Annotated in this window: 63 protein-coding genes (2 of these 63 running past the window's edge); 28 read left to right on the forward strand and 35 right to left on the reverse strand. The window is 37.2% G+C overall.

All coding sequences use genetic code 11. The features are described from left to right. The 5 genes in view from DD649_RS03480 to DD649_RS03500 are tightly spaced (at most 21 nt apart) and all read right to left on the reverse strand, a layout consistent with a single transcriptional unit that may run on beyond the window. Window positions 1-80, reverse strand: the 5' portion of a protein-coding gene (locus DD649_RS03480; RefSeq protein WP_294103642.1) for a phage tail tape measure protein. Its footprint begins 3,085 nt before the window's first position; only the first 80 of its 3,165 coding nucleotides appear in the window; the start codon lies at window positions 78-80; its stop codon lies off the left edge, out of view. Then, on the reverse strand, window positions 77-307 hold the full coding sequence (locus tag DD649_RS20045; RefSeq protein ID WP_326832401.1) for a GpE family phage tail protein: 231 nt from the start codon (window positions 305-307) through the stop codon (window positions 77-79). Before DD649_RS20045 ends, DD649_RS03480 begins: the two co-directional genes overlap by 4 nt. After that, the gene (locus DD649_RS03490) at window positions 223-528 is read right to left on the reverse strand and encodes a phage tail assembly protein (protein WP_006813026.1); all 306 of its coding nucleotides are present in this window, start codon (window positions 526-528) and stop codon (window positions 223-225) included. The genes DD649_RS20045 and DD649_RS03490 overlap by 85 nt, the downstream gene beginning before the upstream one ends. Before the next feature lie 21 nt (window positions 529-549). Beyond that, window positions 550-1,062, reverse strand: coding sequence for a phage major tail tube protein (locus DD649_RS03495; protein ID WP_294103661.1), 513 nt, complete (start codon window positions 1,060-1,062; stop codon window positions 550-552). A 12-nt stretch (window positions 1,063-1,074) separates the two neighbouring features. Then, window positions 1,075-2,241, reverse strand: coding sequence for a phage tail sheath subtilisin-like domain-containing protein (locus tag DD649_RS03500; protein WP_294103663.1), 1,167 nt, complete (start codon window positions 2,239-2,241; stop codon window positions 1,075-1,077). Window positions 2,242-2,399: 158 nt separating this feature from the next. On the opposite strand from DD649_RS03500, the gene DD649_RS03505 reads away from it, so the two are divergent. Both DD649_RS03505 and DD649_RS03510 read left to right on the forward strand, forming a co-directional pair. Continuing rightward, entirely contained in the window at window positions 2,400-3,506 is a 1,107-nt protein-coding gene (locus DD649_RS03505; RefSeq protein ID WP_294103666.1) for a phage late control D family protein, read from the forward strand. Window positions 3,507-3,551: 45 nt separating this feature from the next. Beyond that, on the forward strand, window positions 3,552-3,800 hold the full coding sequence (locus tag DD649_RS03510; RefSeq protein WP_272533977.1) for an ogr/Delta-like zinc finger family protein: 249 nt from the start codon (window positions 3,552-3,554) through the stop codon (window positions 3,798-3,800). 86 nt (window positions 3,801-3,886) lie between these two features. Here DD649_RS03510 and DD649_RS03515 read toward each other — a convergent pair whose 3' ends face one another. The 4 genes from DD649_RS03515 to DD649_RS03530 all read right to left on the reverse strand — a co-directional run bounded on the left by DD649_RS03515 (window position 3,887) and on the right by DD649_RS03530 (window position 8,893). Beyond that, window positions 3,887-4,789 (reverse strand): DUF4435 domain-containing protein, encoded by a 903-nt coding sequence (locus DD649_RS03515; RefSeq protein ID WP_294103670.1) that lies wholly within the window; start codon window positions 4,787-4,789, stop codon window positions 3,887-3,889. Next, window positions 4,790-6,115, reverse strand: a complete 1,326-nt coding sequence (locus tag DD649_RS03520) for an AAA family ATPase (RefSeq protein WP_294103672.1) — start codon at window positions 6,113-6,115, stop codon at window positions 4,790-4,792. Between the two features lie 594 nt (window positions 6,116-6,709). After that, window positions 6,710-7,291 carry a YebB family permuted papain-like enzyme gene (locus DD649_RS03525; protein ID WP_294103673.1) on the reverse strand — a complete coding sequence of 194 codons (582 nt, stop codon included), beginning with the start codon at window positions 7,289-7,291 and terminating at the stop codon, window positions 6,710-6,712. A gap of 99 nt (window positions 7,292-7,390) precedes the next feature. Next, a complete protein-coding gene (locus DD649_RS03530; protein ID WP_294103675.1) occupies window positions 7,391-8,893 on the reverse strand; it encodes a PLP-dependent aminotransferase family protein in 1,503 nt (500 codons plus the stop codon). A 104-nt stretch (window positions 8,894-8,997) separates the two neighbouring features. Here DD649_RS03530 and DD649_RS03535 point away from each other — a divergent pair, with 104 nt between their 5' ends. After that, on the forward strand, window positions 8,998-9,456 hold the full coding sequence (locus tag DD649_RS03535; protein ID WP_294103677.1) for a GNAT family N-acetyltransferase: 459 nt from the start codon (window positions 8,998-9,000) through the stop codon (window positions 9,454-9,456). A 119-nt stretch (window positions 9,457-9,575) separates the two neighbouring features. Here the strand turns inward: DD649_RS03535 and DD649_RS03540 are convergent, their stop codons facing one another. The 3 genes from DD649_RS03540 to DD649_RS03550 form a co-directional block, all read right to left on the reverse strand. After that, window positions 9,576-10,298, reverse strand: a complete 723-nt coding sequence (locus DD649_RS03540; RefSeq protein ID WP_294103679.1) for an amino acid ABC transporter ATP-binding protein — start codon at window positions 10,296-10,298, stop codon at window positions 9,576-9,578. Then, the gene (locus DD649_RS03545) at window positions 10,285-11,049 is read right to left on the reverse strand and encodes an amino acid ABC transporter permease (protein WP_294103681.1); all 765 of its coding nucleotides are present in this window, start codon (window positions 11,047-11,049) and stop codon (window positions 10,285-10,287) included. Before DD649_RS03545 ends, DD649_RS03540 begins: the two co-directional genes overlap by 14 nt. Window positions 11,050-11,113: 64 nt before the next feature. After that, window positions 11,114-11,851 (reverse strand): basic amino acid ABC transporter substrate-binding protein, encoded by a 738-nt coding sequence (locus DD649_RS03550; RefSeq protein WP_294103898.1) that lies wholly within the window; start codon window positions 11,849-11,851, stop codon window positions 11,114-11,116. A gap of 352 nt (window positions 11,852-12,203) precedes the next feature. Between DD649_RS03550 and DD649_RS03555 the strand changes: the two genes are divergently transcribed. The 6 genes from DD649_RS03555 (at window position 12,204) to DD649_RS03580 (ending at window position 17,700) form a co-directional block, all read left to right on the forward strand. Next, window positions 12,204-13,112 (forward strand): AEC family transporter, encoded by a 909-nt coding sequence (locus tag DD649_RS03555; protein WP_294103682.1) that lies wholly within the window; start codon window positions 12,204-12,206, stop codon window positions 13,110-13,112. A gap of 82 nt (window positions 13,113-13,194) precedes the next feature. Continuing rightward, complete coding sequence (locus DD649_RS03560) at window positions 13,195-14,688, forward strand: AMP nucleosidase (RefSeq protein ID WP_294103901.1); 1,494 nt, start codon at window positions 13,195-13,197, stop codon at window positions 14,686-14,688. Between the two features lie 16 nt (window positions 14,689-14,704). After that, window positions 14,705-15,232: a GNAT family N-acetyltransferase gene (locus DD649_RS03565; RefSeq protein WP_336429089.1), complete on the forward strand. Its 528-nt coding sequence runs from the start codon at window positions 14,705-14,707 to the stop codon at window positions 15,230-15,232. A gap of 32 nt (window positions 15,233-15,264) precedes the next feature. Continuing rightward, complete coding sequence (locus DD649_RS03570; protein WP_336429092.1) at window positions 15,265-15,681, forward strand: helix-turn-helix domain-containing protein; 417 nt, start codon at window positions 15,265-15,267, stop codon at window positions 15,679-15,681. A gap of 121 nt (window positions 15,682-15,802) precedes the next feature. Continuing rightward, entirely contained in the window at window positions 15,803-16,762 is a 960-nt protein-coding gene (accA, locus tag DD649_RS03575; RefSeq protein ID WP_294103685.1) for an acetyl-CoA carboxylase carboxyl transferase subunit alpha, read from the forward strand. A gap of 47 nt (window positions 16,763-16,809) precedes the next feature. Beyond that, window positions 16,810-17,700 (forward strand): LysR family transcriptional regulator, encoded by an 891-nt coding sequence (locus tag DD649_RS03580; RefSeq protein ID WP_294103687.1) that lies wholly within the window; start codon window positions 16,810-16,812, stop codon window positions 17,698-17,700. A gap of 21 nt (window positions 17,701-17,721) precedes the next feature. Here the strand turns inward: DD649_RS03580 and DD649_RS03585 are convergent, their stop codons facing one another. From DD649_RS03585 to DD649_RS03605, 5 genes are all read right to left on the reverse strand, one after another. Further along, window positions 17,722-18,180 carry an RES domain-containing protein gene (locus tag DD649_RS03585; protein ID WP_294103689.1) on the reverse strand — a complete coding sequence of 153 codons (459 nt, stop codon included), beginning with the start codon at window positions 18,178-18,180 and terminating at the stop codon, window positions 17,722-17,724. Continuing rightward, complete coding sequence (locus tag DD649_RS03590) at window positions 18,177-18,638, reverse strand: antitoxin Xre-like helix-turn-helix domain-containing protein (RefSeq protein WP_336429096.1); 462 nt, start codon at window positions 18,636-18,638, stop codon at window positions 18,177-18,179. The genes DD649_RS03585 and DD649_RS03590 overlap by 4 nt, the downstream gene beginning before the upstream one ends. A 129-nt stretch (window positions 18,639-18,767) precedes the next feature. Further along, window positions 18,768-19,247 (reverse strand): DUF1456 family protein, encoded by a 480-nt coding sequence (locus DD649_RS03595; RefSeq protein WP_294103690.1) that lies wholly within the window; start codon window positions 19,245-19,247, stop codon window positions 18,768-18,770. A 225-nt stretch (window positions 19,248-19,472) separates the two neighbouring features. Continuing rightward, complete coding sequence (locus DD649_RS03600) at window positions 19,473-19,787, reverse strand: AzlD domain-containing protein (RefSeq protein ID WP_294103692.1); 315 nt, start codon at window positions 19,785-19,787, stop codon at window positions 19,473-19,475. Further along, window positions 19,784-20,485 (reverse strand): AzlC family ABC transporter permease, encoded by a 702-nt coding sequence (locus DD649_RS03605; RefSeq protein ID WP_336429100.1) that lies wholly within the window; start codon window positions 20,483-20,485, stop codon window positions 19,784-19,786. The genes DD649_RS03600 and DD649_RS03605 overlap by 4 nt, the downstream gene beginning before the upstream one ends. 475 nt (window positions 20,486-20,960) lie before the next feature. Between DD649_RS03605 and leuE the strand changes: the two genes are divergently transcribed. After that, complete coding sequence (gene leuE / locus DD649_RS03610) at window positions 20,961-21,602, forward strand: leucine efflux protein LeuE (RefSeq protein WP_294103697.1); 642 nt, start codon at window positions 20,961-20,963, stop codon at window positions 21,600-21,602. 209 nt (window positions 21,603-21,811) lie between these two features. Here leuE and DD649_RS03615 read toward each other — a convergent pair whose 3' ends face one another. Continuing rightward, complete coding sequence (locus DD649_RS03615) at window positions 21,812-22,705, reverse strand: DMT family transporter (RefSeq protein WP_294103699.1); 894 nt, start codon at window positions 22,703-22,705, stop codon at window positions 21,812-21,814. 91 nt (window positions 22,706-22,796) lie between these two features. On the opposite strand from DD649_RS03615, the gene DD649_RS03620 reads away from it, so the two are divergent. From DD649_RS03620 to DD649_RS03630, 3 genes are all read left to right on the forward strand, one after another. Continuing rightward, on the forward strand, window positions 22,797-24,134 hold the full coding sequence (locus tag DD649_RS03620) for a PLP-dependent aminotransferase family protein (RefSeq protein WP_294103700.1): 1,338 nt from the start codon (window positions 22,797-22,799) through the stop codon (window positions 24,132-24,134). 80 nt (window positions 24,135-24,214) lie between these two features. Continuing rightward, on the forward strand, window positions 24,215-24,601 hold the full coding sequence (locus tag DD649_RS03625) for a cytidine deaminase (protein WP_294103702.1): 387 nt from the start codon (window positions 24,215-24,217) through the stop codon (window positions 24,599-24,601). 19 nt (window positions 24,602-24,620) lie between these two features. Continuing rightward, window positions 24,621-25,085, forward strand: a complete 465-nt coding sequence (locus tag DD649_RS03630) for an NUDIX domain-containing protein (protein ID WP_336429104.1) — start codon at window positions 24,621-24,623, stop codon at window positions 25,083-25,085. Between the two features lie 9 nt (window positions 25,086-25,094). On the opposite strand, the gene DD649_RS03635 is transcribed toward DD649_RS03630, so the two are convergent. Next, on the reverse strand, window positions 25,095-25,709 hold the full coding sequence (locus tag DD649_RS03635) for a LysE family translocator (RefSeq protein WP_294103707.1): 615 nt from the start codon (window positions 25,707-25,709) through the stop codon (window positions 25,095-25,097). Window positions 25,710-25,858: 149 nt separating this feature from the next. Here DD649_RS03635 and DD649_RS03640 point away from each other — a divergent pair, with 149 nt between their 5' ends. Beyond that, on the forward strand, window positions 25,859-26,758 hold the full coding sequence (locus tag DD649_RS03640; protein ID WP_294350242.1) for a LysR substrate-binding domain-containing protein: 900 nt from the start codon (window positions 25,859-25,861) through the stop codon (window positions 26,756-26,758). A 118-nt stretch (window positions 26,759-26,876) separates the two neighbouring features. Then, the gene (ddlA, locus tag DD649_RS03645; protein WP_294103710.1) at window positions 26,877-27,980 is read left to right on the forward strand and encodes a D-alanine--D-alanine ligase; all 1,104 of its coding nucleotides are present in this window, start codon (window positions 26,877-26,879) and stop codon (window positions 27,978-27,980) included. A 65-nt stretch (window positions 27,981-28,045) separates the two neighbouring features. On the opposite strand, the gene DD649_RS03650 is transcribed toward ddlA, so the two are convergent. The 3 genes from DD649_RS03650 to DD649_RS03660 form a co-directional block, all read right to left on the reverse strand. After that, complete coding sequence (locus DD649_RS03650; protein ID WP_294103711.1) at window positions 28,046-29,104, reverse strand: alpha/beta hydrolase; 1,059 nt, start codon at window positions 29,102-29,104, stop codon at window positions 28,046-28,048. Window positions 29,105-29,203: 99 nt separating this feature from the next. Beyond that, on the reverse strand, window positions 29,204-29,977 hold the full coding sequence (locus DD649_RS03655) for a GNAT family N-acetyltransferase (protein ID WP_294103712.1): 774 nt from the start codon (window positions 29,975-29,977) through the stop codon (window positions 29,204-29,206). Between the two features lie 2 nt (window positions 29,978-29,979). Continuing rightward, complete coding sequence (locus DD649_RS03660; RefSeq protein WP_336429110.1) at window positions 29,980-31,080, reverse strand: FAD-dependent oxidoreductase; 1,101 nt, start codon at window positions 31,078-31,080, stop codon at window positions 29,980-29,982. 174 nt (window positions 31,081-31,254) lie between these two features. Here DD649_RS03660 and DD649_RS03665 point away from each other — a divergent pair, with 174 nt between their 5' ends. Beyond that, entirely contained in the window at window positions 31,255-32,085 is an 831-nt protein-coding gene (locus DD649_RS03665) for a PhzF family phenazine biosynthesis protein (RefSeq protein WP_294103714.1), read from the forward strand. 56 nt (window positions 32,086-32,141) lie between these two features. Here DD649_RS03665 and DD649_RS03670 read toward each other — a convergent pair whose 3' ends face one another. Together DD649_RS03670 and DD649_RS03675 are read right to left on the reverse strand one after the other, a co-directional pair. Further along, window positions 32,142-33,302: an MFS transporter gene (locus DD649_RS03670; RefSeq protein ID WP_294103716.1), complete on the reverse strand. Its 1,161-nt coding sequence runs from the start codon at window positions 33,300-33,302 to the stop codon at window positions 32,142-32,144. Between the two features lie 29 nt (window positions 33,303-33,331). After that, window positions 33,332-34,129 carry an inositol monophosphatase family protein gene (locus DD649_RS03675; protein WP_294103718.1) on the reverse strand — a complete coding sequence of 266 codons (798 nt, stop codon included), beginning with the start codon at window positions 34,127-34,129 and terminating at the stop codon, window positions 33,332-33,334. Between the two features lie 89 nt (window positions 34,130-34,218). Here DD649_RS03675 and DD649_RS03680 point away from each other — a divergent pair, with 89 nt between their 5' ends. Next, the gene (locus tag DD649_RS03680; protein WP_294103721.1) at window positions 34,219-34,992 is read left to right on the forward strand and encodes a DeoR/GlpR family DNA-binding transcription regulator; all 774 of its coding nucleotides are present in this window, start codon (window positions 34,219-34,221) and stop codon (window positions 34,990-34,992) included. A gap of 99 nt (window positions 34,993-35,091) precedes the next feature. Beyond that, the gene (locus DD649_RS03685; RefSeq protein WP_294103723.1) at window positions 35,092-36,012 is read left to right on the forward strand and encodes an alpha/beta hydrolase; all 921 of its coding nucleotides are present in this window, start codon (window positions 35,092-35,094) and stop codon (window positions 36,010-36,012) included. A 66-nt stretch (window positions 36,013-36,078) separates the two neighbouring features. Here DD649_RS03685 and DD649_RS03690 read toward each other — a convergent pair whose 3' ends face one another. Together DD649_RS03690 and DD649_RS03695 are read right to left on the reverse strand one after the other, a co-directional pair. Next, window positions 36,079-36,681 (reverse strand): DJ-1/PfpI family protein, encoded by a 603-nt coding sequence (locus DD649_RS03690; RefSeq protein WP_294103725.1) that lies wholly within the window; start codon window positions 36,679-36,681, stop codon window positions 36,079-36,081. Between the two features lie 28 nt (window positions 36,682-36,709). After that, on the reverse strand, window positions 36,710-37,495 hold the full coding sequence (locus DD649_RS03695; RefSeq protein WP_294103727.1) for a GNAT family N-acetyltransferase: 786 nt from the start codon (window positions 37,493-37,495) through the stop codon (window positions 36,710-36,712). A gap of 172 nt (window positions 37,496-37,667) precedes the next feature. On the opposite strand from DD649_RS03695, the gene yqfB reads away from it, so the two are divergent. Continuing rightward, complete coding sequence (gene yqfB, locus DD649_RS03700) at window positions 37,668-37,997, forward strand: N(4)-acetylcytidine aminohydrolase (RefSeq protein ID WP_294103729.1); 330 nt, start codon at window positions 37,668-37,670, stop codon at window positions 37,995-37,997. Window position 37,998: 1 nt separating this feature from the next. On the opposite strand, the gene DD649_RS03705 is transcribed toward yqfB, so the two are convergent. Further along, complete coding sequence (locus DD649_RS03705) at window positions 37,999-38,865, reverse strand: LysR family transcriptional regulator (RefSeq protein ID WP_294103733.1); 867 nt, start codon at window positions 38,863-38,865, stop codon at window positions 37,999-38,001. Window positions 38,866-38,968: 103 nt separating this feature from the next. Here DD649_RS03705 and DD649_RS03710 point away from each other — a divergent pair, with 103 nt between their 5' ends. Continuing rightward, on the forward strand, window positions 38,969-39,889 hold the full coding sequence (locus tag DD649_RS03710) for a DMT family transporter (RefSeq protein ID WP_294103735.1): 921 nt from the start codon (window positions 38,969-38,971) through the stop codon (window positions 39,887-39,889). 48 nt (window positions 39,890-39,937) lie between these two features. Here the strand turns inward: DD649_RS03710 and DD649_RS03715 are convergent, their stop codons facing one another. The 5 genes from DD649_RS03715 to DD649_RS03735 all read right to left on the reverse strand — a co-directional run bounded on the left by DD649_RS03715 (window position 39,938) and on the right by DD649_RS03735 (window position 44,826). Then, window positions 39,938-40,804 carry an NmrA family NAD(P)-binding protein gene (locus DD649_RS03715; RefSeq protein ID WP_294103737.1) on the reverse strand — a complete coding sequence of 289 codons (867 nt, stop codon included), beginning with the start codon at window positions 40,802-40,804 and terminating at the stop codon, window positions 39,938-39,940. Window positions 40,805-40,834: 30 nt separating this feature from the next. Further along, entirely contained in the window at window positions 40,835-41,353 is a 519-nt protein-coding gene (locus DD649_RS03720; protein WP_294103739.1) for an N-acetyltransferase, read from the reverse strand. 268 nt (window positions 41,354-41,621) lie between these two features. Then, the gene (locus tag DD649_RS03725) at window positions 41,622-42,608 is read right to left on the reverse strand and encodes a D-cysteine desulfhydrase (protein ID WP_294103741.1); all 987 of its coding nucleotides are present in this window, start codon (window positions 42,606-42,608) and stop codon (window positions 41,622-41,624) included. Window positions 42,609-42,624: 16 nt separating this feature from the next. Beyond that, a complete protein-coding gene (locus tag DD649_RS03730) occupies window positions 42,625-44,055 on the reverse strand; it encodes a Na+/H+ antiporter NhaC family protein (RefSeq protein ID WP_294103743.1) in 1,431 nt (476 codons plus the stop codon). Between the two features lie 228 nt (window positions 44,056-44,283). Continuing rightward, window positions 44,284-44,826 (reverse strand): GNAT family N-acetyltransferase, encoded by a 543-nt coding sequence (locus DD649_RS03735; RefSeq protein ID WP_294103745.1) that lies wholly within the window; start codon window positions 44,824-44,826, stop codon window positions 44,284-44,286. Window positions 44,827-44,996: 170 nt separating this feature from the next. On the opposite strand from DD649_RS03735, the gene DD649_RS03740 reads away from it, so the two are divergent. Next, window positions 44,997-45,833, forward strand: a complete 837-nt coding sequence (locus DD649_RS03740; protein WP_336429125.1) for a helix-turn-helix domain-containing protein — start codon at window positions 44,997-44,999, stop codon at window positions 45,831-45,833. 26 nt (window positions 45,834-45,859) lie between these two features. On the opposite strand, the gene DD649_RS03745 is transcribed toward DD649_RS03740, so the two are convergent. After that, window positions 45,860-46,759, reverse strand: coding sequence for a LysR family transcriptional regulator (locus DD649_RS03745; protein WP_294103749.1), 900 nt, complete (start codon window positions 46,757-46,759; stop codon window positions 45,860-45,862). Window positions 46,760-46,875: 116 nt separating this feature from the next. On the opposite strand from DD649_RS03745, the gene DD649_RS03750 reads away from it, so the two are divergent. From DD649_RS03750 to DD649_RS03770, 5 genes are all read left to right on the forward strand, one after another. Beyond that, window positions 46,876-48,060, forward strand: a complete 1,185-nt coding sequence (locus DD649_RS03750) for an MFS transporter (protein WP_294103751.1) — start codon at window positions 46,876-46,878, stop codon at window positions 48,058-48,060. Window positions 48,061-48,302: 242 nt separating this feature from the next. After that, window positions 48,303-49,367, forward strand: coding sequence for a bifunctional DNA-binding transcriptional regulator/O6-methylguanine-DNA methyltransferase Ada (gene ada / locus DD649_RS03755; protein ID WP_294103753.1), 1,065 nt, complete (start codon window positions 48,303-48,305; stop codon window positions 49,365-49,367). Between the two features lie 143 nt (window positions 49,368-49,510). Continuing rightward, the gene (locus DD649_RS03760; protein WP_294103754.1) at window positions 49,511-50,758 is read left to right on the forward strand and encodes an adenosylhomocysteinase; all 1,248 of its coding nucleotides are present in this window, start codon (window positions 49,511-49,513) and stop codon (window positions 50,756-50,758) included. A 17-nt stretch (window positions 50,759-50,775) separates the two neighbouring features. After that, complete coding sequence (locus tag DD649_RS03765; protein WP_294103756.1) at window positions 50,776-52,044, forward strand: nucleoside transporter C-terminal domain-containing protein; 1,269 nt, start codon at window positions 50,776-50,778, stop codon at window positions 52,042-52,044. Window positions 52,045-52,060: 16 nt separating this feature from the next. Next, complete coding sequence (locus DD649_RS03770; protein WP_294103759.1) at window positions 52,061-52,720, forward strand: Crp/Fnr family transcriptional regulator; 660 nt, start codon at window positions 52,061-52,063, stop codon at window positions 52,718-52,720. Here DD649_RS03770 and DD649_RS03775 read toward each other — a convergent pair. After that, window positions 52,709-53,320 carry a TetR/AcrR family transcriptional regulator gene (locus DD649_RS03775; RefSeq protein ID WP_336429132.1) on the reverse strand — a complete coding sequence of 204 codons (612 nt, stop codon included), beginning with the start codon at window positions 53,318-53,320 and terminating at the stop codon, window positions 52,709-52,711. The two genes, DD649_RS03770 and DD649_RS03775, sit on opposite strands and share 12 nt — an antisense overlap. Before the next feature lie 86 nt (window positions 53,321-53,406). On the opposite strand from DD649_RS03775, the gene DD649_RS03780 reads away from it, so the two are divergent. Beyond that, window positions 53,407-54,168: a DJ-1/PfpI family protein gene (locus DD649_RS03780; RefSeq protein WP_294103763.1), complete on the forward strand. Its 762-nt coding sequence runs from the start codon at window positions 53,407-53,409 to the stop codon at window positions 54,166-54,168. A 476-nt stretch (window positions 54,169-54,644) separates the two neighbouring features. Next, window positions 54,645-56,051 (forward strand): PLP-dependent aminotransferase family protein, encoded by a 1,407-nt coding sequence (locus DD649_RS03785; RefSeq protein ID WP_294103765.1) that lies wholly within the window; start codon window positions 54,645-54,647, stop codon window positions 56,049-56,051. Window positions 56,052-56,161: 110 nt separating this feature from the next. Here the strand turns inward: DD649_RS03785 and ydeE are convergent, their stop codons facing one another. Beyond that, a protein-coding gene (gene ydeE / locus DD649_RS03790; protein ID WP_294103767.1) for an efflux MFS transporter YdeE crosses the window boundary here: on the reverse strand, window positions 56,162-56,384 show its final stretch. The gene runs 971 nt beyond the window's last position; the window shows 223 of its 1,194 coding nt (coding positions 972-1,194); the start codon falls outside the window, past its right edge — the gene reads right to left on this strand; its stop codon occupies window positions 56,162-56,164.

Here is a 56,384-nt window from a genome sequence, read left to right on the forward strand (position 1 = left end):
CGCTGTGCAGCACTAACAGGGGAAGATAGCTTATTCGCAGCACTTAACGAAACTTTGATATTTAAATTGCGATTACTCATGGTTCATTTCCTGTTCTGGCGGCTGCGCGTTGGTGCCATAACAGGAGTTCAGAGGCCGTCATGGCGTCATATTCAGACGGCGCCCAGTGAAAAACGGTGGCGATATCGGCGATTAACTCATCCGTTTCAACGTTGGGGCACTCTATGACTCGTCCGCGATGTCTGTCATCTCTGGCGGGGAGCTCGGTACTAAAAAATTGGCAATACCCGTCGCTAACGCATTGAATGTCGGAATCGGAAGCTGTGAAACATCACGCTCAGTTAAACGGGGTGAGGTGACGCGCGGCAGCAACTTAATCAGCGAATCCACATCAGAAGTCATCACGTCATACAGTTTTAAACCACGTAGCGCGCCAACTTGTTTCATGGTGTCTGTGATCGTGATTTCAGTCACTTCTTGCCCTGATTCTAATTTGATAGGTGCGTCGAATTGAATAACTTCAGCCATAGTAAATCTTCCTATTAAAAGTTAGTGGCCAATATTGGCGCGATGTTTTTCTAGTATGTCTTTGCCGTTGACTTTCCACACCATATTCAGCAAATCCACTTCAAAGGCCTCTTTGTTATTGATGGTGATCTTGCAGTAGGTGTTTTTGATTGTGTACTTATGCTGCGTGTTATCGCCGGCTTTCGCACTGCCGAAATCAAGCTCAGTAAAACGTCCGCGAGTTTGAATTTCACACGGGAGTGATTCACCGGTTGAATCATCATAGTAGGAGCCAGCAAAACGAAATTGCTTGCCGTCGATTGCGCCGCCCCAACTTTCCAATAATTCAGCTAGCAAACCGCCCATAGTGGCATCCATATCTAATGCGCCTGAATCAAAGCCCATCATGACAGCCACAGAGCCCACCATACCGGCACCCTGATAATCCTCTGTTTTTAATGATAGCTTTGGCGGGGTGACTTCTTCTACTTGTCCAAGGTAGGTTTGGCCATTAATGAATAGGTCAAACAAAAAGAGTTTTTTAGGCATACCCATAATTTAAATTCCTTAGCCCAGTTGGTCGAAAACAGTGAAATATTCGTCAGTGAATTCCTGCGTTAAAGACAGGTTTTCCAGTGGCGGTACGGGGGTGTATTTATAGCGAATGTGCGCCTTGCCATCGCGTAAGTTTTCTTTCGGGTTATCCGATGGGTCATACCAGCATTGGAAGCCTAATAAACGCCCTTGAGTGACTAATTGCGCGCCTTTGCGGTTGATCCCATCAACAATATCTTTCACCAGTGAGGGGGTGAGTGTTTTGTCGATATAACTAAAATGCGCCTCGGCGATCATTTCAGCCAAGATTTGTGCGGTGCGGGTATACACTTCAAAAGTATAAGTTTCATTATCGCCGGTGCGATTGCCCCAAATACGGTAGCCATCGCGCTTAATTAACGTGGTGATTTGATGGCTGTTTAAATCATTGGCGTCGGTGTCTTTACCTTGTAGCGTCCAGTAAATATCTGCACTTATTCCGAGAACACCATTCACTGGCACGTTGGAAATTGACTTATGCCAGCCTTGTTCTGCATCAATCTTGGCACGTAAACCAATGGCGTAAGCGGTGGCTGGGATGGTCTCATTTTTACCGCTTTGTACGTTGTAGGCGATAAACTCAGGGTAGATGATCATCACTTCGCGTTGATTAAAATCCTCACGATATTTCTTCGCCTCGGCGATGGTTTTACAGCCGTTCGCGCTGATATAAGCAAAAGCTTTGATTTGTTCGGCAAAAATAGCAAGCTGCATGGCAACCGGCTTGGTGTCCAATTTTGGTACTGCCAAAATGCGTGGACGTTCCCCGATATTGGCCTCTGCGGTTAATAATGCATAAAGGCCGGTATAACGGCCATCGTCACCAGTGCCACCAATCACCAATTGATCTTGTGTCTTTTCGTCACCGTATTTTGCTTCAGCGACACGTACAATGACTATTTTTGGACTACATTGGTCATCAATGGCTTTCAATGTGGTGTAAAGCGTGCCGGTTTTACCCGCTTTACTGAGTACCGTTTTAATGCGTGTGACTAACACGGGGGTATCGAGTGGGAACGCATCGGGGTCGGCATCTTCTGCGGTGCAGACAATCCCAATCACGGAAGTGTCGATATCTCGAATAAGGGTGCTGAGGTCGGTGGTTTCATGGACTTCAACACCGTGATGATATACGGCCATCGTTATTATCTCCTGATGTCTATTTATCTTTATTCTCAGGGATGTTTGATAACAAATCATGCACTTAGGGTTCTCACAGGCACCAGAGAACCACGAATGATTGCTCACCTACGCGCGCGACGACAATCTAGGCATATTGAATTGGCTAGGTGGTAAATATGTCTTTTACGGATTGGACTGAGGGGAATTTGGTCAAAGTTCCTGCATTTGATTTAACGGTCGGGGGCGTGCAACTATTAAGCGTCAATGACCGGCTAATGTCATTAATATTAACCGATAATCGCGGATTTGAGGCCGATACGTTAGAACTTACGATTGATGATACCGACGATAAAATTGCATTACCGGTGCGTGGGGCTGAAATTTCCGTTTCCCTTGGCTGGCAGGGGGAAGCCTTGGTACATAAAGGGATGTATACCGTTGATGAAATTAGTCATTCAGGCCCGCCTGACCAAATCACTGTTACCGCTCGTAGTGCGGATTTTCGGCAAGACTTCAACGTCAAACGTGAATACAGTTGGCACGATATCAAGGTGCCTGATGTAATCAGCGCGATAGCAGGGCGCTATAACCTCAACCCCGCAGTTAGCAAGCAACTGATGCACATTGAAATTGACCATGCGGACCAAACCAATGAGAGCGATATTAGCTTTTTAACGAGAATGGCTGAAATGCTCGGCGCGATAGCTACCATTAAAAACGGCAGTTTGTTATTTATCGTACCAAATCAAGGCGTCACCCAAAGTGGTAAGCCGTTACCAGTGATCACCATCATGCGGGAAAGTGGGGATAGACATTATTTCCGATTAGCTGACCGGCAAGCGTACACCGGTGTACAAGCCTATTGGTTAGATTTGAACTACGGTAAACAAAAGAAAACCAATCTCAAACGTAAGCAAAAGCCCAAAAAAGAGAAGTCGAGCAAAAAAGAGGGCGATTACATCGAGGGCGCAGAGGGGAATGTTTTTGTGATGCGACAAACCTTTAAAAACGAGGAATCAGCCAAACGTGCCGCCGCGGCCAAATGGTCAAAATTACAAAGAGGTGTAGCAGAATTTAATATCACCTTAGCCGAGGGGCGCGCAGACCTTTATCCTGAGATGCCAGTGACCGTGACAGGCTTTAAACCGACCATTGATAGTCACCAATGGGTGATTAGCCGAGTTGTTCATACGGTTGATGGCGGCGGGTTTATTACCCATTTAGAACTCGAGATAAAAATCAAAGATATTGATATGACGGATGACGAGCAAAGCGAAACATAATTGATTATAATAATCGCAGGCATACTCATAATCCAAGGCTATAAAATGGCGTTCAATTGTCCCCAGTGCGGCGCTGTGACTTATACCAAAACCAGTAAATCCATGAGTAGTGAAACCCGTAGAAGCTATCACCAATGCCAAAATTTGCTGTGTGGCTGCTCTTTTACGACAATAACCTCAGTAGAGATTTATCTCACAAAAACAATCCCCCAAGAGCTGCCAGAAGGCTTTGAAATCCCGATGGATGAGTTGCCTAAATCACATCGGGGAGAGAAACAGATGGAGATGTTTTGATGTGGGGGATAAAGGCTATATTTTAGTACGTCCCCGCAACTTCAGTTTTAAGATTACTAAAAACACCTGTTCAAAAAAGAATAGCATTATGATTTTATTATTGAAATTCCATTTTTTGCAGACCAGTTTTGAATGTTAATAAATAGATTAGAATCTTGAAAATGCCTAAGTTCATATGCAAGAGCTAGAGAGCTTTCTGTAGTTTCCTGATCGGAAACTAATAAACTATCACTTTTTAAGCCTTTAGATATTATTATTGAAATAATTTCTGAAACATCGTGTCCATTTGCAAGTTCTATGATAGGTATATCAATCTTCATCACTTCGAGGTATTTTTCCATAATAAAATTTCGGGAGGCAACTTCTTGTCCACGATTTTTTGAATACTCATATATTATATTTATCATTGTTTCTATCCCGATATATTTAAACTCCTTATCGCAAATGAATTTTTTATACTTTATTTTTTTTCCCTCAGGACGCTCGGGTTTAAATGATAACCCAAGGTTATACTTTTTATTAGCAAAACGTAGGTATCCAATAGGTTTTGCTAATTCAAGTATGAATTCACGAATATTACATTTATATTTTTCTTCAAAAGCTTTAATTTTTTCAGAACTAGATGTGATAAGTAAAAGATTGTTTAAAGCATCGCTTGAAATTATCATTATTTCGGAGTCATGCCCATCAGTTACAAATATATTTTTATTAAAGTTTTCGATAAATTTATCATTTCCCGGAACTCTTAAAAAATCAGCATCTCGTATACAAAGCTTAGAATCGAATCCACGCTCAGTAAGGATATCATAAACTCTTCTTTGTTTATATTTTCCGTATGTTTGCTTAATTCTTGCAGTCTTTTCATTAGTTAAGCGGCCATAAACCTTTATGTCTTTTACTCCTTCGACTAATAAGTATACACCACCTTCGAATTTTCCCTCCTGCATTATTGAGTTCGCAATTCTATATGCTGTTATATCCTGTTCCATTTACTCGACTCCAGTTAACTCGATTTTTAAATCCCAATTCTCAGAAATAATATCTGGGGAGTGCGTAGCAATTACCGCAGAAAATGAATTTAGAGAGGCTACTTCCTTAAGATCTGCAATAAATTTATTTTGCCAAGAAATATGAAGTGATAGCTCAGGTTCATCGATTAAAATAAGATCGTTAGCACTAGATGAAAAAATCAATTTATAAAAAAGAACTAACTCATGCTGTTCACCAGAAGAAAGTTTAGACGGAAGAATTTTTGCAAATATATCCCCGTCTTTAATTACTGTTGAACGAAAAACAAAGCCTTCATCTTTACTTATTTCTAATTTTTTATGTTTGAATCGCGTGTTTATTATTTTTCTAAGCAAAGTAATTTTAAGAGAAAGGTCATCATATGGCTGAAGTTTATCATAACTATCATCAATATGAAGTTTAAGAAGTGTAATTAAATTATCTTGGCTTTCTTCAACTTTTGGTAAAACAGAGTTTTGAGCATCTACTACTAGACCTGCGGAAGAAAGATTTTTTCGTTTTTCATCTAGAGCTAGTAAAGCTTTGTTTAATTCGTCATAAGTATATTCTGTTTTTTCTCGAAGTTTTGATATTACTCGGCTTGGATATGTACTATCTAAGCCAGAGGATATATCAGAAGACTCCTTGATTGCTTTTGATATAAATTCTTTTAGCTCACCAGAGCAGTTTTTAACTGTACTTACATAAGATTCACCCCCAGTTTCTTTGGGAGATATGATACGTTGTGTTTCAATCAAACGAACACTAATGTTGGGTAGTGCTTCAGTAAACCATCTTGGGGGGGAATTTCTCTCTTGTTCATTAATGCGTTCTATTAACACTCGTTCCATCATTTCTCGTTCGTACATATATCTATTTAGGTCCTCCCTTGTACTATCCATTAGCATATGTTTTAGTTCATATTCACGCCTTAAAATCCTGTCTTTTTCAAATTTTCTAATTCTTCTAAGATCTTCAGTGTGCTGAAATATTTTATCGTATTTAAGCTTTGGCAGAGGATTTGTGGTGCTATCTTTAGCAATTGAAAGGGCGATACCATTAGCGGTTTCTTTTTTGATTAAGTGCCAGCAGTCAGACGTATCGAAATGGAAGGTGAACCTCTCGAATTTTAATTTTGTAAAGAAAATATAATTTCGACCAAAAAAAGCGTTTATAGATTCAAGAATTACTGTTTTACCTAAGCCATTTTCGCCAATAATTATAGTAATTCCACTTTCTTGTGTTAATGGAATGTCATGATTAAAGATTCCAAATAGGCCTTTAACTGTTACTCGTGATATTTTCATAATATTCTCTAACTAAAATAGTCTAGTTGTAGGTTTAAGATAATGATAAGTATTAGCAATATTATCAGTAAATTAGTTAAATGGTAGTGGATTTATTCATGGATTTTTTCATGGATTTTTTCATGGATTTTTTCAAGGGGAGATTATTTGATTTTTAACTCTAAAAATTAATATTTTTTAGGAAAAAAAATATTTTTGCCTGCTATTGTTTTTTAAACAAAATATAAAACTTAAATGATCTACCTTGAGGTCAATCGCTCTTGCGGTTAGTGAAATCTTGATTGAGAAACCTAAATATATTGAAAAATAGGCAAAAAGAAAGCCTCTTATCAAAAGAGGCTTTATAAGTGTGGTCAATATGTGGACATTAACCATTGACTAAATCCATTTAAATCAATTATTTAACTCACTTTTAGAACGCCGCACTTAGCGCATTTGACTACCTAATCCGCACAAGTACCAGAACCGCTGAATAGTAGTATTTATCTATAAATTCAGTAGGTTGTAGTCTAAAGGCACTCGGGGGCGAGTGCCTTTTTTTTGTGTGTATTTTAATCAAAAAAAGGCTCAAAAGTGCACTTTAGTTAAAAGTCATTAATGAATATCTTCATGGCTTCTATAAATAAGTGACAATTCAGGGTGGTGCCATAAGCTGGCAGGAGTGACTGTCGTGCGTTCCCATGGGATCTGACCGATAAACCAGAATTTCCAGAAATTTAATTTTGCATTCGGATTTTTGCCTAATAATTCTTGAAAAGTTTCTTTTTTACCAACTTGAATATTGAGTGCAGTATCATAGAGTTCAAATACAAATTTTGAACAAAATTGTCTTGATGAATCATAATCAAAGCCCGTGTGGTAAAGCTTATTGAGTCTTGTAGGGACTTGGGATACTAATGCTAATTTTTGTTCTGTAGTCAGTGGTGTGGCTAAACGACGGATCCCATAACGGTTATTATTAGAACGTGAAATAAAACGTGAAAGGGTAGTTGTGGTGGATAATGGTATACGACTTTCTGCAATTAAATAATCTTCGCCATTATGCCCAATAATCATGCCAACGTGATTGCTCCAACATAATGAAGCAGATGCAATTTGGCGAAATAACTCGTTACCAATACTGGTAAAAATGATATCCCCGACTTCTAGGTCATAAGGGTAATTAATCTTTGTCATCAACACACCTCAAGGTGATTTAAAAAGCTGCATTGAGGTTATGTTATAAACAATTGGTGAATTGTCGCAATCAGAAAAAGGCTTAAAATAGCCCTATGTTTATATAGGGTATATGTTCCGTAATTTTTCGCTGAGTGCTTGAATACTATTTGTAATCTTTAATTCTGTGTGGGCAGCGTAACCAAATAAAATGGCATTATTATTTTTACTCTTGATGCAATATCTAGCTAGGGGTTGGGCACCAAAATTTAATAGGCGACACTGTTCTAAAATAACATGAAGGTCATAACCTTGTTTGATCCAACATACCGTGTGGATCCCTGAATCTGTCATTTCTACATCAAATATATCGGGTAAATATAAGTTAATTGCCTTAAAAAAAGCATTTTGGCGTTCATAACATATTTTCCGTATTTTTCTGACATGCCGTGCGTAATGGCCTTCTTGAATAAATTGAGCTAAAGCGGCTTGTTCTAAATAACTACACTGACTGTCACTGTAATATTTCATCATAGTAAATGCATCACTTAGCATTCGTGGCACAATTAAAAATCCTAAGCGAAAACCGGGGTACATCATTTTTGAAAAAGTACCTGCATAAATAACCCGCTGATGATTATCGAGTCCTTGTAGTGCTTGAATAGGCTTAGATAAAAAACGAAACTCACTGTTGTAATCATCCTCAAAAATCCATGCATTATTTTTTTGAGCCCAGTCAAGTAAGGCTAAACGGCGGGATAAACTTAATGTGCCACCAAGTGGAAATTGATGGGATGGTGTCGTATAAATAAGTTTAGCTTCAGGATGATGTGTTGCTCCATAGGCAATATTCATTCCTTCTTGGTCAGAGAATATTGGGGCTACTTCAGCACCTAAACCCGTTAAAATCGCCTTTGCACTATCATAACCTGGGTCATCAAGCCAAACTTTGTCTCCTTGTTTTAACAATACTCTGGCGGCTAAATTTATTGCTTGTTGTGTGCCATTTACAATAATAATCTGTTCTTCTGAACAGTGTACGCCACGGGTTGAAAGAACATAGTCGACCAATAGTTTTTTAAGAGGGGTATAGCCATCAGGGTGATTGTAAAGAGTAATGGCATGTTTTGATTTTCGCCAAACACGGCCTAATAATCGACCCCAAAGTTCATGCGGAAATTGATCAACGCAACCAATACCAATATTAAACATTTGGTGTTTATCCGTACACGGTCGTGATTGAACCCACGAATTGGTGAGATTATCGACAGTCGGACTAAGATTTAGTGCATGATATTTAGGTTTATCGAGGGCGTGTAGGCGATTATTGGTTTTGACTAACTCGTCAGGCAGGTTATTTGAAATATAAGTTCCAGAACCTTGCTTAGAATATAAATACCCTTCATCTGATAATCGTTCAAATCCTGCGATAACAGAATTACGTGAAATGGACATCATTTCAGCCAATGCTCTGGTTGACGGTAGCTTAATTCCTGCATTTAATCGCCCATCAAGAATAGCGTTACGGATAGTGTGATATACACTTTCTTTGATATTCCCTTCTTTTAGTAATCTTTCCTCTAAAAGTAGTAATGGAAACTGCGCTTGTGGTTTACGCCGCATAAAAGTGGACCCTATTTAAATGCTAAAAGTGTGTCTTATACAGTACCAAATTGATATGTACTATAACGTCATTATCTAATATGTCTACTAAAGGAAGGGTTATTATGAATAATGCAGCATTGCCTGTAACAGTTGAGTTTGCGTCACAAGAACATTATCCACAATGGTTAGTTTATTGGTTAAAGTATCAAGAATTCTATAAAGTAGATTTAGATGAAGATGTTACATTGAAAGCGTGGGAACGATTTTTTGATAATAATGAACCAATGTATTGTGCTGTTGCTATTGATGGCGATAAAGTCGTTGGTTTTGTTAACTACACATATCATCGCTCAACATGGGCAAAAAATAATTTTTGTTACTTAGAAGACCTTTATGTAACGCCAGAAGTGAGAGGAAAGCATGTAGGCAAGCAGCTAATTGAATTTGTTCATGAACAAGCTCAACAACAAGAGTGTGGAAGATTGTATTGGCACACACAAGAAACTAATTTACGTGGACAAAAATTATATAATTGGGTGGCTGAAAAACCGGGTGTTATTGAGTATCGAATGCCACTGTAAGTATATAAAGTTAGTCGTTCTACCTACATTTCAGTATTTATTTTACTGACCCGTTGTTTAGGCTAACAACGGGCTTTTCGTTATTTGTTGGCTAGAAAGAATTTACTGTACCTCATTCATTATAGGACTTTACTTAAAAACTCGGCGGTACGTGGATTTTTCGGTGAAGTGAATAATTGTTGAGGTGTGCCTTCTTCTTGGATAATACCTTGGTCAATGAAAATAACACGGTCGGCAACCTCTTTAGCAAATCCCATTTCATGAGTGACGATAACCATGGTCATCCCTTCGGTTGCAAGGATTTTCATTACGGCAAGTACTTCACCTACCAGTTCAGGATCTAGCGCTGAAGTGGGTTCATCAAACAATAAAATAGACGGTTGCATTGCAAGTGCGCGAGCTATTGCCACACGTTGTTGTTGTCCCCCAGAGAGACTCGCAGGCCATGCGTCTATTTTATCCAATAAACCCACTTTGATTAAAAGTTGTTCTGCTTTTTCCAATGCTTGTGATTTCTTTAATCCTTTGACTGAGATAGGTGCCATAGTTAAATTATCAAGCACAGTCATATGAGGAAATAAATTAAAGCGCTGGAAAACCATCCCGATATTTTCACGCATCTTATTCAGGTCAGTTTTAGGATCATGAACATCAAAGCCATTGACTCGAATTTCACCGCCATCAGGTCTTTCTAAGGCATTTAAGCAGCGTAAAAAAGTACTTTTACCTGAACCTGAAGGGCCTATTACGCAGATAACTTCTTGAGGTTTAATCTCACAGGAAATTCCTCTTAATACGTGGGTTTCACCAAATTTTTTCTGTAAATTATTAACGTAGATCACTGCGGCCCAACCTTCTTTCCATATATTGCACGAGCTGAGCAAGGATAAATGTCAGCACCCAGTAAATTACTGAAATTGTTAAGTATGGTTCCCAATAAGTTGCATAAGCCCCTGATACTGTTCTTGCTGCGTAGGCTAAATCTGCTAAACCGATGGCAGAAGCTAAAGAAGAATCTTTAACAATAGCAATTGCATTATTTCCTAGTGGAGGAAGGATCCGGCGGAAGGCTTGCGGTAAAATGACTTTGCGCATTGTCTTCGCCCAGCTCATACCCAATGCACGAGAGGCTTCCATTTGCCCTTTATCAATAGATTGAATACCAGCACGAAAAATTTCAGAGACGTAGGCACCTGAATTTAAAGTAATAGCAACAATACATGATAGAAATGCGCCATAGTCAGAACGTAACATACGTGCGGTATCGATGGACATGAGTCCTGAAGTTACAAAGATACCATCACGAGGATTGATAAATAAAGGGACTAATGCAAAATGAACCACCATTATTTGTACGAATAGCGGGGTACCGCGAAAGGCGCTGACATAGAAACGAACTGGCCATTGAACACAATAACGTAAAATAGGTTTCCATACCCCTTGTTCTGCTTTGGCTGTGCGCCCTAAACCAAGAGTTAATCCCCAAAGTGAACCTAAAATAACGCAAATAATCGTACATTTGATTGTCATCATTGCGCCCTCGACAAATAGCGGGGCGTATTCTTCAATTATTTCCCAACGAAAAGCAGACATCTTAATGATCACCCTGATATAAACGAGAAAAAGCCACCCTTAGATGGCTTGAAACTAAATATGGTTATTGTTTTGGTAATTCAGGGACGTTTTCATCAAACCATTTTTGGTAGATTTTATTATAAGTACCATTTTCAACAATTTTATCTAGTCCATTATTTATTTTTTGTTGCAGCTCAGTATTTCCTTTTGCAACCGCGATACCAAAATATTGCTTCTCAAATTGGTTGTCGTAAACTAATTTGAATTTTTTTTCTGGGTGAGTCTTGATGTAATATTTAATGACACCGACATCTCCAACCGCGGCATCAATACCATCCTCGTACAATTCTTGTAATAGTAATGGAGTATTATCAAAACGTTTTATTGATGTGCTATTTTTGCCAATAACGTCAGAAACGACAATATCGCCTGTACTTGAATTGACCACACCAACATTTAATTTTTTCAAACTATTTAAATCAGTTACCGTAGACATTTCACCGATGACAATAGCTTGTTCCGCAGGGAAATAGGGTTTAGAAAAATCTACCATATTTTTACGTTTATCTGTGATCGTAATACCTGAGATTATAATATCTCTGTCACCGGTGGATAATGTGGCAAAAATACCCTCCCAAGGGGTATTAATGAGTTTGACATCAAAGCCCTCGACGTCAGCAATAGCCTTAATAATATCGATATCAAAGCCTTCGAGCTGTTTTTGACTATTTTCAAATTCAAATGGACGATAAGTTCCACCAGAACCTACGGTATAGCTCTCTTTAGCGTAAACATTCCCTGAGAATGCGGCGAGTGTCATACATCCCGCAAAAACTAATTTCTTAAACATACAAACCTCTTTTTTATGCATTTATAGTGAATAAAAATACATAAAATAATCACGGCAGGCAAATGTTATTTTAAATTCTAGATTAGATAATGTTTAACTCTATTAATTTTAGTTTAATTTTTATGCATTTATACGACGTTGAAAATAAAGGTGTACTTATTAATATTTAAATGTGATCTAGTTTTGATTACAGGGAAATAAATGAATACTCACTCATAAAGCGTATTATTAGCGCTTTTTTTACCTAACATTCACATTTCGTTAACGTTAAACTTAAAGTCTTTATTCGCTTAATACTATGAAAGAAATAAAATAATCGATTATGGAAAAGATTTTATTGGTGTTATGGCCATTGTTTGCACTTATTGCAATGGGGTTTGCTTTACGTCGAACGGCACTTTTTTCTGTTGATTTTTGGCCGAGTGCGGAAAAGCTAAATTATTTTATTTTGTTTCCAGCTTTGCTGATGAATAGCCTAGCGACGGCGCCGCTTGATAATCCTAAATTACCGTTCTTAGCGAGCGCAATATTCTTTATTTTAGCTGTTAGCTCCTTGTTAGTTTTAGTGAATAAATATTTATTTAAAATAACAATTGGCCGATTTGGTGCTTACATTCAGGGAGTCACTCGTTTTAATACTTATTTAGGTTTAGCGATAATTGCTGATTTGTTTGGCACGGAAGGGATAGCGATAGCTGCGGTTATCATGGCAATTTTAGTACCGAGTACCAATATTATTGCTGTGCTGTCATTAAGTGCGGGTAAGAAGGTCTCTATTCAACAGCTTTTTCTGCCGATAATTAAAAATCCATTGATCATTTCTTGTTTTCTCGGAATTTTATTAAACTTATCACCCATTGGTTTGCCATTTGGTTCTGATCAGCTATTAAGATTGCTTGCTGCGGCGAGTTTACCTCTTGGGTTGATTTGTATTGGTGGGGCATTACAAACGGCAACGTTAAAAAATGAGTTTAAGCCTATAATAGTGACGACACTAATTCGCTTATTGGCTATGCCTAGTTTAGCGATATTTATGGCTTATTTATTTTCATTACCCGAACTTGAAACGGTACTATTAGCGATCTTTTTTTCTATTCCAACCGCCCCAACAGCTTACATTTTAACAAGACAATTAAAAGGTGATAGTCAATTGATGGCGGGAATTATTACACTACAAACAATAACCGCAATACTGACATTACCTCTTGTTTTGACGTTAGTGATGCATTAGTTTCTTCAAAGATACAATCATGTTTTAAAAGTATTGAGATATATTTTGCAACCTCCTTACAGTTACACTATGTTATCGAGTGATGACGATATTTGAAAAGGAGTTGAGTGTGTCTTTGGAAAAATGCCAGAAATATGAAAACCTATCTATTGAGGATGTTTTAGAGAAACTTTCATCTTTATATTCGAGTGCGATTGAATCATTAAGAGATTCTATCGCAATTTACGTTAATGAAGGGCGTATACCAGACACAGAAGCCAGAGAAAATGGGTTGTTTGCTTATCCTGAACTTTGTGTCTCGTGGCATGGTAAAGTTGATCATTGTGAAAAAACTCGTGCTTATGCACGCTTTGTAAAGCGGGGTGATTACAGTATCACAATAACGCAACCTGAGTTGTTTCGCGCTTATTTAGTTGATCAATTGACTATTTTACAGCAGGACTATGATGTTTCTTTTACTGTGCGTCCTTCCAAAATAGAAATTCCTTATCCTTTTGTTATTGATGGTTCTGACTTAGTACTTGATAGAAGCATGAGTAGCAGCCTAGCCACACATTTCCCTATTACTGATCTAGCCGATATTAGTGATGATATAACCGATGGTTTGTATCATGCTACGGATAAAATGCCGTTGTCTCATTTTGATGCTTTACGTGTTGATTTTTCATTGGCGCGGCTAAAACATTACACAGGAACACCGCCGGAGCATGTTCAGCCTTATATTTTATTCACTAATTATAATCGTTATGTGGATGAATTTGTGAGTTGGGCTTGTGAGCAGATTAAAGATCCAGATAGTCGTTATATCGCATTGTCCTGCGTGGGGCATAACTACCTTACTGATGAAAATGCGGATCCACAGATTGCAATATCAGATTTAACTTGGAAAAGATTCCAAATGCCTGCATATCATCTTATTGCAAAAGATGGCGCTGGCATTACACTGGTCAATATTGGTGTTGGGCCTTCTAATGCAAAAAATATCTGTGACCATTTGGCTGTTTTACGCCCTCATACTTGGTTAATGATTGGTCACTGTGGTGGTTTACGTGAAAGCCAAAAAATTGGCGATTATGTTCTTGCCCATGCTTATTTACGTGATGATCACATACTGGATGATGTATTACCGCCAGATATTCCTATTCCAAGCATAGCGGAAGTACAACGTGCTTTATACGACGCAACCAAGCAAGTGAGCAACATGCCCGGAGAGTTGGTTAAACAGCGTTTACGCACGGGTACCGTTGTTACTACGGATGATCGTAACTGGGAGCTGCGTTTTTTTGCAACTGCACGTCGTTTTAGCTTAAGTCGAGCTGTTGCTGTCGATATGGAAAGCGCAACTATTGCCGCGCAAGGTTACCGTTTTCGTGTACCTTATGGCACTTTGTTATGTGTTTCTGATAAGCCGTTACATGGTGAAATTAAATTACCAGGGCAGGCTAATAGTTTTTACGAGGGCGCTATTTCTGAGCACTTACAGATAGGGATCCGAGCCATTGATTTATTAAGGCAGGAAGGGGATAAATTACACTCTAGAAAATTGCGAACCTTTGATGAGCCACCTTTTAGATAGCGCGGAGAAGTGATTAATGGATTTTATTCCAGTCGTTGAAACAGAACGTTTAATTTTATCAAAACATGAGCTTAATGATTTTCCTAGTTTAACTCGACTTTGGGCGAGTAATTCAGTGGCTGAATTTATTACAGGCGTTCCATCCACCGAGCGAGAATCTTGGATGAGAATGCTTAATTATGGTGGTTTATGGCCATTGTTAGGATTTGGATATTGGGCCGTACGTGATAAAGCGACAGGGTTATATCTTGGCGATCTTGGTTTTGCTGACTTTCATCGCGTTGTCGAACCTTCAGTAAAAGGGATACCTGAGGGGGGATGGGTAATTGCACCAGAACATCATGGGCAAGGATATGCCACTGAAGCCATGAAGGGCGCATTGATATGGCTAAAATCACAAAATAAATTCGAACAAACCATTTGTTTTATCGATCCGGATAATACGGCTTCATTACGTGTTGCTAAAAAAGTCGGTTACGTAGAAGAAAAGGAAGTTTTCATGAATGGTTCTATAACAATACTCTTACGCCAAAAGTTAAATTGAATCGTCTTAATCTTAATAAGTTAGGTTATAACATGATGAACGATGAACTCGATATTTCCCAAGTAAGTCAATTATCGGGTCTAGCGCCTTCAACTCTTCGTTATTATGAAGAGAAAGGGTTGATTAAGCCTATTGGCCGTAAGGGACTTAAACGTATTTATCATAGTAAAAATGTTATGACCCGTTTAGCATTAATTAGCATGGGGCAACAAGCTAAATTTTCTCTCGATGAAATTGGTAAAATGCTAAACCATAAAGATGGCCTTAATATAGAGCGTGCCAACTTAATGACGAAAGCCGACGAAATTGAAAAGACAATTGCCAGTTTGACTGTATTAAAAGACGGAATATTACATATTGCAAATTGCCCTGAAGAAAATCATTTACTGTGTCCTAATTTCCAAAAAATAATGGAAACAAGTTTGAAAATGAATCGCAAAAAAACGTAACTGTGATTGGTACATTTTTATTATGCCATTATTGATAACAATTAATCCTATATTCTGCTATAGAATGGGATGGAATATCTGATTATACTCTTCAAATTGCATTATTGATTTTAAGGTTCCTATGTCTACTCAATTTCTTGCTTTTGAAAAACCGATTGTTGAACTTAATGAAAAAATTGATGCATTAATTGCATTTAAACAATCGGGACACCCATCTGAAATTAAACTCGAAGAAGAAATAAAGCTGCTTAAAAACAAATGTCATGCGCTAACTAAAACGATATTTTCATCGTTAGGCGCGTGGGAGGTCGTGCAGCTTGCGAGGCATCCTCTCAGGCCTTATACCCTTGATTATGTCTCTTTGATATTCACGGAATTTCAAGAGCTTGCAGGCGACCGCATGTTTGCTGATGATAAGGCATTAGTGGGAGGATTGGCGCGATTAGATGACAAGCCGGTGATGGTTATTGGCCAGCAAAAAGGGCGCAGCACTAAGGAAAAAGTCATGCGTAACTTTGGTATGCCATCACCTGAGGGATATCGAAAGGCACTTCGTTTAATGAAGATGGCCGAGCGCTTTCATTTACCTGTGATTATTTTTATTGATTCTGCTGGCGCATACCCTGGTGTTGGTGCCGAGGAACGTGGGCAAGCTGAAGCAATTGCCCGTAATATCATGGAGATGTCTTGCTTAAAAACGCCGATTATTTGTGTCATTACGGGAGAAGGTTGCTCTGGTGGTGCATTGGCAATTGGTGTGGGTGACCGTATAAATATGTTGGAATACAGTACTTATGCTGCAATTTCGCCAGAAGGTTGTGCATCTATTTTATGGAAAGATGCTCAAAAGGCACAGATTGCCGCTGAAGTGATGGGACTTACGGCAACTCGGCTTAAAGAGCTTGGTATTATTGATACTATTATCCCTGAACCACTTGGTGGTGCTCATCGCGATTATCAGCAAGCGGCTAAAAATCTGAAACAACAATTGCTAGCAGATTTAATGGCACTAAACCAGCTTGATATTGATACTTTATTGGCTGAACGTTATCAAAAAATTATGGCATTCGGCTATTGCTAATGTTATTAATTCAAGTTGGTATAAAGCAAATTGTTGGGTATTGAGTGATGTCAGTGGATCTGAATTTATTAAAGATATTTGTTTCTGTCGCCACATTAGGTAGTTTTGCCCATGCAGCAAAACAGCTTTCTATGCCAACATCTAATGTAAGCCGTGGAATTAAGCAGTTAGAAGAACAATTAAGTTGCCGATTGATTGAACGTACGACTCGACGTATGCGGTTAACCGAACAAGGTACTATGTTGTTACAACAAAGCCAAAAACTGTATATTGAACTTGATGAAACTCTTCAAAAAATTCGTCATCCTCAGCGATTAACAGGGATGCTGCGCTTAACAATTCCTAGCGAATTTGGTAGTCAATTATTAGCCGATGTACTTGCCAAATTTGCATTAGCTCATCCTCAGTTAGCTATTCATTGTGATACTCAATTAATGCCTCTCGATGTAATTAGTGATGATATAGATCTCTTGCTGACCTTTCATCGAGGTGAGTTGAAAGACAGTAGTTATCATTCACGGTTAATTAAATCATGGGAAAGTGTTGTCGTTGCCGCGCCAGAACTTATTTTAAAGACAGGTAAGCCTGAAACTACTGAAAAATTAGCAGATATGCCTTGTATTTCCAGTTTCAGTGCATTACAAGGTCAACCTTGGATTTTTATTGATAAAAATGGATTACAAAAAAAAGTTAATATTAATAGTCAATTTCGAGTGAATAGTGGGATATTGGCTAATGTAGCGGCTTTAAACGGTGTTGGTTATGCTATTTTAGCGTTAGAGCCTTGTCAGGCACAGATAAAACAAGGAAAGCTCAAAGTTATTAGCTTTATGAATTATAAGCCAGCACCGATTGAATTGAGGGCGATTTATGCAAGTAACCGTGCATTATCTCCGAAAATTGATGCATTTTTACATTATCTTATAGAACACATCTAATTTGTTGTTAGTTAAATTCAATTATTTGAGCCTAGGATCAAAGTTAAAATCAAGGGGCTTAACGTTTTGAAGAGCCTTTGCAAACTGCGGATGGTTTGGATTAATAATGGCATTGTATTCATAGGGAATGATACCCGAAGGAACAAGTAGTACAAGGCTATCTTGGTTATTCAACCAGGTTGTCCCGATATCAATTGTGGAGGTTGGTGCGGGGTCTTGTTGCCAATCTACAGGTAAGTTTTCTATTGATAACTTCATGGCTTGTTTGTCATTTATTTCAATAGAAAACAAACTATAACGCTGTAATAACTGCTCTTGGTTGATGTGTACCAGTATTTCTAGTGCGGCTAATGAAATTTGTGTTGATGCATAAACCGCAGGTGTTCCTTTGTGGTTCCAGCGCCCACCATATAGTCGAGCACCTTGCCCAGACCACGCGTCATGGGCAAACTCTGATTTGATAAGCCGATATAAAATCATGAAAATACGCCATGCTCGATGCGACCAATTAAATCGATAACCTCAAGAGCGCCACTTTCAGTAGCGATGAGTTCAATTGGGCGTATATGCCCCAAACCTTTTACTGGTTGATTTAGCCAATTTGTGGCAGCCGTTTTATCACCGTTAAATAGGCGTACTGCGGCGTCAAATACACGGACTAAACGTGCTATCCGCTCACTTTCATCAATATTCAGTGGCTGACCTGCATTTTTACGTCGAGAAATATTGCGCTCGTTAATACCTGAGATCCGTAATAATTCACTTTTAGTCATGCCAGACCATTCTTGGATATCGTCTAATACGCTGACTGACAGTCCTTGACGTAAGAAGTGGGTAAGCTCAATGCCACGCTCAGCAGGGAGACCTGCAAAACGCCATAACGGCTTGATTGCCAGTGCAATATTTGACGTAGGGGGGGTAGGGATATAGTTTCTCATTTTAATCTCCTCCGACATTTGTCTTATATAGTATAGACAAATGTGATGGAGGAGTAAAATATTCAAATTCGTATTGAGTAAGATGTAGCAATATTAATTTGATTTAAGATGGATTATTAAAATTATCGATTATTTTGCTGTAGGTGGCAGGCCACGCAGACGAATGGTTAGACCATTTAGAAAATATCTCAGTAATTGATCACCACAATTGCGATAGTTTTTGTGTCCTGGCTTACGGAATACCGCATTAAGCTCAGGTTTAGATACACGAAAATCAACGAGTTGGAAGATTTCAATCATATCAGTGTCTTTCAGCTCGAAAGCAACACGTAATTTTTTGAGCATGATATTATTATTAATACGCTCTTCGACTTCAGGTACAGGGTGATTTTCATCTTTTCCACGGCGATGGAAAATTAAGCCATTTAAAAAATGACCCATAACATTATCATTACATTCAGCATAGTCATGGTCAGTTTCTTTTTTTAGCCACTTGACCATTTCTTCTTTAGTGACAGTGAGGCCTGCGAGTTCTACGATTTTGACCATTTGAGCATCACTCAAATCCAACATATAGCGAACACTTCGTAAAACATAATTATTCAACATGGTTATAATTTATCCATTATTTGTTAATATTATTAACAATAAAATTGGTGCAGTAATAAATAGAATCAACGGTAGCCTTCACCGCTATCAGACTTTTCATTGCGAAGCTTTTCATCGTAAGACACGAGGGAACTGTTTGATGAGAGGTTTTATTATGTCGGGAATAATGCGATAAAGCAAAGGTTTACGCCTTTGCTTCATATATTCAAATATAGGTGCTTGTATTTAAGCCATAAAATAAATCAGCCCATAAAAAAAGATGAGTGTGAGCCCGACCGTTAATAGCATATTTTTTAGTAATGATGCTGCAACAACACAAAATAGTGCACCCCATAAATAAGGATTATCAGGAAAACTGCGCATTTCATTATTTTCTAATAAAATGACGGGTGCACAGATTGCGGTAAGCAAGCAAGGTGCTGAATAGCTTAATGCTTGACGAATAATTAATGGCAACCTAACGGGTAATTGTGGAATTAAAAAAACATAACGTAAGGAAAAAACAATTACGGTTAAGGTAATAATCAGAGCCCAGATCATTTTTCTTCCTTAAGTAAGCGAGAAATAGCCACAGAAATAAACATACCACCGACTCCGGCTATAACGATTGCACTGCTAATCGAATAGGCAGATAGCACGACAGCCGTAATTAAAGAGAATAATACGCCACAAACAGTGCTGATTTTTTTTGTTAGTGGAACAACAATCGCTAATAAAGTCGCAACAACGGAAAAGTCGAGATGCAACCGACTAAGATCGCTGACAAAATTGGCCATGACAATCCCACAAAAGCTGGTGACTATCCAAACAACATAGAAACTAAAACCTACACCAAATAAATAGGGAAAAGTAAGGGCTTGTCGTTTTGCTGCGCTGATAGCAAAAAGCTCATCAGTGAGTAAAAAACCAATGCCGATCCGTTGAGGTGTAGTGAAGTCTTTCACATGGGAGCGCATGGTTAACCCATAAAGCAGATGCTGTGAGGTAATAAAAAAAACAGAAATAATAATAGTAATGTATCCAGCCCCTGAATTAATAAGCCCTAGAGTGACAAGTTGTGCGGCGCCAGCAAAAATCATCGCTGACATAGCGATACTTTGCCAAAAATCAAAACCGGCTTCCACGGCCATTGAGCCAGCCAGAACACCCCATGGAATAACTGCAAGATGCAATGGCGCTGCATGAACGGCTCCATCGATCATTTCACGCTGCCAATTATTTTTTTGTTGAGAATCCATATTAAACTAACACCTATTAAGCTTTGTTTTTGATTTAAAATACGTATTTCATTTTGATGATACAAGTAGCCCAAATAATCTGATGAGTTATAAAAAAACAATAAAGAATGCATTAATTCATAAAAACCACCTTCAATGTTATATCTCTAAATTTAAAATAATTCACTAAGACTATTTAATCGTTAGTTTTGGCGTTTTTAATCGCCTGGCTGGCTTTTTTTGAAATTTTTAACTGGCAGAAATTTTTTTTCAGTACACTGCTATTTTATGATTGATTTTTGGTTTTATATTCCGATTTTACAATCATAGAATTGCTAGATAACCTATTTTTGTTTTTGTTTGTGGTCAAATATCTCATAGTTGTTCATTTTGCTGGTGGTATCTTTCGCTAAAAATAAATTCAATGTATTATAGTAACCATGCAGAAGTAATGTGAATTTTTTGTTATAACTTTTATTGGGTTAGCGAGTTTCTTATGCTTGAAAATTTCGGTATTACAAACTTATGGACTTATCTTATTGGTGTGATTTTTATAACACTAGTACCAGGTCCTAATTCTTTATTTGTTCTAACTAGCAGTGCAAAATATGGTGTAAAGAATGGTTATAAAGCGGCATTAGGTGTCTTTACAGGAGATGCATTGCTCATATTTTTATCATTTTTAGGTGTGGCTTCATTAGTTAAAACATCACCAGTATTTTTTAGTGTGATTAAATATGCTGGTGCCGCTTATTTATTTTATTTAGGGATAAAAACTTTATATTCCGTATTTCATAAAAAAGAGCAGGGTACTGATGTCGATAGCATTATTTTAGCGACGAAAGGTACGTACAAAAAAGCGGTATTTTTAAGTTTACTAAACCCTAAAATGATTATTTTTTATGTCTCATTTTTTATTCAATTTATTGATCCTGCGTATCCAAGTGCAGCAGTGCCATTTTTTATTCTTGGCGTGATTTTAGAGTTCTGTAGCATGATTTATTTATCCATGTTGATATTTGGCGCAATAGCCGTCACCAATATGGTTAAGCATAATAAAACACTGTCCAAATTCTCAAATAGTTGCATCGGTGCCGTTTTCTTAATGTTTGGCGCTAAACTTGCTTTAACTGCATAAGGTATCCTCAATTCTGCACAAAATAGCCAATGTTTCATGTTGGCTATTTTTGTGTCGGACAAGATTAACGTTTCATGTTTCCATTTGAAAAAGTGCTAACTTGCTGTTTAATTTTTTTAAATGAATTCGATATCATGAGCTTTTGCCTAATAAAATCAATTTTAAATAATACGTTAATTATTGGATAGCCATCGCGCTTTTTGTGCAGTTTAACGTGTAAACCATTTAGAACCCGCTACACAGATAATCACGCCGCAAGTAGAGGCAATCATGACACCGCTCACTGTTTCATTTAATAACCAAGCAGAAAAAAGTAAGCCAAAAAATGGCTGGAATAATTGAAGCTGACTAACCCCTGTAATTCCCCCTTCTGCTAATCCTTTATACCAAAAGAAAAAGCCTATTAGCATACTAAATAGCGAAACATAGATGAGTCCAATCCATGCATTTATTGGAATATTGGTTAAATTTTGAGGCCATAAAATAATACTCAGAATTAGCATGAGTGGTAATGATATGACGAGAGCCCAGCAAATCACTTGCCAGCTACCTAGTTGTTTGGAGAGAACTGCACCTTCAGCATATCCTAAACCACAAAGGATAATAGCGCTTACCATATACACATCACCGATAATAGAAATTTCCCCTTTTTGCATTAACGCGAAACTCATGACAAGCAGGCTTCCTAAAACAGCGAAAAACCAAAATATTTTGTTAGGACGTTCACCTGCACGTAGAGCACCAAATAAAGCTGTAATTAAAGGAAGTAAACCTAGGAATACAATTGAGTGAGCAGAACTAACATGTTGTAAAGCAAGTGCAGTGAGAAAAGGAAAGCCAATAACAACACCTATTGCAACAATAGATAAAGGAATTAATTGTTTTTTATGTGGAATATTTTGTTGTAATACCATTAAAATAATTATCGCTAAAACGCCTGCAAAAATAGCTCTTAGAATAGTTAAAAAATCAGGAGGGAATCCAGCGATAGCAGCCTTTGTTGCTGGAAGTGAACCACTAAAAATAACGACACCTATAAAGCCATTCACCCATCCCCGAGATATATTTTTTTTATTGCTAATAATTTTATCTGTACGTGCCATTAAATCGATTACCTATTGTTATTCCACTTGAGGTTAATAACGCTAATCCACATAATCATGACAATCAATAAATTGTCATGGATACAATTTCATGAATCAACCTCGTTATCAGCAATATATAGATGAAATAGCAGCAAAAATTAGGGATGGAAAGCTAAAGCCGGGGACTCGATTATTAACTCATCGTGAATTCGCAAAACAAGAGCATATTTCATTGGTGACAGCGTCACGTATATATCATGGACTTATTGAGTTAGGTCTTGTGAGTGGTGAAATAGGAAGAGGGACTTTTGTTCGTGATATCAACTTATTACCTACTTTGAGTATTGAGCAGGATGTCACTGCTGAAATGCTAGATTTGAATTTTAGTTATCCAATTGCAAAAGAACAAACTCAACTTTTACGCAAATCTCTGCGTAAGCTCTCAGTTGGCGGCGATTTAGAAGGTTTACTATATTATCAGCAACACACTGGTCGTTTTCATGAACGTGCAGCTATTGCTAAATACCTCGTTCAGCAAGGGATAAAGCAGGCTTGTGCAGAGTCTACGGTACTTGTCAGTGGTGCTCAACATGGGCTTGTAACTATTGTATTAGGACTGTTTAATCCAGGGGATACTATTGCGGTAGATGCATTAACTTACCCAGGATTTAAAGCATTGGCAGATATCTATCACATTAATTTAGTCGCAATTCCAATCTTAGAAAATGGGCCAAACTTAATAGAATTCGAGAAAATATGTCATCATCGTAAAATACAGGCTTATTTCACAATGCCGACACTTCATAATCCCTTAGGATGGGTAATGAATTTGGCATCACGTAGAGCAGTTGTTAAGTTGGCAAGAAAATATAAATTTTTTCTAATAGAAGATGGTTCTTATGCCTTTTTACATCGTCCAATACTACCCCCATTAGCGTCTTTAGCGCCCGATATTACTTTTTACACTACGGGTTTTTCAAAAAACATTGCGACAGGCTTACGTGTTGGTGCTGTTGTTGCGCCAATTCAATATATTGAAAATATTGAGCGAATTATTCGTATTACTACATGGAATACACCTGCATTAACGACCGCAATTATCTGTGATTGGATAGAAACTGGACAAGTTTTCAAGATTGAACGAGACAAACGACGTGATGCCCGAACTCGACAGGTAATTGCCAAGCAAGTTTTGGGTGAACTGCATTATATTGCACACCCATGCAGCTATTTTATTTGGATCCCATTACCTGAAGGGGTTCGTTCTGAAATGGTGATGAGTGAATTAAATCAACGAAATATTGCAGTAAGTAGTGCCTCATCTTATTGCTCTACTGCTGTTGTCCCGCAAGCGCTTCGTGTTGCGATTAGTACCCTAACGTATGAAGAATTAACGTTGGCGTTACAAACTGTTAAGTCAGTCGTGGAGTATTCAATTGATTTGTAATAGCGCATTATCGGTGTGATAGTCTCTCATTTATTACTGCATACTAATGAAATTAGACAATAAATAAGTAGAGAATCCTTATGTTGAAACACCTTGTGGCTATTGCGAGCCAATACGCAAAACCGGCTACATTTAATGGCTACATTGAGTGTGGACATGTAGCCGCGGCATTAGAAACAGAGGACGGCTCAATATATAGCGGGATTAGTATTGATTCTGCTTGTTCTCTGGGCTTTTGTGCCGAACATGCGGCAGTGGCTGAAATGTTGAAAGAGGGGAAGTCGGTCATAAAAGCGATTGTTGCGGTTGATGCATCCGGTAGTATTATTCCTCCTTGTGGGCGTTGTCGTGAATTATTGAGTCAACTATCGAATAAAAGCAAAGATACAATAGTTGGTGTAAATGATACAACTCAAGTCACCTTAGGGCAGTTAATGCCTTATGATTGGAAAAAAGAACGACTTTAACATTATGGAGGACAAACCGATGAATAAAGAGGTTAAGCATTTCACTGCAACAGCAATGATCCGTAATACTAATGGTGATTTTTTGTTACATGAACACCGTAAATTAGGTTTCTGGTTACCACCAGGGGGACATATTGATCCCAATGAGGAACCTCAGGAAACGGTAGTTCGTGAGGTTTTGGAAGAAACCGGTCTTATGTGTCGTGTGATTAATTGTGGGCATCCTTTTAAGCATCAAGTGAGTAATTCATCTCATACACAATCGTTACCAATGCCGCTGGCTATTTTAAAAGAATTTATTGCGGATAAAAAAAAGGGCGACCATTGGCATATTGATATGGTGTATTTATGTGAATTGAACTCTTATGATGAAAAGCCTGCTGATGAATTTCATTGGGTACCATTTCATGAACTCGCTAACTTAAACATTCCTGATGATGTTATTGAGTTAGCGAATATGGTGAATGAGTATTATCAAAAGTGATAAAACAGGCTATTGAATATTAAAAAAGAGGAGCGAAATACCTAGTAATATCAATAATAAGCCAATTATTTTATCTACAATAAATTGATATTTTAATATTTTCACTCTAATAAGTGGTGCCGCGAAAAATATTGCGATAAGACTAAACCAAACCCAATGAACAAAAGAGATAAATAAGCCATAACTGAAATTTAAGAGTAATGAATTTCCGGATTGAATCACTTGAGTATAAACAGAAACAACAAAAAACATTGTTTTCGGGTTCAATGCATTCGTGAGGAAGCCATTTTTAAAGGCAGCGAATACTGAGAGTGAGGATACGGTTTCATTAGTAGCACTGATTTTGGATTTGTTGGTAAATGATTTAAAACCAATATAAATCAGATATGCGACACCTAATAATTTAATGCCAAAAAATAGCATAGGTGAATTCATAATGATGAACGTAACACCAAAAATAGTATACAACACATGAACTTGAACGCCAATGGCAATACCTAATGCACAAATTAAACCTATTTTTGTTCCATAGCTGTAACTGTTTCGTGTCACCATAGCGAAATCAGGCCCAGGGCTTATCACGGCTAAAATAGTGATAGTGGCTACTGCAATTATTTCATTCATATTACGTTCCTAAAGATGATGAAAACTGACCTAATTGTTTAGTTAAATGAATCATATCGAATTATTTATTGTTTTTATTATCAATGGATTGACGTTATTTGAAAAACGATTTATTCTGACAAAAACCTGTAAGTTTTTGTTACCGATAAATGATGAAATTACCTCCTCTAGCTTCACTACATTTTTTTGATGTTGCTGCGCGCTGTGGTAGCTTTGTAAAAGCAGCGCAAGAGCTGCACGTCACGCATAGCGCTATTAGTCGGCAAATTAGGCTATTAGAAGAGCACTTAGGATTTGCGTTATTTGAGCGACGAAATAGAGCTGTATTTCTGACATCAGAAGGGAAACTGTTGTTTCAAACTACCTCGAGTATGTTTGAGCAGTTGAGTGCAACTGTTAACTTGCTCAATGAGAAAATCGAATCGAATGTTGTTAGTTTGTCTTGTGAGCCGACAATTGCAATGAAATGGCTTATTCCACGGTTGACCGATTTTTATCAACAATATCCACATATTACAGTGCATCTTATTGCTGCTGGTGGCGCTATTGATTTTACCAAAACAGGTGTTGACCTAGCGTTAAGGCGTAATGATTTTAAATGGCATGACGATATTTATGCCGTTAAAGTTTGTACTGAACGAATGGGATTAATCCAACGACCTGATTATAAAAATAGTAATTGTTCAGATGATATAACATTGCTAAGTACGACATCTAGACCTAATGCATGGCAAACTTGGCAACAACTGACAGGGATCGATTTTAGTCAAAATAAAAAAATCGCTTATGAGCATTTCTATCTTTGTATCCAAGCTGCACTTGCTGGGCAAGGTGTTACATTAGCGTCGTTCTTAATGGTTGTGGATGAAATTGCATCAAAGCAATTAATTGCGCCAGTAGGATTTATTGAAGAAGGTTCCGCTTATTATTTATTAGCGCAAAAAGCGCCCCCACCTGATAGTGCTATCGAGATTTTCATGAAATGGTTAACCGAACGTATTAATGAAAGTTTGTTTATTACTATGAATGATAAGTATCAAAAAAAATAATTATTTGGTTATATATTCAGCTAATCTCCCTGTAAAACAAAGAATTTATGACATAACCATTTCCGAGCGTGTTATTATTTCTCTATTACGATTTGGTGTCTTTACGTTGGAGTTAATAATGAGCAAGTTACGGGTTGGTGTGATTTTTGGTGGTAAGTCGACAGAGCACGAAGTTTCTCTGCAATCAGCCAAAAATATTATTAATGGTCTCGACCGCAATAAATTTGATGTATGCCTTCTTGGTATTAATAAAGAAGGTCAATGGCATGAATACAATGAAACAGATTTTTTATTGCATGGTAATGACCCGTCCCGTATCGCTTTAAACACGCCTAAACGCAGTGTTGCTATTGTTCCTGGTAAAACCTGCGATCAGTTTATTTCGCTAGAAGATGCTAAACCGTTACCGCAAATCGATGTTATTTTTCCTATTGTTCACGGTAACTTAGGTGAAGATGGCTCGTTGCAAGGGCTTTTACGTATGGCTAACTTACCTTTTGTTGGCCCCGGCGTATTAGGCTCATCGGCTTGTATGGATAAAGATGTCACAAAACGATTATTAAGAGATGCGGGGCTAAAAATAGCACCATTTATTACCATAGCGAAAAATGAAAGAGAAGCCATTAGCTATGAAACAACGGTATCTAAGCTTGGTTTGCCTTTATTTATCAAGCCTGCAAATCAAGGCTCTTCAGTGGGTATTAGTAAGATAAATACTGAAAAAGAGTTTTACGAAGCACTTGATTTTGCTTTCTTATTCGATATTAAAGTCCTGATTGAAAGTGCAGTAAAAGGGCGCGAAATTGAGTGTGCAGTGTTAGGAAATGATGAACCATTGGCCAGCCCATGTGGTGAAATTGTTCTGCATGATAGTTTTTATGCCTACCATACTAAATATATTGATGAGAATGGTGCCTCTGTTGTTGCGCCGGCTCAGCTAGATGATGTTGTCAGTGAGAATATTAGAGCAATTGCTTTAGCGGCTTATCGTGCGCTTAATTGTCGTGGAATGTCTCGCGTAGATGTATTTTTGACTGAAGATAATGATGTTATTATCAATGAAATTAATACACTGCCAGGATTTACGAATATCAGCATGTATCCTAAACTCTGGCAGCAAGGCGGTATGACATACCAACAGCTTATTAGTCGCTTAATTGAGTTGGGTATTGAAAGTTATCAGCAAACTGCATCATTAAAAACCGTCTGCGACCCTCAATAGTTTTTATTATATTGCCGACTTTTATTAAAATAAGTCGGCAATAATTTCAATTTTCTAATTTATTTCTATGAACATTGTGGTTGCCAATGATCTGGAACGGTAACTTGTCGGTGTTTTATCCAATCAATAATAAAGGCTAAGGAATTTGATGTATAAGCATCACGGCCTAAATAAAGAAAATAAGTTTGTTTCCACCAAGGCCATTGTTCCACTAATTGATAATTAAACCAAGATGCATTGAGTAAGCCGTGGGTGCCATTTTTAATTAGTACAACATCACTATTAGGATTATTCGCAAGTAAACGCTTATAACGGCAAGCATCGTTTTTTGCATCTACATTTAAATCTTCGCTTCCCCAGATTGCTAAAATTCGTCCGCTCATGAGTGGAATATCTTTTGATGAGTCATTGAGGTAATTGTTAACGACAAATTTAAAACGATCTGGTGTCATATCTGGACTAGTTTTGGGATCATGTGAGCCCGTAGCGCCAAAAATATCATCATCAAGTTTCAGTTGGTTAGTGATATGTTGTTCTATCTCATCATGAGAAATTCCCGTTTGATTTAGGCGCATTCGATAATAAAATGCCCCTTGATCGCGCCAGTTTATTGCACCGCCGATAATGATTGAGAAATCTGGATGACTTTTGGCAGCGGCAATAGGGATGACCCATCCCGCCTGTGAAAAACCTAAATAGCCAATTTGTGTTATAGGGGCAGGATATTTTTCACGTAACAAGGTTAATGCAGCTTGTACTTCATTTGCTCGCTCTTCCATTCCTTGCGTTAGCCAGTTCCCCGAGCTTTCCCCAACTCCAGCTTTATCCCAACTAAATACACCAATTCCATTTTCGACAAGTGTATTGATTAAAGGGAGGTAACTGTCATTTGAAAATCGATTTTGAGGTCCATCACCATGAATAAAAATAGCAATAGCGTTTGGTGTTTCTGATTTTGGTAATACGAGCGTTCCTGAAAGAGAATTATTATTAGCTTTAAATTGAATTTCAACCAGTCTAGTTTTGTCTAAATCAAAATCATCAATATTGCTCGTAAAAATAATAGCCAAAGACGCCAGTATGGCAAGGAGCACTAAATATAAGAAAAACCGCTTTATTTTCATAGCGTAAACCTAAATAACGATCAATTTGGTTTGGAACCAATTTTGATGGCTAATGGTTCCAGTAACAGTATGTTATGTCAATCGTATTAGTTTAAATGACTATTTACACCAGACGTAATTGATATAGCGGAAGAGGGGTTCAAAACCAAATTTCTTATACAAATCAAACCCAGCTTCGGATGCATCAAGGAAGCAGTGTTCAACACCTTGTTGGCGGCAAAATGCTAATGCATAGTCAATAAGTTGAGACGCATAACCTTTGCCCTGATATCTAGGCTCTGTTCCAATATCATCAAACCGCGCGAGTGGTCCTTCAATCGTCACTGTCATCGAGGTGGCAGGTTCTCCATCTACAAGCAGCACTAAATGGAATTGTGGTGCGCCTTGCTGTAATGCATCTTCGTGATAACGCACATACTCATTAATAACTTGATCATGTTCTTCGGATAAATAAAATGCAGAAACAAGAGGTTTAGCCCATAAAGAAAGATCGTGATTGGCAACGACGATATCGACCTGATTAGCAGGCAAGGCTACTTCACGTTGTTTATCTAAAGATAATGCCATTGCCGTTGTGACGCTGTCACGTTCATAGTTTAACGCTTCGGCTTCAGTAATAACTTGTGGCAACATTTCTTCAGGAATAACCAAAGTATGGTTTTTCTTTTGTGCAACAAATAGGTTATGCGCTTGCATAAAGGTATGAATAGTCGAATCTGGCTGCAAATAAATAAAGTTAAACGCTGGGGAGTTTAACGGTGTCAGATAACAAATGGTATGCTGTTCAATTTGGATGCTATGCTCACAAATGGAGCTCCAAAATGTTTTTTCAATAGATTGGTAGTGTCTTAAATAGTAAAGCGGAATATTCATTCTCAGTTACCTGAAGCAAAACGTGTTAATCGATATGGGCTTAATGCAGCTTGTTTAATCCCATCTATGATCTCTTCTTTCGCTAATTTACATATCAAGGGGGCTAAGGTAATAGCTGCATGCATACTGATAATATATAAACCCTCAAAATCATCAACATTTCCGACAATTGGCATCTCATCTTTTGGCATAGGTCGCATTCCTATGTAAGCTTTTTCAAGATTAAGGGCATCCGTACCTATAAAGGATTTCTTTATTGTTGTTAAGGCATTTTGTGCGATAGCAACTTCACTGTCTTCAAGGCGGTCACTAATAAAATCTTCAGCGCACAGAATTTTACTTGATGATACAGGGCGTAACTCCATTTCTGGTGTTGAAATAATGTGATTAATAAAAGATTGTTCAGTTGGATTATTATAATGGACAATGATTGATGGTGACGCAGTTATTGGAAGTGAAACTAGTAATGACTGAGCTAATTCAATTGCGCCAACACCAGCGGTGATAATAATTTGATCGGCGCTGAACGTACCTTTGTTTGTTATCGCTCCATGTATTTTATGATTATGGTGTTCAAGAGCTAGAACTTCATGTTCTGGTAGGTAATTTACACCTCGTGCAATTGCTTCAGTTAGCAGCGTCTGGGTAGCGTGTACAGGGTCAACAAAACCTTCATCTGCTGAAAATGCGGCAACTTCAGGCAAAGACAGTAACTGAGGTTCTATTAACTGTAATTCACTTTTAGTTAGCGCTTTAATATTAAACCCTGTTTTCTGGTGGCTATGAATGAACTCATGGGTCGCCGCATCTGTTTCGTGCCAACTTATGGCGCCAGACCAATTAATATTAAGTTTACCCTGGGTAAGACTGTCAAGGTTTCGCCATTCTGTTAAGGCTTGCTGACGTAATTTACTGTAACCGTCAGGGCGGCCATAGGAGACATTTAACCATGCAAAAGAGTGCTGTGTTACACCTTCAGCCGCTTGCTGTTTGTCTATCAGCGTAATTTTACCTTTATAGTGATGGGATAAATACCAAGCGAGCGTGGTTCCTACAATCCCTGCACCAATAATAATTATGCTGTTATTTTGTTTTGAAATCATGTGTTACCTGAATATTAAGGGCCAAATTAATGAGCAAAGCGTTTGGTCATTCAACCTGCGCATTTTTTTATTAATTATATGAATAATCAGTCTGTTATTATATCAACAAAGCATTAACCAGGCTGGTATTATTATTTAGGCGTAAATTGCAACCATAAGTTAAATAAGGTAAAAATGAAATTTCTATTTGAACAAGTCACCGTTTTTTCAGATAAAAAGTTGGATGGTAATCCATTAGCCGTTGTTGTCGGTGCAGATAGTCTAACTCATCATCAAATGGAACAGTTTGCAAAATGGACCAATTTAAGTGAAACCGTTTTTCTATTGCAGCCAAAACATCCCGATGCTGATTATTTCGTGAAAATTTTCACTGCAGAGGGTGAATTACCTTTTGCAGGTCATCCAACGTTGGGCAGTTGCTTTGTATGGCAGCAAATCTATGGGCAGCAGAATAAATCAACTATCACTCAACAATGTGAAGCTGGCTTAATTAATATTAAGCAAATAAATGGTCGTTTAGCTTTTATGGCTCCGCCAATGATCCGTACTGGTGAATTAGAGGAAAATGAACGAATTAAAATATTAAATGCGCTTGGACTTACCGATAATGATGTCGAAGCTTGCCAATGGTTAGATAACGGCCCGGGTTGGTTAGGTATACAGCTTAAATCTGTGGCTACATTACTTAGTGTCAAACCAGATTATGCACAACTGAAGGGTTATGACATCGGTTTATGTGCAATTTATCCAGAAGGCGATGATAAACAACTTGAGGTTCGTGCTTTTTGCTGTTCAATTGCAGAGGAAGATCCGGTTACTGGAAGCTTGAATGCGGTATTTGCTCAATGGTTAATACCTCAAGGAAAACTACCTAAACACTATGTAGCAGGGCAAGGCCAATGTGTTTCACGCAATGGGTTAGTTTATGTTTCATCGGACGAATATGGGATATGGGTGGGCGGTGACGTTGTCAATTGTATCAGTGGTACAGTTGAATTTGATTAATTATCAGTTGATTCAGGTTACCGAAAATAAGAGATAACCTGAATTAACTATCAAATTTATACTCGAATAAATCGAGTCACAAAAGCAATCATAACTAATAGAACTGAAATGATGAGCAATGCAGTGGCGAGAGAAAATTGAAACGCCACAAAACCAATAGCTGCGGGACCCGCTAAAATCCCTAAATAACCTAGTGTTGAAACCGCCGGAACAGCAAGGGCTTCAGGCATTGTGTTTTGTTTTCCTATCGCTGAAAACATCACCGGTACAATATTAGAGCAACCGGCACCAACTAAGGCAAATCCTGCAATCGCCAAAGGTAGGTAAGGCGACATAACCGCAATAATAAAACCAAAACATGCGAACAAGGCCCCGAAGAATACTACGCGAGCAGAACCGACTCGCATCACAATTCGGTCACCAGTTAGTCGACCGATAGTCATTGTTGTGGCGAATGCCGCAAATCCTAGCGCACCTAATGTTTCGTTTAAACCATGGTGTTCAATTAAAAATACAGCGCCCCAATCTAATACGGCACCTTCTGAAAGAAATACGGCAAAACAAACAATACCAATAACGAGTACAATTCCTTTAGGTACCGCAATTAATGGGCCTGATGAGACATTAGCATAGTTTAGAAAACCATTATAACTGATTGCCAATAACACTAATCCAATAGCAGAAATGATCATGGCGGCAAAGACGGTAGGAACGCCGAGGAGCAAAATAGCACTCATTGAACCGGCACCCGCAATTCCACCGATACTGTAAAATCCATGGAAACCTGACATAATCGGTTTATCTGAGGATTTTTCGACAATAACGGCTTGTATATTCATGGCACAGTCTGTTAAACCAATAAAAACACCAAATAAAAATAACCCAACAACTAAAAAGCTGATCTGTGACAATGACGGTAACATAGGTAATAAAAGACTAAAGGCAATGGTAGAAACAGCCATTAATTTGCGACAACCAAATTTTGCCGCTAGTGCACCTGTGACTGGCATAGCAATTAGTGCACCGCCACCAAAGCACAGTAATAGCATGCCTAGAGTCGCATCATTTGCCCCTGTATTTGATTTAACATAGGGAACTAGTGCTGCCCATGCGGCAGTCGCGAAACCTGCAATGAAAAAAATAATACGTGTCGAAATCTGCTCTTTTTTAGCAGGCGCTGAGATAATGTTATTGTCTAGTTGTTGAGTTGATTGCATATTTTATATTTTCAATGAATTAAAAGAAACTAGCCTTGGTTGAGGATAGTCAGAATTTGTTCATGTAATATTGGGCAGCCTGTCGCTAGGACTGCACCACCGGCTTCAGCTCTACCACCATCGAGAGTTGTGACTACGCCACCAGCTTGTTCAATAATAGGGATTAATGGCACAATGTCATAAGGTTCTAGTGCGTATTCAAAACAAGCATCAATTCTGCCTGCTGCTAACATTGCCATTGCGTAGCATTCCCCACCATAACGTGTCATTAAAACTTGTTCCGTTAAAGAACCAAAATGAATGTCTGGATGTGTTGCAATGGGTTCTGGTGAATTAGTGTGCAAAATAGCTTGGTTAAGTGCGATATTTTTACGCGTTTCTAAACGAAAGTGCCCATGTGCGCTACTCGTCCAGCTGCCGTTAGCATCGGCCCAAAAACGTTCACCAATATAGGGTTGGCTCATCATTCCCATTACTGCTTTTCCGTGATGTGTTACTCCAATTAAATTAGCCCATAAAGGTAGACCACATAGGAAAGGGCGTGTCCCATCAATCGGGTCGAGCACCCATTGAATAGATCCACTTCCACTAATACCGTACTCTTCACCTATGATAGCGTGATCAGGGTAAGCCGCTGTAATATATTCACGCATCAGTTTTTCGGCGAGTTTATCGGCTTGAGTAACCGGATCAAATCGATAATCTGCTTTTGGTTTATTCTGTAAAACTATCAGCTCATTTGTTCGGTAATGCTCTAATGAAGCTTTACCTGCAATGTTCGCGAGCTCATGTAAAAAAAAGCTATCAGGAAGTAGGTTGTTAGTCATTTTTTATCCTCAGTCATTTTAGTAATCATAAAGTTTGACATCCGTTATTGCTCGATTATGATAGTTTAAATCATTAACAGGAACACTATATGCTCGATTATGCCGCTTTTCCAGATCAAAGACAAAATAAAATTCGCCAGCTACTTAATGAAAATGGTCGAGTAATATGTACCGTACTAGCGCGAGAGATGAGCGTATCAGAGCATACAATTCGTCGAGATTTAAATGAATTAGCACAAGAAGGTGTATGCCGACGCGTGCATGGTGGTGCGGTGAGTGTCTTAGTCGGTGCTGGCTCATTCGAGCAGAGAATCGAACAGAATCAAGCAGAGAAAGCTAAGATCGCGCAAAAATGCGCCAGTCTGATCAAAGATGCAGGTTGTATATTTATCGATGCAGGTTCAACTAATTTAGAAATCGCACGTTGTATACCTGATAATTTAGCGGTGACGGTCATTACTAATTCGCCGACTATTGCCATTGAGTTAATGAAAAAATCAATAAGTGAAGTTATTTTAATAGGCGGAAAATTAAATACTCAAATAGGTGCGAGTGTAGATAGCTCAGCAGTTAGGCAGATTAGCCAAATCCATTTTGATCAATGTTTTCTTGGCGGATGTGCACTTGACCCTCAAATAGGGATCTCTATATTTGATTATGAAGAAGCTGAATTTAAAAAAGTGCTAATTGAACAAAGTAGCCAGGTTATTATGGGACTGACTGTTGATAAATTGCCGGGTGTAGCAAGGTATACTATTGCTGATTGTGACCAATTATCAATTCTCGTGATGGATAAACAGTTACCTAAAGAAATAATTCAGTTATTTGATAATAATTCAGTGAAAATCTTGTTTTCAGATTAGTTATTAAACTAAATTACGCTAATTTAGTGTATTTCAGTATGCGATTTATGAACATCATGGTTGATAAATAATTAGAGCAAACATGAGAATAGGAACTTCATGAAAATCAAAGCGATTTCACTTATTTTATTATTATTTCCATTTAATAGTATTGCTGAAAATTATTCTTATCAAATGCAAACTCAACCACATAATGGTAAAGAAATTCATTATTATCTAATCCAAAAGGGAACGGCTAAATCTAAAAATTTGTTAGTTTTAATTCAAGGTTCTGACTGTAAAAGTGTGGTTAATAATCCCGATATGGTCAAAAATTTTGGCGCTGCTTTTCCAAATAATGACATTTTGTTAGTTGAAAAAACAGGTTTGACTGATCAAATCGGTCAAAATAACGAAGAGGTTGAACAAGATAATTGCCCTGTGGAATATATGAAGAATGATTCTCCACTTGAAAGAGCAGAAAATTATATTTCTGTATTAAATCAGTTAAAGGATCATTACCAGCAGATCATCTTATTAGGAGGTAGTGAGGGAGCTGTTGTCACTAATATTATAGTTTCCAAAGTCGATTATATAAAAGCATCCATTGCTTTAAATTTAGGTGGTCGATATTTTATAGATGATGTCATTTATAGTATTAAAAATAATACTCCGGCTGAATATGTATCTGAATCAGTAGATGGATTTAAACAATTTGCACAAGCTGCAAAAGATAAACAATTAGATGAAAATCAATTTGTAAGTAGTCATGGGCCTACTTGGTGGTATGAAAGCTTAACGATTGATAATCAAAACTTGATTCAATCAATAAAAACTCCGCATTTAGTCATACAAACAATGGTAGATATAAATGTAGACGCACACAATGCCCAACGAATGATGAAGAATAACACTAACACCAAGGTATCATTTAAAAGTTATGAAGGTTTAGATCACTTTTTTAAAGATGATAAAGGCAAATCACAAACTTCAATGATTGTGACGGATATTCAAAGCTGGTATCAATCTATTAATCACTAGCAATTTAAGTATATCATTGCTGTATTGTCTTTATGGGGGCAATACAGCTGATGTTATTTATGAATATTAGATTTTTGCATCTTCAATCGCGTCATGAATTATATTTTCAAATAATACATGTTGGTTTGCCGGTAATAGCTGGCGATGCATTTGGCGGCGTTTATCAGTATTAAATAACTTTTCCGCTATCCAACCAGTTAAGTATAAAGCCGATAAGCAACCACCCGCTGTTGCAATATTTCCACGAACAACTAATGGTTTATCTTCGAGATCTACCCCCATATTTATAAAGGCATTCATTGCATCAGGATGCGTGGTTGCTGGTGTTCCATTCAATAAACCCAATTTCTGCAACACAAAAGAGCCAGCACAAATAGAACCAAGAATTTGTCGTGTATTATCGAGTTTAAATGCATTAATAAAACTTTCATCAGCAAGTACGGCTGGAATACCTTGTTGCCCGCTACTAAATAAAACAACATCAGCATCATTCGCGAGTGTAATATGACCGTCTGTTTCTACTTTTTGACCGAGTGTTGAGGTGTGAAAGGGCTTTGTGCCTAATACTTGGACATTCCAGTCTTCACGGCAGCGGCCAAAAATGTCACGCATTAAAAAATAATCTATATCTGTAAATTCATCAAAAATAACGATAGCAACTTTATACATATTTATTCCTCGAATTCTCTTATTTATTTTACGCTGAAACAAAGCTGTGATAATTAAAAATAGGTTTAAACCCTAACTTTTGATAAATACCTAGGCCGTCACTGGAGGCTTCTAATACACATTGCTCAATGCCTTGTTGATGGCAGACTTGTAAAGCATGTTTGATTAATAGCGTAGCTAAACCGCGACGCTGATATTGAGCATCAGTTCCAATATCATCAAGACGGGCTATCTTGTTATTCAATGTTAGTGTTAGGGTAGATGTGGGTTGCTGATTATGGAATAAGACAAAATGCAACATATTGATTTTCTTATCCAATGCCCGTTGATGATAACGAATATATTCATTAATAACCGTATCATCACCTGCTTCATCATCTTCTGGCGAAATAGGAAATGCCGTAATCAAGGGTTCTGCCCAAGATGTTAAATCTTGATTGCAAACTGTAATATGATAACCATTAGGTAGTGAGATACCTTTTGCGTGATCACTTAGATTAGAATGGTCTAGGATCATTGCTGTGGACTCACCATCATCAATAAGTTCTCTTTGCGTAACAACGAATTTAAATTTTTCTAATTCGCTATCTTGAATAACTAAAATATAAGGCTTGTTTTGTTGTTTAAATAAGTCTTCGGCTAATTCAAAACTAGCAATAGATGCATTTTGGTGTAAATAGATAAAGTTAAATGCAGGAATAGGCAATTCTGAGAAATAGGTAATTGTAGATTCATCGATATCAATTGTACTATGGCAAATAGCTTGCCAAAAATATTTTTCTTGTTGGTAAAAAAGTATTTGGTTATTTTTCATTTTTTGCTCTGAATTTACAATTTAATAGGAATATTTTATAGGCATTAAATCCAGAGTTCTAGCTGTAGAGGAACATAACGCATTTATACAACCATTGTATTGCACTTTTTGCTAATTACTGGAAAATAGCTTGTTGACAATAACGAGAAATATCCATATTAAGGTAAATAAAGTGAACAAAGCGCCAGAGACTATTACTTTTTTCGAACGGCTACTACCTTTAGTTGTTTCGGGTGAAAAAGTTATCACTATTCGTGATGAAAGTGAAAGTCATTATATTCCCGGAACCGTTGTTAAAGTTTATGCGCTAGAAACTGCAGAATATTACACTGATATAGAAATACTCTCAGTCGATGCAATTTCCTATGATGATATTAATGAGTATCACGCTAAACAAGAAGCAATGTCCCTTGAGACATTAAAAAAACTGATCCGAGAAATTTACCCAACAGAGCAATTTTTGTATGTTATTCATTATAAGTTAATAAATTCAATTAATTAATTTAGCTATGCATTGCTTTGGCTATTTTGATAAATGCTTTAGTAGCTGGGGATGCTTCACTTTCATTATTGATGGCAAAAGCAATCGTTCTTTTTATTGCGGGTGTTAGCGGCTTTATAACTAAATCTTGAGCACCCTCTGGAATGGCTAATTGAGCCACAATTGACACCGCTTCCCCTCGAGCAACTAAGGAGAATGTGCTTAATAATTGTCTCGTTTTAAACTGAATTTTTGGCACTAGTTTTTGTGCATGAAATAAATCCATCACCGTTTTTCCTGATCCCGCTTGTGTTAAATTAAACGGGAATTCACATAGTTGTTTTAAAGAAACCTTATCATATTCAGCAAGTGGATGGCCTAATGGTAGTATTGCGACCATTTGGTCTTCTTTTACTTTAAAAGTATCAAATCTTTCATCCGGTAATATAACAAAACCTATATCGATACGTTTATCTTGTAGCCAGTGAATCACACTTTCATCATCACCTTCATCAACGATAATATTGATCAGCGGATATTGTCGGCGATACTGTGCCAGAATAGGTGGCAAGATGCGTGATGATGAACCAGGACCAAATGAACCAATTCGTAATACGCCTTTTTTTAATCCATTAGCTGCTTGCGCTTCTTGGATCATTGATTCTTGAATGCTTAGCATATTATGCGCCCGCATGAGCAAGATATTACCAATCTCAGATAAGGTAGTATGATTTTGTTCACGAACAAAAAGGGTAACGTTAAGATCTTTTTCTAGCGATTTTACGGCGTGTGATACTGCTGATTGAGAAATATTTAATTTCATTGCAGCCAGTGTGAAGCTTTTAAATTCAGCTACGGTAGTAAAAATTTCAAGTTGAGTTAATGTCATGAGTATTTGCTCATTTGCTTATGAACCAGAATAAGTAATAACTTATCACTATACCGTTATCTAGCAAGTCTAATATTATTTAATGCGTGTTATAGAGGTATAGATGATAAGTGTAAAAGCAATAATTTTCCGATTTTCAATAAACGTTATTTTCATTCAAATGATCTTTGTTTCCATCATATGGGGAGGGACATTTATTGCAGGTAGAGTTTTACAACCTGAAATATCGCCTATTTTGTCAGCATCTATTCGTTTTATATTTGCGGGTGTTTTTTTAATAGTATTACTAAGTTTCACTAAAATAGGTTGGCAAAAAATAACATTCAAACAGCTTATGCAAATTTCTATACTCGGATTAAGTGGGATATTTATTTATCAAATTCTATTTTTTTATGGTCTGCAAAACATACCCGCTTCCAGAGCTGCTTTATTAGTCGCAATTAATCCAGCAATGATTGCATTGATTTCATTTATCTTATGGCGGGAGAAAATTTCTTTAATTAAAGGTATTGGGATTATTTTTTGTGTTATTGGTGCATTTATTTTGTTGTCCGATAACACTGAAGATGTTGGCGGAATTTTTACCAACAAAGGGGATTTAGCTATTCTTGGTTGTGTGATTAGTTGGGGGATCTACACAGTCGCTGGTAAAAATGTCATTCGTGAGATTGGAGCTTTGCACACAGTAACTTATGCCATATTATTAGGTACATTATTACTCGTCATCATCTCTTGTGTGACAGGGGAATTAACTTTGAATAACCTTGAACGTTTATCGTTTTTAGACTTATCTAGCCTTCTATATTTAGGCGTTTTAGGTTCAGCGATAGCGTATGTTTGGTATTATCAGGGAGTAGACCAGTTAGGAGCAGCAAGTGCAGGATCATTCATTGCATTAAATCCACTAACTGCAGTTTTTATCGGTGCATTATTTCTTAATGAAAAAATAAGTATGATTGTTATTGTTGGTGGTGTGATGATTATTTTAGGTATTTTAATCGCAAATAAAAAAATTAAGGCCTAAAAATAAATTAGGGAAAAATAGCCACACAACAGGGTGTGGCTACAAAATTTACTTAAATCTATTTTGATGCTTTAAAATAAATTCTTTTAATGTTGTAGGTGCTTTACCTGTTATTTTTTGGAAATTATCAAATACCATGCCTGTTCTATCTAACTCACCCGTACTGAAAGCAATAAAGTGATCATAAATACTCTTCATATAGGCTAATTCTAAATTATTATTTAATGCATGCTGCCAAAATTCATTGGGATCTTTTGCTTTATATTGAAAGGGAATACCAAGCTCATTGGTAAGTAATTGGGCTATCTGATGATGATTTTTAGTTTCATAACCTAAACGGTAGATTTGTCCATAATGTTGCTTGGGTGAGGTCAGACAATGCGCAGCAAGTTCGGCGACATCAATGCAATCAACCCAACTTAGCACGGCATTACCAAAATAGGAACGTAAAATACCTTTTTGTAAATTATCATCTCCTTGATAACCTAGCAAATTTTGCATGTAAGATTCAGGGCGTAAATGAGTGAACTGTATACCAGACCATTCAATATAACGCTCAATCAGTTGGTGCCAAGCCCAATGGGCAACTTGTGCATTATCATCACCGCAAGCACCTAAATGCACGATATAATTTACATTTGATGATTTTGCGATATCAATAAAAATTTTGCTTTGAGCAAGCATATCAATAGTATAGCCTGTCATCATAAACACAGAATCAATACCGATTAAGGCACTTTTGATTGTTTCCGGTTTGTCATAATCCATTAAGATGGTCGTAAAAGGTGCTGAACTTAACTTGTTCGGGTCTCTTACTGCTAAAATAACATCTTGATAGCCCATATTGTGTAGTGCTTGAACTAAATATTGGCCAACTTGCCCTGTTGCGCCTGTCACTAAAATTGTATTTTTCATGGATTAAAATTCACTTTAATTACTGATAAATTAGAGTTTTTTACTCATCAAATATTCAAGAGTTTGTTGTGTTTGGCTGGTAAACATGATTTCTTTGATTTTTTGCATCCCATTGGATTGATAAAATCTAATGGCTTGATGATTATCGGCTAAAACATCAAGCCATAACCATTGATCTCCTTGTTTCATCGCAAGTTGTTCAATTATTTGAAATACTGCTTTTCCAAAGCCTTGACCTGTTGAGTGAGGTGAAAAATAAACTTTATTCAATAATGTACCGATTGCTGAAGATTCAGGGATTGGTAGATGATAACTGAGTTTAACTAACCCAATTGCAATTGATAGTGGGCTTTGAATTAAAAACCAATCTGTATTAGCCAGATTTATATCTGAAATTATTTTGCTTGGTGTATATTCTTTAAAGAGGTAATCATCTAATTCTGTTTTATTATTCCATAAATGTCCGAAATGATGACAATAGCTTTTTATACCTATTTCATGAAGAATTTGGACGTCTTGCACCGTAGCTAATTTCAGTGTTATAGACATTTTAGTTAACCTTTTTAGTTAGATATTGGTATAAGTATTTTTCATCATATTTATCAATGGTATTTCTTTAAGAGCGTAGTTTATAGTAATTTTAACGCTGTAAGCTAGGTTCATTGAAGGAGAGAGCATTTTTGATATAAATCGTCGATTTAATGGGTATCTATTTAGGCTAGGTGCGAGAGAAAAACAAAATAGCAAATTGCAGATGATACTTTTAGTAGAATAAATGGGATGAGAATCACCCCATAGATATTGATAGATAAAGTAATTAAATTGTTTGGCTAATTTCTGAGTAAGCAAATAATGCTTGCGCACCACCAGTATGAATAAATAAAACAGGTGTTTTTTCTGTTGAATTTTCTAAGTAATCTATTAGTCCTGCCATCGCTTTGCCGGTATAGACAGGGTCTAATAAAATACCTTCTTTTTGTGCCAGTAACTTAATCGCATCAAGACCTGCACTATTTGGCATTCCATACATAGGTGCAAAAAAACTGTCCCATAGCTGGATGTTAGGTGTGTTTTTAATTTCTAATAACTGCGCTAATTCCAACTGCAATTTTTCTACTTTTGGTGCTTGGTCTTGCTGCGTACGTGAAACAGTGACACCAATTAATTGGGTAGCAGGTAGTAACTCTTGTAAGCCAATAGCAAGCCCTGCATGAGTTCCGGCACTGCCTGATGCCACGATGATTTTATCAAATACAATATGTTCAGGTGTTTGCTGTTCAATTTCAATCGCACATTGTACATAGCCTAAAGCACCTAAGGCATTAGAGCCACCAACTGGGACAATATAAGCCTCTTGCAGATCCAGTTTTTTAATTAATTCAACCATTTGAGCTTGTGGATCGGTTAATTCATCACACATTACGCAGCGCGTACCAAACAAATCGGTTAAAAGCTTATTACCATTGTGTAGAAAATTTGCGTCGTCACTTTGTATTGGATTTTCTAATAATGCGACACACTCAAGTCCAAACATTGCGGCAACAGCAGCAGTCTGTCTGACATGGTTTGATTGAATCGCACCCGCAGTGACAATAATCTTTGCATTTTTAGCTAAGGCATCAGCGATTAAAAATTCGAGTTTACGTAGTTTATTACCGCCCATCGCTAGTGGCGTCATATCATCACGTTTAATATAGATTTCACGCTCATATAGACGAGATAAGTTATTCAGTCGATTCAACGGGGTTGATGTATTAAGTAAATCAACTTTGTTGAATTGGGAAATTTTTTGTTGAAGTGACATCGTAAACTCCGTGATATTAATAGGTAAATCCTAAATAAAGGTAAATAGTGAGAACAATACTCGCAGTGACTAATGCATAAGGCATTTGGGTTCGAATATGTTCAATATGATCGCAATCTGTTGCCATTGAAGCGACAATTGCGTCCGCTGAAATAGGTGAGGTCATATCGCCAAATATCGAGCCGGAAATAGCTGCGCCAATCATATATTCAACTGGCATACCGACGGATAGGCCTAGTTGAACACCAATTGGGATCATAATTGCAAAAGTACCCCATGATGTACCGGTTGCCAGTGACATAATTGCACTAATAATAAAAATAAAGCCAATTGAAAAACCGGGTGCCATAACGCCTTGAGTAACTTCAGCAATGTATGCGCCGGTATTTAATTCAGCGGAAACATTTCCCATCAAAAACGCAAGGATCATGATTGAACTAATTTTTAGCATATTGGCATAGCCAATAAATAGTTCCTTGAAGAAGTTATCGATATTTAATAAGCGGCGACCAATAAACCAGCAGAAAGAAACAGCTGTACCAAACATAACTCCCCAATAAACAGAAGTTGAGCCACTACCTTTGGTAAAATCACCATCGCCTGTAATATATAACGCAATAGGGACCATTAAAACGGTGGATAGAATAGGAATGAAGAAATTTAAAACCGAGTAGGCGTGAGGGTGTTCAATAATATCGTCTTCATCAGCATTGTGTTGGCTAGACAGTGTAATATTACCCGCTACGAAACTCTCTTGGTATTTTACTTCGGCCTTTTTCATTGGGCCCCAACTTATATTGGTTAACACATAAAAAAGAATGGTAGCTAAAGATAGCCAAGCCATTAAATTATAACCAATCGATTTAATTAATATATCAAAAGGCTCGCCAGTAATAAGTCCTTGAGATATTTGCACGCCTATTAAACCCATGATCACAGCTCCCCAACCATTAATAACAGCAGAGGAACAAACTGAAACACATGCAGTTTGAATAATATATGACATTTTTTCTGGGGCGACGCCATATTGTCTCGCTAAATTTTTGGTTGAAGCGCCAGCAACGAGTTGGTTGATTGAGCTTTCAATAAAAATTAATGAGGTAATTAAAATGGCTAACAATTGAGTTGTAACACGGTTTTTGATGAGATTAGTTTTATTGGTTAATAACTGAACCAGTGCGCGAACACCACCAGTGACAACCACTAATCGCATTAAACCTCCTATCATTACCATAAATACAATTGTTCTAGTATTACCGGCAGAAGAAAAAGTATCGATAATGCCATCTACTGTACCTTTAACACCTAACAAAATATTGTGGTCGTTAATCACTGTAAAACCGACAAAGATCCCTAACATTAAGGAAAGCATCACTTGGCGAGTTAATATTGCCAAAAGGATGGTGACAATGGGGGTTATAATTGTCCAAATTCCATAGTCGTGCATGTGTTTACCTGTTGATTATTTTAAGAGATATTTTGATATTACTATTTATAATTATTGAAAAATCATAGCATTAATGCGAGGTCTATAGAAAGACTTTATACAAAATGTAGCGTATTGTGGCAAAAATTATGAGGGTAAACAATTTAAGTTATGTAAGGGAAGTGATATAGGAAGGAAAAAAGCCACCGTAAAATGGCTTTGAGCTTAAAAATAAATCAATAGTAATAATTATTTTGAATTGAGCCACTCACTGTAAGTTATACGGCTAATATTTTGGGTTTTAGTTTCATCAATCAATTCGATAAACTGTGGTTCAAGTGTGATGTAATATTTGAAACCACATTTTTCTTGAGCAATTTTTGATTGTTGGTTTTCCTGAAAATAACCGCACCATAAGTTATCTAATTTTAAATTTTTAAAGCCATGACGTATTATTTCGCATATCGCTTCAGGAATTAAGCCTTTTCCCCAATGCGGAACACCAATCCAATAGCTGACTTCTGCATCATTAGCACCGATAGGAAAATTACTATCTTGACTCATAGAGAGGCCAATTAACCCTATAGCTAAATTATCCTCTTTCAAGGTAACTGCATAAACTTCATCACGCATAAAAATAGTTCGAATAATTTCAGCGCTTTGTTTTACGCTTTGATGTGGCGGCCAACCAGCAATGGGACCAATTTGAGGATCTTTAGCATACAAATATAAATTTTCAGCATCAGTTTCTTGCCATGGGCGCAGTACTAACCTATCGGTGTAGAGAATCATATAATGGTTTCCTTATTAATTAGGTATTATTTAATTGTTCATCTCTATTTTAGGTATTTTATTGCAGTATATAAGTGCAAAACCTTGCTGGTTTGGGTACTTTTAACAACTAATGATATGATTTATTGATGAGGATGCATTAGGAGGATGCATTAGAAAGAGGAAAATGTATGTTAAGGTGTTACAAGCATCAGTTCCATGTGCCAAAAGTGATTAGTATTGGTCAATCGTCATTGGATGAGTTGCAAGGAATACCGCTTTCGTTAGCGTATGTTACCATTATTATCTGTAAACAAGGTTATGCAATTTTTAATATCAATTTTAAAAACTATATTGTTCGTAAAAATGATATCGTGATTTTATATGATGATACCTTCGCTATACTGCAACAAAAATCACAGCATTTTCTTGTAGACTATTTATTGTTGGATAAGAACTTCTCCACAGATATTGCATTTCAATTACCTAATTTTTTATTTGCTTTCTTTAATAAGCAACCTGTTATTAAGATTCTAAATAATAAAATAGAAATGTTGTCTCAATGGCAGAATTTAATGATGTATATTGTTAAAGAAAAAAAAGAATACTGGTTATTACAGTTACGTAACCATATGCAAAATTTATTTTTAGAAATTGCGAATAACACTAAGCAACTAGATGTAAAACAACATGAAGGTTATAGCAGAAAAACACAGCTATGCTGGCGTTTCTGGGATTTAATTACGCAACATAGTAAGGTACATCGAGATGTTCAGTTTTATGCTGAAAAATTATCAATTACACCATTTTACTTGTCTCAAATAACCCAAAATTTTTTTAAAGACTCACCTAAGGTTTTAATCGATAGGCAGGTGATATTAGAAATAAAAGCACTACTTGAGATTGAGACATTATCAATAAAGGAAATTGCTGTACGACTAAATTTTGAAGATACTTCATATTTATGTCGTTATTTCAAACGGCATACAGGTATTACTCTATCGGGTTTTAAAAAACAGAGAAGGTGATGATAGCTCAGGTAATTTATCATTTTTTAGCTTTGCTCAATTTTTTTTGAATACTTTTTCACAAAATCAATAAAACAGCGGAGTCGTGGTGAAACAGCTTGATTTCGATAATAAACAGCATTAATAGCTTGTTTCATCACGATAGTTTCATTTCCAAGTACTTGAACAAGTTGACCTTGAGCAAAAGCATCCATAGTAACAAAATCAGCTGAACATAAAATTCCACTTCCTTGAACAGCAAGGTGAAAAAGTATTTCACCACTTGCAGCGGCAATATCGGGTGTAATTTTTAATAATTCGTTAGCACTGTTTTTTATTGGCCAAGTATTTAAAGAATCGGGATGTGTAAAGCCTAATAAACAATGTTGTTTGAGTTGTTCAACGTTCTGTGGAATACCATGTTTTTCAAGATAAGAAGGGCTAGCAACTAATCGTTGTTGGCTATAACCTAATAAGGTTGCATTTAATGATGAATCTTTTAACGTACCGATTCTAAACGCAACATCTATTTTTTTTTCTAATAAATTAGTGACGCCTTCATAGTTGTTTATTTCTAACTCAACTTGTGGATAACGTTCATGAAATATAGGTATTAAAGGGGCTATGACATGCGTGACAAAAGGTGTTGAAGCATCAATGCGCAATTTACCTGAAGGAATTGATTGACGAGCAGAGAGCATTTCTTCAGCTTCTTGTGCTAGGTTAATTATCTCTCTCGCTTTTTGCAAAAATGCAGCACCTTCTTCACTGAGTTTAATCTTCCGTGTAGTTCGGTAAATTAAAGTTGTTTCCATTTTTTCTTCTAAGCGTAACAGAGCGCGACTTACGGTTGATATCGTCATTCCTTGTTGTTCTGCTGCTGCGGTTATTGAACCGCTATCTATCACACTAATAAATGCTTGTAGTTCTTCAAATGTAATTTTCATTATTGCATTTCCGGCAAAAGTTATTTCCACCATAACGGCTTTTTCATTGCCATACAATATGAAAAAATCAGCCACATCAATTTAGTTGAATGGTTTATTTAAAATAGGGTTGTTAGATGAAGATTAATACTGCACTTTTAGCGTTATCAATAGGTGCTTTCGCTATTGGAGCGACTGAATTCTCTCCAATGGGTATGCTGCCATATATTGCAGAAAATATACATGTTGATATTCCATCAGCAGGTTCAATTGTTGTGATTTATGCATTAGGCGTCATGATTGGTGCGCCTATTATGACATTATTGTTAGTCAAAAGACGGCCTAAAGTTGCTTTGATTTTTTTAATGTCTATTTTTACAGTTGGTAATCTACTTTCAGCAGCATCTCCCGATTTGGTGACGCTGTCACTTTCAAGATTTGTAACCAGTTTAAATCATGGCGCATTTTTTGGTATAGGGGCTATCGTTGCGGCAAGTGTCGTTCCACCAGGTAAACAAGCGAGCGCCATTGCTGCGATGTTTATGGGGCTAACAATTGCTAATGTCGGCGGTGTACCATTAATGACAAAATTAACCCAAGCTGTGGGCTGGCGAGAAGCGTTCTATTTAATCTCAGCACTCGGATTAGTTACTATAGTTGGCTTAGTGCTTGCTTTACCCAATAATTTGCAAGGTCGTGAGGTCAATGTGCGAAATGAGTTACGTATTTTGCGCAAACCAGAAGTTTTGTTAGGTATGCTTGCAACTGTATTAGGCGCAAGTGCAATGTTTACCTTATATACATACATTACACCTATGTTAATGCAATTTATTCATGCATCTGATCAGATGATTACGGTTATGTTAGTCATTATTGGTATTGGTTTTACTATAGGTAATTATATTGGTGGCTTATTTGCTGATAAATCACTGTATGGTACTTTGTTGGCACTTTTCATTCTACTTGCCGTAAGTATGGCTGTTTTCCCATTTATTGCGGTTAATGCAGTAGGCGCAGGTATAGGTCTGGCATTTTGGAGTATATTTAGTTTTGGCTTAGTACCACCAATTCAGATATTAGTAATGAATGCAGCTCCTGGAGCGCAAGCTTTAGCATCATCAGTAAACATTGGGGCATTTAACTTAGGTAATGCCATTGGTGCTGCGATTGGTGCTGCTGTATTGTCTTATGGCTCTAGCTATACCATGATTAGTTTTATGGGGACGATTGTTGCAAGCCTTGGTGTTGCTATTATTTTACTTATTATTCGCAGAAATTCTAAAACAAAAGGTGTAACAAACGCAGTTTGTGCTTGTAACTAACGATAATAAACAGATCTGAAATTAATGGACCTTTTTATCTTGATAACCTTAGCTTATCATCAAATAAAAAGGTCTTTTTTATTTGTTTTTTGTCTATTCACTATAGTATTTATTATCTAATAATTTTTGGTTTTAAGCTGGCGCATTACACTGGGTAATCGAATTAAAAAGCAAGAGATGGAGTTTGTTGTTTTACATTGAGTTGGATAATGAAAATAACAAAACTAGCAAGGAGTTTTATTATGACAATTCAAAATATGTGGTTAACCGATGAACAACGTTGGCAAGCGATTGTTGAGCGTAATAAAGCCGCTGATGGCTATTTTATTTATGGTGTAAAAACATCGCTTATTTATAATCATCCATCAGTTGCAGGGCGATTGCCTAATCGAAATAATGTAAAGTTTTTTGATAATGAACAACAAGCATTGGATGAAGGCTATCGTTCAGGGAAGCGTAGCCGTTATGAAACATCTCAATTGACGCAGTTCTATCAAGAGAAAATAGAACAAGCTTGCCGCTATATAGAACAAAACGAAATGTCTTTAAAATTATCTGAACTTGCGGATCATGTTGGTATCAGCCGTTTTCATTTTCATCGATTATTTAAATCACAAACAGGCTTAACACCAAAGGCTTATGCAGATGCTTTTCGCCATAAGAAAATGCGTCAACAATTACAACAAAAAAATAGTATCACTGATGCTATTTATGATGTGGGATACAGTTCAACTAGTCGGTTCTATGAAACATCGACTCAACGATTGGGTATGACCCCCAAAAATTGGAAGGCGGGTGGAGATGGTACTAAAATTTACTTCGCGCTTGCAGTTTGCTCTCTCGGAAATGTACTTATTGCTCAAAGTCCGATTGGTGTGTGTGCAATTTTTTTAGGTGATGACCCTGAACAGTTGTTACGAGATTTGCAGGATAAATTTCCACAGGCTGAACTCATGGGGGGAGATGCTGAATTTGAACAACTCATTGCGCATGTTATCGGTTTTATTGAAGCACCAGAAATTGGTTTCAATATGCCACTGGATATTCGTGGTACCGCCTTTCAACAGCGAGTTTGGCAAGTGTTGAGAGGTATTCCTGTAGGACAAACTGTTAGTTATAGGGATGTTGCTGAAAAAATGGGACAACCTAAAGCCGTACGCGCGGTTGCGAGTGCTTGTGCTGCCAATATGTTAGCTGTCGCCATTCCATGTCATCGTGTCGTGAGAAATGATGGGGCACTGTCAGGATATCGTTGGGGAATTGATCGGAAACGAGCACTTTTACTCAAAGAATCCATGGATAAATAATCAGAAACAATATTTACTTGTAATAACTATATCTTGTTAACACTATTTCAACCTGAAATGGGCAATTGACCTATTGTGGCTAAGATTCCTTTTGTATGTTCAATGTCATTAATTTGATTAGAACTTATTTTAAGGAATTCATGATGGTGACTAGTATCTATAAAGACCTCGCATTAGCCCCCGCTGGAGAGCAAAAAATCGCATGGGTAAAATCTCATATGCCTTTATTGCGTGCATTAGAAACACGTTTTATTAAAGAAAAACCTTTTTCGGGAAAGCGTATTGCACTTTCTATTCACTTAGAAGCAAAAACAGCCTATTTAGCTCAAGTATTAGTTTCTGGCGGAGCAAAAGTGTCTGTCACTGGCAGTAATCCCATGTCGACTAAAGACGATGTTGTTGCTGCTCTGGTCAAATGTGGCATCAATACTTTTGCAATTCATGGTGCAAGTGCTGAAGAATATCAACAATTTGTAAAAGAAACATTAGCCTGTGAGCCTCATATCGTCATTGATGATGGAGGTGATTTAGTGCACGAATTGCATAGCGTATACCCTGAATATGCGCACCATGTGATTGGCGCCTGTGAAGAAACAACCACTGGTGTATTAAGAGCAATTGCACGTGAGAAAAATAATGAACTGAATTTTCCGGTGATTTCTATTAATGGTGCGCAATCCAAACATCTTTTCGATAACCGATATGGTACGGGGCAGTCTACATTCGATGGCATCATGCGAACAACTAATCTTGTGATTGCAGGGAAAAAAGTTGTCGTTGCAGGTTATGGCTGGTGCGGGAAAGGCTGTGCTATGCGAGCCAAAGGCTTAGGTGCGGAAGTCATTATTACTGAAATTGATCCAATTAAAGGTCTAGAAGCAAAAATGGACGGCTTTGGTGTCATGACAATGGAAGACGCTGCTCTTGTGGGGGATATTTTTGTAACTGCGACAGGCTGTTGTGATGTGTTGACTGCTGTACATTTTAATTTAATGAAAGAAGGGGCGATCATTTGTAATACAGGTCACTTTGAAGATGAAATAAATTTAAAAGACTTACAAACTATTAATGTCGGAACATTTGAAGCCCGTGAAAATATTGATGCTTATCGTTTAGAAAATGGACGTACTCTTTATTTACTTGGACGCGGCGCATTGATCAATATTGCTTGTGCTGATGGTCATCCTGCTGAAATTATGGATATGAGTTTTGCATTGCAAGCACTAGGAGCTGAATATTTAATTAAGCATACTTTAGATAGAAAGCTGTACGCGGTTTCGGATGAGATAGACCGTGAGGTTGCCCGCCTTAAATTACAGGATATGGGTATTTCTTTAGAAACACTTAGTGACAAACAATACCAGTATTTGAACGCCTTTGAACTGAAATAACCAGCCGGAGGACGTTAATGTCAACACTTAATAGTTTGTTAGGAATGGTGGTAATACTTTTTATCGCCTTCCTTTGCTCTAATAACCGCCGCAAGATAAACTTGCGACTCGTTTCCATCGCATTAATATTACAAATCACATTTGCATTTTGTATGTTGTATTTACCTACGGGTAAGCAAGTCATGATATGGATGGCAGATAAAGTCACCGCATTATTAGATTATACGCAAGTAGGTACTCAATTTTTACTGGGTGGGTTAGCAACAGATAAGATGTTTGAACTGTTGGGTAATGATGGTTTTATTTTCGTTTTCAAAGTATTACCTGTTCTCATTTTTTTATCTGCGCTATCCGCTTTATTGTTTCATATTGGGATCATGCAAAAACTTATTTTATTAATCGGTGGAGGGTTACATCGTTTATTAGGCTCATCTCGTGCTGAATCAATGTCATCTGCTGCAAACATTTTTCTTGGCGTAACTGAAGCACCATTAGTTATTCGCCCATACTTAAAGCATTTATCGTCATCAGAGTTTTTTACAATTTTAGTCGGTGGAATAGCATCTATTGCAGGAACGGTATTACTAGGTTATGCACAATATGGTGTGAAAATTGAATATTTATTAGCAGCTTCTTTTATGTCTGCACCGGCAGGATTACTGTTTGCAAAATTGTTTTATCCAGAAATAGGGGTAACGAGTGATAAATTTACAACTGGCGACTCCATGCGTGGGCAGAAATCAGAATACCGTAACGGCATTGATGCGGTAACCCAAGGTGCGAGTACTGGTGTGACAATGGCACTTAACATTGCGGGTATGTTATTGGCATTGTTAGCAATTATCGCTATGTTCGATGGTCTCATGATGTGGGCAACGAGTTTCACTGGTTATGAAGTTTCTCTCACACAATTAATTGGTTGGTTATTTTCACCTGTAGCTTGGTTATTAGGGGTTGATTGGGCTGAGGCTCAATTTGCAGGGCAATTATTAGGTCAAAAGGTCTTATTCAATGAATTTATTGCTTATGCTAATCTACAACCCTATTTAGATGGTGGAATTTTACCCGCTACAGGTGAAGCATTAAGCGTGAAAACGCAAGTCATCTTATCTTTTGCATTATGTGGTTTTACCAACATTGGTACAATTGGTATCGCAATTGGCGGAATAGGCGCAATGTGCCCAGAGCGTCGTGGCGAATTAACCAGTATTGCATTTAAAGCCTTTGGCGCTGCAATATTGGCTAACTTGATGAATGGTGCGATTGCTGGATTAATTTTAGGATAATAACTGAGGTGGCAAAATGATAGATGAAACGCCTTTTCGCGAGTTGTGGTTAAAATTCAGTGAACAAGAGCTATTGCCCAATGTTGATTGGTTATTTCGTCATGCGCCGCCGTCAGTTAAAAATACTTTCTGCACCATCCATCTGCAAGAAGGATATAAATTGATTCATCAGGGTACGGAGAATCAGTTTGTTTATATTATTATTGAAGGTGAGTTTGTGGTGAACAAACTTGCGGGTAATGGTAAAGAATTAGCATTAACACTGTGTTATCGCGGTGAATTTTTAGGCGAAATGGAAGCTCTCTGCCAACAAAAACATTATTATTATGATGTAATTGCGCTAACCGATGCTCGTGTTATACGCATTCCATCAAATAGTTTTCTATCATGGGTTTCTCAAGACCATCGCTTGTCTATTTTGCTAAATCGTCAATTATCCAAGCGTTCATTAATTAATGGAGAACAACGATTAATGACAGCGGTAGATTCCATTGAGAAAAACTTACTTTATATTCTAGAACAATTACCTAGTCATCAAATCCGGTTACCTAGAGATACATTGGCCGCAATTTTAGGTACTTCTCGTCGTCATTTAGATAAAGTTTTATTTAGACTAAAAGAACAAGATGTAATTCAACAAGAAGGCCAAGTCATCATATTAAATTCAGATAGTTAATGGCTTAATTAACATGTCGATGGCGCCTTGAGCTACAGCGAATAAATTTGCCTCGGTTTCTCCTGCACGAGCTCTTAATGAAATTGAATGCAGTATTGCAGTGATAAGCTGTGCGGTTAAATCAATATCACAATTTTCTTTTAATTCTCCATCAATTAAAGCTTGCGTAATAGCAAGGGCAACTTGGTTTATTTGTGCCTTAATGACATTGGCTAAGTGCTGTTGTACTTCTGGAATATCAACTTCAGCTGAGGCAGTAGAAAGGATCATACAACCTAATTGCCCATGTTTCCCAGTATATAATTCAATCCCAACTAAAAAATAGCGTAGTAGTCGTTGCGAAATATCGTCATTGTCATTTTGTTTATTTAGGGCTTCACTATAGCGAGTTCCGGCTATTTTACTGAAATGTTCAATTGCTTTTTCATACATCGCAAATTTGTTTCCAAATGCGCTGTATAAGCTAGGTTTATTCATTTCGGTGGTTAGAACCAAATCATCCATAGAGGTTGCAGTATATCCTTTACGCCAAAATAGTTCTGTAATGTGATTAATCGCAATATCGCTATCGTAGCGACGAGGGCGTCCTTTTCTTTTCATTTTGTACCACTCAGTAAGATAATTATTTACTTATTATTAGATAACTGCCATTATTTTACCATTCGGTATAAAAATAGGGAAGCATAATGAATATTGTGAATGGTATTTATGGTAAAACGACAAAATCTATTATTGAACTTGTTGACGGGGGAAGACGTAACCAATCTACTCCATTGAAAGTAGGCATATTTGTTAGTCCCGGTTTTATGCCAATGGATATCAATGGTGCACAATCTGTTTTTACCATTGCGGCTGCTGAAATTCATTTTATTTGGAAAGAAAAAGAGTTAGTTGAAGGCTATATTGGTTGGCCTACAATGCCAACAATGACGTTTAACGATTGTCCTGATGATCTAGATGTATTAGTTGTAGGGATGGTTCCACCTGAAATCGTTGAAGATATCGAAGTCTTAAACTTTTTTAAGCGCATAGTGCCTAAAACAAAATATGTTATTGCAACATGCTATGGCACATTAGTGCTTGGTGCCGCAGGGTTACTTGTTGGTCGTCGGGCGACGAGTAATTCTAATGTTGTGCCTATGTTAAGTGATCTTGATGCGATTCCAGTTGCTGGAAGCGATGTGATCATCGACGGTAATATTTACACATCGGGTCCTGCTACGGGTTCTTTTGATGCATCGTTATTAGTTTTAGAGCAATTAAAAGATACATCATTTGCACAATTGGTCGAGTTAGCAATTGAATATGACCCAAGACCGCCATTTAAAACGGGTTCTCCATTGCTTGCGGGCACTGAATTAACCGCTATTTCGCAATCATTAACTTCGTCTATTAATCAGCAATATCATCAGTCGGCAATTAAAGGTTTTAATCTGATGAGAAAATAAAATAGTTAATATTAAGTGCCTATTATAGGTATTTTTTCATAATAGGCACTTAGATGAAAAATATTTAAATTTTGTATTAAAGTTAGTGGTTCTTCATTTGTTTTATTTATTATAATGTGCAGTTCCTGCTGAGTAACCTTTAAATATCAATTTAATGAAAGTTATTTTTATCCATTTAAATAATGTTTCATATTTTTTGGCCTTTATATTTTTCATGGCATTTTTTCCTTATATATTTTTTAAGTTTATTTAATAACCAAAACAAAGGTTGGGTTAAAATAAATTTAGTATGAGGCTTGCCACTTGTGTTCTTTTCATATTCCATAAAATATCCTGTTGGTCGGCTAATCTTTAATTAGAATTACATGGTGTAAATATATAAAAAAGTGACAGATGAGTTTTTTTACAAAATACAGATCAAATCAGTCTGTTTTGTATTACAGTACAGATACGGCAAAAAAGTTAAGGGTTTAAGCGTGTTACTGTATAAAAAAATAGCGCAGATGCTACAGGATAAAATTAATCGTGGAGAGTATCTCGGCGGTGAAAAATTGCCATCAGTTAGGGATATTGGTCGAGCTCATGATGTGAGTATCACTACAGCGCAACTGGCTTATCGCGAGTTAGAAAGAGTGCAGTTGATCTACGCGGTACCGAAATCAGGTTATTTTGTCATCCCAGAAAAAACACATGCGCCATTACCTAAAGTTGCTAATTATATACAAAAACCTGTTCAAATAGCGCAATGGAACCCAACAATGGGGTTTTTACGCGTTTCAGAAACGCGGGGTGTGACATCTTTATCTTGTGCAGTACCGAATATTGAAGATAAAAGTCTAGAACCGTTGTGGCAAGAAATGGGCATGATAGCTCGACGTAAGAATTCCTTGACACTTGAGTATGATAGCTTACAAGGCTTAGAAGCGTTACGTGAACAAATCCATATTATTTCGGATGATCGTCAACTATTTACACCTGATGATGTTGTGACAACCACAAGTGGCCATCAATCTTTAGCTATTGCTTTGCAAGCTTGTACACAGGGTAATGACGTTGTCGCTGTTGAATCGCCAGCATTTCCCGGTTTATTACAAACATTATATGGATTAGGGCGTAAAATAATTGAGATTCCGACAGATCCTGAAACTGGAATTAATCTTGATAGACTCGAGGAAGCATTTGAATGTTGGAAAGTAAAAGCCGTTGTGGTGACGCCAACATGCAATAACCCAATGGGTTGTATCATGCCTGAATCTCATAAAAAACGATTGTTAGAGATTGCCATAAAATTCAATGGAACAGTAATAGAAAATGATTGTTTGGCTGGCTTAGCGTATGAGTATCCAAGGCCATCGACAATACAGTCACTTGATAGCGACGGTCATGTGATTTTATGCAGTTCATTTTCGAAAACTGTAGCCCCCGGTACACGTACTGGGTGGATTATCCCTGGAAAATATAAAGAAAAAGTTATGCATTTAAAATACCTTTCCCATTGTTCGGGGGAAGTATTTATGCAGCAGGTAATGGCCAATTTTTTAAAAGAAGGGCACTATTTTTTGCATTTACGCCGAATGCGTCAACATTATAGTGAGTTACAGTGCCAATATAAGGAGTTGGTTGAGAGTCATTTTCCTGCACATACGCGTATATCAAGACCACAAGGTGGATTTTCACTTTGGGTTGAACATTTACCGGTCGATAATCGAAAGCTATTAGATATATTACACCGTAATAAAGTCACGGTCTTGACGGGAGAACATTTTTCTACGGGTGAGTGCTTTGCTAATCACTTGCGTATTAATTATGCGTTACCATTAATTGCAAGAAGACGAAATGCGATTAAAATACTAGGTGAAACATTAAAATTAACAAGTTTATAGAACATTTTTTTTCACTAAAGCAAATGATATTATTTTTTTAATTATTACAATCCCGCTGAGTTTTAATTAATGAGTCCATAGGAAATGGATTCATTAATTAGCGGTGAGTATTAAGATGCTGCTACAATTGATTGTGATTTTCTAACTCTCATTCCATTTAGCATACTTAACCAAGCGAGTACAGTAACAAATATAAGGATAATAAAAATAGAATAAGGGGGTAATTCAGTTAGTACAATCCCAGTTAGCATTGGATTAAATGCCCCACCTAATAATCCGAGTGATTGAGCAGAAAAATAACTCGATTTCATTCCTTCTGGTGCAATACTATCT

Origin of the sequence: Providencia sp., assembly GCF_003533305.1 — a bacterium.
GTDB lineage: Bacteria > Pseudomonadota > Gammaproteobacteria > Enterobacterales > Enterobacteriaceae > Providencia.

What these genes read in the sequence shown, in the direction of transcription:
- DD649_RS03695 (WP_294103727.1), bottom strand. Translation starts at nt 37,495, where the DNA reads ATGAAAAATAACCAAATACTTTTTTACCAACAAGAAAAATATTTTTGG.
- DD649_RS03545 (WP_294103681.1), bottom strand. Translation starts at nt 11,049, where the DNA reads ATGTCTGCTTTTCGTTGGGAAATAATTGAAGAATACGCCCCGCTATTT.
- DD649_RS03760 (WP_294103754.1), top strand. Translation starts at nt 49,511, where the DNA reads ATGGTGACTAGTATCTATAAAGACCTCGCATTAGCCCCCGCTGGAGAG.
- DD649_RS03600 (WP_294103692.1), bottom strand. Translation starts at nt 19,787, where the DNA reads ATGATCTGGGCTCTGATTATTACCTTAACCGTAATTGTTTTTTCCTTA.
- DD649_RS03510 (WP_272533977.1), top strand. Translation starts at nt 3,552, where the DNA reads ATGGCGTTCAATTGTCCCCAGTGCGGCGCTGTGACTTATACCAAAACC.
- DD649_RS03505 (WP_294103666.1), top strand. Translation starts at nt 2,400, where the DNA reads ATGTCTTTTACGGATTGGACTGAGGGGAATTTGGTCAAAGTTCCTGCA.
- DD649_RS03530 (WP_294103675.1), bottom strand. Translation starts at nt 8,893, where the DNA reads ATGCGGCGTAAACCACAAGCGCAGTTTCCATTACTACTTTTAGAGGAA.
- DD649_RS03555 (WP_294103682.1), top strand. Translation starts at nt 12,204, where the DNA reads ATGGAAAAGATTTTATTGGTGTTATGGCCATTGTTTGCACTTATTGCA.
- DD649_RS03710 (WP_294103735.1), top strand. Translation starts at nt 38,969, where the DNA reads ATGATAAGTGTAAAAGCAATAATTTTCCGATTTTCAATAAACGTTATT.
- DD649_RS03655 (WP_294103712.1), bottom strand. Translation starts at nt 29,977, where the DNA reads ATGAATATTCCGCTTTACTATTTAAGACACTACCAATCTATTGAAAAA.
- DD649_RS03740 (WP_336429125.1), top strand. Translation starts at nt 44,997, where the DNA reads ATGTTAAGGTGTTACAAGCATCAGTTCCATGTGCCAAAAGTGATTAGT.
- DD649_RS03665 (WP_294103714.1), top strand. Translation starts at nt 31,255, where the DNA reads ATGAAATTTCTATTTGAACAAGTCACCGTTTTTTCAGATAAAAAGTTG.
- DD649_RS03670 (WP_294103716.1), bottom strand. Translation starts at nt 33,302, where the DNA reads ATGCAATCAACTCAACAACTAGACAATAACATTATCTCAGCGCCTGCT.
- DD649_RS03720 (WP_294103739.1), bottom strand. Translation starts at nt 41,353, where the DNA reads ATGTCTATAACACTGAAATTAGCTACGGTGCAAGACGTCCAAATTCTT.
- DD649_RS03660 (WP_336429110.1), bottom strand. Translation starts at nt 31,080, where the DNA reads ATGATTTCAAAACAAAATAACAGCATAATTATTATTGGTGCAGGGATT.
- DD649_RS03630 (WP_336429104.1), top strand. Translation starts at nt 24,621, where the DNA reads ATGAATAAAGAGGTTAAGCATTTCACTGCAACAGCAATGATCCGTAAT.
- DD649_RS03615 (WP_294103699.1), bottom strand. Translation starts at nt 22,705, where the DNA reads ATGGCACGTACAGATAAAATTATTAGCAATAAAAAAAATATATCTCGG.
- accA (WP_294103685.1), top strand. Translation starts at nt 15,803, where the DNA reads ATGTCTACTCAATTTCTTGCTTTTGAAAAACCGATTGTTGAACTTAAT.
- DD649_RS03780 (WP_294103763.1), top strand. Translation starts at nt 53,407, where the DNA reads ATGAATATTGTGAATGGTATTTATGGTAAAACGACAAAATCTATTATT.
- DD649_RS03495 (WP_294103661.1), bottom strand. Translation starts at nt 1,062, where the DNA reads ATGGGTATGCCTAAAAAACTCTTTTTGTTTGACCTATTCATTAATGGC.
- DD649_RS03580 (WP_294103687.1), top strand. Translation starts at nt 16,810, where the DNA reads ATGTCAGTGGATCTGAATTTATTAAAGATATTTGTTTCTGTCGCCACA.
- DD649_RS03625 (WP_294103702.1), top strand. Translation starts at nt 24,215, where the DNA reads ATGTTGAAACACCTTGTGGCTATTGCGAGCCAATACGCAAAACCGGCT.
- ada (WP_294103753.1), top strand. Translation starts at nt 48,303, where the DNA reads ATGACAATTCAAAATATGTGGTTAACCGATGAACAACGTTGGCAAGCG.
- DD649_RS03680 (WP_294103721.1), top strand. Translation starts at nt 34,219, where the DNA reads ATGCTCGATTATGCCGCTTTTCCAGATCAAAGACAAAATAAAATTCGC.
- DD649_RS03650 (WP_294103711.1), bottom strand. Translation starts at nt 29,104, where the DNA reads ATGAAAATAAAGCGGTTTTTCTTATATTTAGTGCTCCTTGCCATACTG.
- DD649_RS03515 (WP_294103670.1), bottom strand. Translation starts at nt 4,789, where the DNA reads ATGGAACAGGATATAACAGCATATAGAATTGCGAACTCAATAATGCAG.
- DD649_RS03765 (WP_294103756.1), top strand. Translation starts at nt 50,776, where the DNA reads ATGTCAACACTTAATAGTTTGTTAGGAATGGTGGTAATACTTTTTATC.
- DD649_RS03725 (WP_294103741.1), bottom strand. Translation starts at nt 42,608, where the DNA reads ATGTCACTTCAACAAAAAATTTCCCAATTCAACAAAGTTGATTTACTT.
- DD649_RS03705 (WP_294103733.1), bottom strand. Translation starts at nt 38,865, where the DNA reads ATGACATTAACTCAACTTGAAATTTTTACTACCGTAGCTGAATTTAAA.
- DD649_RS03620 (WP_294103700.1), top strand. Translation starts at nt 22,797, where the DNA reads ATGAATCAACCTCGTTATCAGCAATATATAGATGAAATAGCAGCAAAA.
- DD649_RS03685 (WP_294103723.1), top strand. Translation starts at nt 35,092, where the DNA reads ATGAAAATCAAAGCGATTTCACTTATTTTATTATTATTTCCATTTAAT.
- DD649_RS03675 (WP_294103718.1), bottom strand. Translation starts at nt 34,129, where the DNA reads ATGACTAACAACCTACTTCCTGATAGCTTTTTTTTACATGAGCTCGCG.
- DD649_RS03745 (WP_294103749.1), bottom strand. Translation starts at nt 46,759, where the DNA reads ATGAAAATTACATTTGAAGAACTACAAGCATTTATTAGTGTGATAGAT.
- DD649_RS03715 (WP_294103737.1), bottom strand. Translation starts at nt 40,804, where the DNA reads ATGAAAAATACAATTTTAGTGACAGGCGCAACAGGGCAAGTTGGCCAA.
- DD649_RS03585 (WP_294103689.1), bottom strand. Translation starts at nt 18,180, where the DNA reads ATGATTTTATATCGGCTTATCAAATCAGAGTTTGCCCATGACGCGTGG.
- DD649_RS03635 (WP_294103707.1), bottom strand. Translation starts at nt 25,709, where the DNA reads ATGAATGAAATAATTGCAGTAGCCACTATCACTATTTTAGCCGTGATA.
- DD649_RS03500 (WP_294103663.1), bottom strand. Translation starts at nt 2,241, where the DNA reads ATGGCCGTATATCATCACGGTGTTGAAGTCCATGAAACCACCGACCTC.
- DD649_RS03690 (WP_294103725.1), bottom strand. Translation starts at nt 36,681, where the DNA reads ATGTATAAAGTTGCTATCGTTATTTTTGATGAATTTACAGATATAGAT.
- DD649_RS03750 (WP_294103751.1), top strand. Translation starts at nt 46,876, where the DNA reads ATGAAGATTAATACTGCACTTTTAGCGTTATCAATAGGTGCTTTCGCT.
- DD649_RS03605 (WP_336429100.1), bottom strand. Translation starts at nt 20,485, where the DNA reads ATGGATTCTCAACAAAAAAATAATTGGCAGCGTGAAATGATCGATGGA.
- DD649_RS03565 (WP_336429089.1), top strand. Translation starts at nt 14,705, where the DNA reads ATGGATTTTATTCCAGTCGTTGAAACAGAACGTTTAATTTTATCAAAA.
- ddlA (WP_294103710.1), top strand. Translation starts at nt 26,877, where the DNA reads ATGAGCAAGTTACGGGTTGGTGTGATTTTTGGTGGTAAGTCGACAGAG.
- DD649_RS03730 (WP_294103743.1), bottom strand. Translation starts at nt 44,055, where the DNA reads ATGCACGACTATGGAATTTGGACAATTATAACCCCCATTGTCACCATC.
- DD649_RS03520 (WP_294103672.1), bottom strand. Translation starts at nt 6,115, where the DNA reads ATGAAAATATCACGAGTAACAGTTAAAGGCCTATTTGGAATCTTTAAT.
- DD649_RS03535 (WP_294103677.1), top strand. Translation starts at nt 8,998, where the DNA reads ATGAATAATGCAGCATTGCCTGTAACAGTTGAGTTTGCGTCACAAGAA.
- DD649_RS03550 (WP_294103898.1), bottom strand. Translation starts at nt 11,851, where the DNA reads ATGACACTCGCCGCATTCTCAGGGAATGTTTACGCTAAAGAGAGCTAT.
- DD649_RS03560 (WP_294103901.1), top strand. Translation starts at nt 13,195, where the DNA reads ATGACGATATTTGAAAAGGAGTTGAGTGTGTCTTTGGAAAAATGCCAG.
- leuE (WP_294103697.1), top strand. Translation starts at nt 20,961, where the DNA reads ATGCTTGAAAATTTCGGTATTACAAACTTATGGACTTATCTTATTGGT.
- DD649_RS03570 (WP_336429092.1), top strand. Translation starts at nt 15,265, where the DNA reads ATGATGAACGATGAACTCGATATTTCCCAAGTAAGTCAATTATCGGGT.
- DD649_RS03590 (WP_336429096.1), bottom strand. Translation starts at nt 18,638, where the DNA reads ATGAGAAACTATATCCCTACCCCCCCTACGTCAAATATTGCACTGGCA.
- DD649_RS03595 (WP_294103690.1), bottom strand. Translation starts at nt 19,247, where the DNA reads ATGTTGAATAATTATGTTTTACGAAGTGTTCGCTATATGTTGGATTTG.
- DD649_RS03770 (WP_294103759.1), top strand. Translation starts at nt 52,061, where the DNA reads ATGATAGATGAAACGCCTTTTCGCGAGTTGTGGTTAAAATTCAGTGAA.
- DD649_RS03775 (WP_336429132.1), bottom strand. Translation starts at nt 53,320, where the DNA reads ATGAAAAGAAAAGGACGCCCTCGTCGCTACGATAGCGATATTGCGATT.
- DD649_RS03735 (WP_294103745.1), bottom strand. Translation starts at nt 44,826, where the DNA reads ATGATTCTCTACACCGATAGGTTAGTACTGCGCCCATGGCAAGAAACT.
- DD649_RS03525 (WP_294103673.1), bottom strand. Translation starts at nt 7,291, where the DNA reads ATGACAAAGATTAATTACCCTTATGACCTAGAAGTCGGGGATATCATT.
- DD649_RS03640 (WP_294350242.1), top strand. Translation starts at nt 25,859, where the DNA reads ATGATGAAATTACCTCCTCTAGCTTCACTACATTTTTTTGATGTTGCT.
- DD649_RS03490 (WP_006813026.1), bottom strand. Translation starts at nt 528, where the DNA reads ATGGCTGAAGTTATTCAATTCGACGCACCTATCAAATTAGAATCAGGG.